Annotated in this window: 50 protein-coding genes and 1 pseudogene (2 of these 51 only partly in view); 23 read left to right on the top strand and 28 right to left on the bottom strand. The window is 70.5% G+C overall.

What is annotated here, in order from left to right; translation table 11 throughout:
- Positions 1-481: the 5' portion of a 1-deoxy-D-xylulose-5-phosphate synthase gene (dxs, locus tag AC1DX8_RS11480; RefSeq protein ID WP_477630055.1), read on the bottom strand. 1,388 nt of this gene lie to the left of the window's left edge; only the first 481 of its 1,869 coding nucleotides appear in the window; it begins with the start codon at positions 479-481; the stop codon falls past the left edge of the window.
- Between the two features lie 65 nt (positions 482-546).
- A complete protein-coding gene (locus AC1DX8_RS11475; RefSeq protein WP_477630054.1) occupies positions 547-2,628 on the bottom strand; it encodes an amylo-alpha-1,6-glucosidase in 2,082 nt (693 codons plus the stop codon).
- Between the two features lie 152 nt (positions 2,629-2,780).
- Here AC1DX8_RS11475 and AC1DX8_RS11470 point away from each other — a divergent pair, with 152 nt between their 5' ends.
- From AC1DX8_RS11470 to AC1DX8_RS11455, 4 genes are all read left to right on the top strand, one after another.
- Entirely contained in the window at positions 2,781-3,818 is a 1,038-nt protein-coding gene (locus AC1DX8_RS11470; protein ID WP_477630053.1) for a LacI family DNA-binding transcriptional regulator, read from the top strand.
- A 62-nt stretch (positions 3,819-3,880) separates the two neighbouring features.
- Positions 3,881-5,125, top strand: a complete 1,245-nt coding sequence (locus AC1DX8_RS11465; RefSeq protein ID WP_477630052.1) for a sugar ABC transporter substrate-binding protein — start codon at positions 3,881-3,883, stop codon at positions 5,123-5,125.
- A gap of 100 nt (positions 5,126-5,225) precedes the next feature.
- Positions 5,226-6,383, top strand: coding sequence for a carbohydrate ABC transporter permease (locus AC1DX8_RS11460; protein WP_477630051.1), 1,158 nt, complete (start codon positions 5,226-5,228; stop codon positions 6,381-6,383).
- Positions 6,380-7,234 (top strand): carbohydrate ABC transporter permease, encoded by an 855-nt coding sequence (locus AC1DX8_RS11455; RefSeq protein ID WP_477630050.1) that lies wholly within the window; start codon positions 6,380-6,382, stop codon positions 7,232-7,234. The genes AC1DX8_RS11460 and AC1DX8_RS11455 overlap by 4 nt, the downstream gene beginning before the upstream one ends.
- Positions 7,235-7,301: 67 nt before the next feature.
- On the opposite strand, the gene AC1DX8_RS11450 is transcribed toward AC1DX8_RS11455, so the two are convergent.
- The 3 genes from AC1DX8_RS11450 to AC1DX8_RS11440 form a co-directional block, all read right to left on the bottom strand.
- The gene (locus AC1DX8_RS11450) at positions 7,302-7,706 is read right to left on the bottom strand and encodes a hypothetical protein (RefSeq protein WP_477630049.1); all 405 of its coding nucleotides are present in this window, start codon (positions 7,704-7,706) and stop codon (positions 7,302-7,304) included.
- 231 nt (positions 7,707-7,937) lie between these two features.
- Positions 7,938-8,945 (bottom strand): hypothetical protein, encoded by a 1,008-nt coding sequence (locus AC1DX8_RS11445; protein ID WP_477630048.1) that lies wholly within the window; start codon positions 8,943-8,945, stop codon positions 7,938-7,940.
- An 81-nt stretch (positions 8,946-9,026) separates the two neighbouring features.
- Complete coding sequence (locus tag AC1DX8_RS11440) at positions 9,027-9,686, bottom strand: hypothetical protein (RefSeq protein WP_477630047.1); 660 nt, start codon at positions 9,684-9,686, stop codon at positions 9,027-9,029.
- A 613-nt stretch (positions 9,687-10,299) separates the two neighbouring features.
- Here AC1DX8_RS11440 and AC1DX8_RS11435 point away from each other — a divergent pair.
- From AC1DX8_RS11435 to AC1DX8_RS11415, 5 genes are all read left to right on the top strand, one after another.
- Positions 10,300-10,869 carry a DinB family protein gene (locus AC1DX8_RS11435; protein ID WP_477630046.1) on the top strand — a complete coding sequence of 190 codons (570 nt, stop codon included), beginning with the start codon at positions 10,300-10,302 and terminating at the stop codon, positions 10,867-10,869.
- 76 nt (positions 10,870-10,945) lie between these two features.
- A complete protein-coding gene (locus AC1DX8_RS11430; RefSeq protein ID WP_477630045.1) occupies positions 10,946-12,355 on the top strand; it encodes a magnesium chelatase ATPase subunit I in 1,410 nt (469 codons plus the stop codon).
- Positions 12,352-14,373 carry a vWA domain-containing protein gene (locus tag AC1DX8_RS11425; protein ID WP_477630044.1) on the top strand — a complete coding sequence of 674 codons (2,022 nt, stop codon included), beginning with the start codon at positions 12,352-12,354 and terminating at the stop codon, positions 14,371-14,373. Before AC1DX8_RS11430 ends, AC1DX8_RS11425 begins: the two co-directional genes overlap by 4 nt.
- Positions 14,374-14,567: 194 nt before the next feature.
- On the top strand, positions 14,568-16,055 hold the full coding sequence (locus AC1DX8_RS11420) for an HNH endonuclease signature motif containing protein (protein WP_477630043.1): 1,488 nt from the start codon (positions 14,568-14,570) through the stop codon (positions 16,053-16,055).
- A 361-nt stretch (positions 16,056-16,416) separates the two neighbouring features.
- Positions 16,417-16,827, top strand: coding sequence for a VOC family protein (locus AC1DX8_RS11415; RefSeq protein ID WP_477630042.1), 411 nt, complete (start codon positions 16,417-16,419; stop codon positions 16,825-16,827).
- Positions 16,828-16,940: 113 nt separating this feature from the next.
- Here AC1DX8_RS11415 and acnA read toward each other — a convergent pair whose 3' ends face one another.
- From acnA to AC1DX8_RS11400, 3 genes are all read right to left on the bottom strand, one after another.
- Positions 16,941-19,733 (bottom strand): aconitate hydratase AcnA, encoded by a 2,793-nt coding sequence (gene acnA, locus AC1DX8_RS11410; RefSeq protein WP_477630041.1) that lies wholly within the window; start codon positions 19,731-19,733, stop codon positions 16,941-16,943.
- A gap of 194 nt (positions 19,734-19,927) precedes the next feature.
- On the bottom strand, positions 19,928-21,226 hold the full coding sequence (locus AC1DX8_RS11405) for a class I SAM-dependent RNA methyltransferase (RefSeq protein ID WP_477630040.1): 1,299 nt from the start codon (positions 21,224-21,226) through the stop codon (positions 19,928-19,930).
- The gene (locus AC1DX8_RS11400) at positions 21,223-23,181 is read right to left on the bottom strand and encodes an APC family permease (protein WP_477630073.1); all 1,959 of its coding nucleotides are present in this window, start codon (positions 23,179-23,181) and stop codon (positions 21,223-21,225) included. Before AC1DX8_RS11400 ends, AC1DX8_RS11405 begins: the two co-directional genes overlap by 4 nt.
- A 127-nt stretch (positions 23,182-23,308) precedes the next feature.
- Here AC1DX8_RS11400 and AC1DX8_RS11395 point away from each other — a divergent pair, with 127 nt between their 5' ends.
- Positions 23,309-23,977: a potassium channel family protein gene (locus AC1DX8_RS11395; RefSeq protein WP_477630039.1), complete on the top strand. Its 669-nt coding sequence runs from the start codon at positions 23,309-23,311 to the stop codon at positions 23,975-23,977.
- A 17-nt stretch (positions 23,978-23,994) separates the two neighbouring features.
- Positions 23,995-24,678, top strand: coding sequence for a potassium channel family protein (locus AC1DX8_RS11390; protein WP_477630038.1), 684 nt, complete (start codon positions 23,995-23,997; stop codon positions 24,676-24,678).
- A gap of 22 nt (positions 24,679-24,700) precedes the next feature.
- Here AC1DX8_RS11390 and AC1DX8_RS11385 read toward each other — a convergent pair whose 3' ends face one another.
- The 5 genes from AC1DX8_RS11385 to AC1DX8_RS11365 all read right to left on the bottom strand — a co-directional run bounded on the left by AC1DX8_RS11385 (position 24,701) and on the right by AC1DX8_RS11365 (position 27,705).
- Complete coding sequence (locus AC1DX8_RS11385) at positions 24,701-25,408, bottom strand: DUF3159 domain-containing protein (RefSeq protein ID WP_477630037.1); 708 nt, start codon at positions 25,406-25,408, stop codon at positions 24,701-24,703.
- Complete coding sequence (locus AC1DX8_RS11380; RefSeq protein ID WP_477630036.1) at positions 25,398-25,817, bottom strand: OB-fold nucleic acid binding domain-containing protein; 420 nt, start codon at positions 25,815-25,817, stop codon at positions 25,398-25,400. The genes AC1DX8_RS11385 and AC1DX8_RS11380 overlap by 11 nt, the downstream gene beginning before the upstream one ends.
- A 9-nt stretch (positions 25,818-25,826) precedes the next feature.
- Positions 25,827-26,714, bottom strand: coding sequence for a DUF3710 domain-containing protein (locus AC1DX8_RS11375; protein WP_477630035.1), 888 nt, complete (start codon positions 26,712-26,714; stop codon positions 25,827-25,829).
- A gap of 7 nt (positions 26,715-26,721) precedes the next feature.
- Entirely contained in the window at positions 26,722-27,207 is a 486-nt protein-coding gene (gene dut, locus AC1DX8_RS11370) for a dUTP diphosphatase (protein WP_477630072.1), read from the bottom strand.
- A gap of 198 nt (positions 27,208-27,405) precedes the next feature.
- A complete protein-coding gene (locus AC1DX8_RS11365; protein ID WP_056920802.1) occupies positions 27,406-27,705 on the bottom strand; it encodes a DUF4193 domain-containing protein in 300 nt (99 codons plus the stop codon).
- Positions 27,706-28,164: 459 nt separating this feature from the next.
- Here AC1DX8_RS11365 and AC1DX8_RS11360 point away from each other — a divergent pair, with 459 nt between their 5' ends.
- Positions 28,165-28,350, top strand: coding sequence for a hypothetical protein (locus AC1DX8_RS11360; RefSeq protein WP_477630034.1), 186 nt, complete (start codon positions 28,165-28,167; stop codon positions 28,348-28,350).
- Between the two features lie 30 nt (positions 28,351-28,380).
- Here AC1DX8_RS11360 and AC1DX8_RS11355 read toward each other — a convergent pair whose 3' ends face one another.
- From AC1DX8_RS11355 to AC1DX8_RS11345, 3 genes are read right to left on the bottom strand one after another with little or no spacing between them, the layout of a single operon-like run.
- On the bottom strand, positions 28,381-29,262 hold the full coding sequence (locus AC1DX8_RS11355; RefSeq protein WP_477630033.1) for an inositol monophosphatase family protein: 882 nt from the start codon (positions 29,260-29,262) through the stop codon (positions 28,381-28,383).
- Between the two features lie 2 nt (positions 29,263-29,264).
- On the bottom strand, positions 29,265-30,383 hold the full coding sequence (locus tag AC1DX8_RS11350; RefSeq protein WP_477630032.1) for a ferrochelatase: 1,119 nt from the start codon (positions 30,381-30,383) through the stop codon (positions 29,265-29,267).
- 13 nt (positions 30,384-30,396) lie between these two features.
- Positions 30,397-31,032, bottom strand: coding sequence for a trimeric intracellular cation channel family protein (locus AC1DX8_RS11345; protein ID WP_477630031.1), 636 nt, complete (start codon positions 31,030-31,032; stop codon positions 30,397-30,399).
- 126 nt (positions 31,033-31,158) lie between these two features.
- On the opposite strand from AC1DX8_RS11345, the gene sepH reads away from it, so the two are divergent.
- On the top strand, positions 31,159-32,364 hold the full coding sequence (gene sepH, locus AC1DX8_RS11340) for a septation protein SepH (protein ID WP_477630030.1): 1,206 nt from the start codon (positions 31,159-31,161) through the stop codon (positions 32,362-32,364).
- Here the strand turns inward: sepH and AC1DX8_RS11335 are convergent.
- The 6 genes from AC1DX8_RS11335 to AC1DX8_RS11310 form a co-directional block, all read right to left on the bottom strand.
- Complete coding sequence (locus AC1DX8_RS11335; RefSeq protein WP_477630029.1) at positions 32,361-33,035, bottom strand: thymidine kinase; 675 nt, start codon at positions 33,033-33,035, stop codon at positions 32,361-32,363. The genes sepH and AC1DX8_RS11335 overlap by 4 nt on opposite strands.
- An 11-nt stretch (positions 33,036-33,046) precedes the next feature.
- Complete coding sequence (locus AC1DX8_RS11330) at positions 33,047-34,195, bottom strand: alkaline phosphatase family protein (protein WP_477630028.1); 1,149 nt, start codon at positions 34,193-34,195, stop codon at positions 33,047-33,049.
- 85 nt (positions 34,196-34,280) lie between these two features.
- Positions 34,281-34,901, bottom strand: a complete 621-nt coding sequence (locus tag AC1DX8_RS11325; protein WP_477630027.1) for a DUF5998 family protein — start codon at positions 34,899-34,901, stop codon at positions 34,281-34,283.
- A 70-nt stretch (positions 34,902-34,971) separates the two neighbouring features.
- Positions 34,972-37,638, bottom strand: a complete 2,667-nt coding sequence (locus AC1DX8_RS11320; RefSeq protein ID WP_477630026.1) for a bifunctional acetate--CoA ligase family protein/GNAT family N-acetyltransferase — start codon at positions 37,636-37,638, stop codon at positions 34,972-34,974.
- Positions 37,639-37,702: 64 nt separating this feature from the next.
- Positions 37,703-39,163: a sialidase family protein gene (locus AC1DX8_RS11315; protein WP_477630025.1), complete on the bottom strand. Its 1,461-nt coding sequence runs from the start codon at positions 39,161-39,163 to the stop codon at positions 37,703-37,705.
- Complete coding sequence (locus tag AC1DX8_RS11310; RefSeq protein WP_477630024.1) at positions 39,160-39,681, bottom strand: RNA polymerase sigma factor; 522 nt, start codon at positions 39,679-39,681, stop codon at positions 39,160-39,162. Before AC1DX8_RS11310 ends, AC1DX8_RS11315 begins: the two co-directional genes overlap by 4 nt.
- Positions 39,682-39,824: 143 nt before the next feature.
- Here AC1DX8_RS11310 and AC1DX8_RS11305 point away from each other — a divergent pair, with 143 nt between their 5' ends.
- The 8 genes from AC1DX8_RS11305 to AC1DX8_RS11270 all read left to right on the top strand — a co-directional run bounded on the left by AC1DX8_RS11305 (position 39,825) and on the right by AC1DX8_RS11270 (position 48,881).
- Positions 39,825-40,505, top strand: coding sequence for a nitroreductase family protein (locus tag AC1DX8_RS11305; protein WP_477630023.1), 681 nt, complete (start codon positions 39,825-39,827; stop codon positions 40,503-40,505).
- A gap of 66 nt (positions 40,506-40,571) precedes the next feature.
- The gene (locus AC1DX8_RS11300) at positions 40,572-43,019 is read left to right on the top strand and encodes a DNA gyrase/topoisomerase IV subunit A (RefSeq protein ID WP_477630022.1); all 2,448 of its coding nucleotides are present in this window, start codon (positions 40,572-40,574) and stop codon (positions 43,017-43,019) included.
- The gene (locus AC1DX8_RS11295) at positions 43,016-43,978 is read left to right on the top strand and encodes a sucrase ferredoxin (RefSeq protein ID WP_477630021.1); all 963 of its coding nucleotides are present in this window, start codon (positions 43,016-43,018) and stop codon (positions 43,976-43,978) included. Before AC1DX8_RS11300 ends, AC1DX8_RS11295 begins: the two co-directional genes overlap by 4 nt.
- A gap of 190 nt (positions 43,979-44,168) precedes the next feature.
- Positions 44,169-45,437: an ABC transporter substrate-binding protein gene (locus tag AC1DX8_RS11290; protein ID WP_477630071.1), complete on the top strand. Its 1,269-nt coding sequence runs from the start codon at positions 44,169-44,171 to the stop codon at positions 45,435-45,437.
- Positions 45,438-45,592: 155 nt separating this feature from the next.
- Positions 45,593-46,648 carry a carbohydrate ABC transporter permease gene (locus AC1DX8_RS11285; RefSeq protein WP_477630020.1) on the top strand — a complete coding sequence of 352 codons (1,056 nt, stop codon included), beginning with the start codon at positions 45,593-45,595 and terminating at the stop codon, positions 46,646-46,648.
- 1 nt (position 46,649) lies between these two features.
- Positions 46,650-47,555 carry a carbohydrate ABC transporter permease gene (locus AC1DX8_RS11280; RefSeq protein WP_477630019.1) on the top strand — a complete coding sequence of 302 codons (906 nt, stop codon included), beginning with the start codon at positions 46,650-46,652 and terminating at the stop codon, positions 47,553-47,555.
- Positions 47,556-47,643: 88 nt separating this feature from the next.
- A complete protein-coding gene (locus AC1DX8_RS11275; RefSeq protein WP_477630018.1) occupies positions 47,644-47,805 on the top strand; it encodes a hypothetical protein in 162 nt (53 codons plus the stop codon).
- Positions 47,806-47,825: 20 nt separating this feature from the next.
- Complete coding sequence (locus AC1DX8_RS11270; protein ID WP_477630017.1) at positions 47,826-48,881, top strand: LacI family DNA-binding transcriptional regulator; 1,056 nt, start codon at positions 47,826-47,828, stop codon at positions 48,879-48,881.
- Between the two features lie 79 nt (positions 48,882-48,960).
- Here AC1DX8_RS11270 and AC1DX8_RS11265 read toward each other — a convergent pair.
- Both AC1DX8_RS11265 and AC1DX8_RS11260 read right to left on the bottom strand, forming a co-directional pair.
- Positions 48,961-50,402: pseudogene (locus AC1DX8_RS11265) on the bottom strand (APC family permease).
- Positions 50,403-50,591: 189 nt separating this feature from the next.
- Positions 50,592-52,739, bottom strand: coding sequence for a DNA gyrase/topoisomerase IV subunit B (locus AC1DX8_RS11260; protein WP_477630016.1), 2,148 nt, complete (start codon positions 52,737-52,739; stop codon positions 50,592-50,594).
- 357 nt (positions 52,740-53,096) lie between these two features.
- Here AC1DX8_RS11260 and AC1DX8_RS11255 point away from each other — a divergent pair, with 357 nt between their 5' ends.
- Together AC1DX8_RS11255 and AC1DX8_RS11250 are read left to right on the top strand one after the other, a co-directional pair.
- On the top strand, positions 53,097-53,318 hold the full coding sequence (locus AC1DX8_RS11255; RefSeq protein WP_477630015.1) for a DUF7455 domain-containing protein: 222 nt from the start codon (positions 53,097-53,099) through the stop codon (positions 53,316-53,318).
- Between the two features lie 24 nt (positions 53,319-53,342).
- On the top strand, positions 53,343-53,828 hold the full coding sequence (locus AC1DX8_RS11250) for a DUF456 domain-containing protein (protein WP_477630014.1): 486 nt from the start codon (positions 53,343-53,345) through the stop codon (positions 53,826-53,828).
- Positions 53,829-53,865: 37 nt separating this feature from the next.
- Here AC1DX8_RS11250 and AC1DX8_RS11245 read toward each other — a convergent pair whose 3' ends face one another.
- The 4 genes from AC1DX8_RS11245 to AC1DX8_RS11230 form a co-directional block, all read right to left on the bottom strand.
- Positions 53,866-54,279, bottom strand: coding sequence for a DUF3040 domain-containing protein (locus tag AC1DX8_RS11245; RefSeq protein WP_477630013.1), 414 nt, complete (start codon positions 54,277-54,279; stop codon positions 53,866-53,868).
- A gap of 135 nt (positions 54,280-54,414) precedes the next feature.
- Positions 54,415-55,698: a DNA polymerase IV gene (gene dinB / locus AC1DX8_RS11240; protein WP_477630012.1), complete on the bottom strand. Its 1,284-nt coding sequence runs from the start codon at positions 55,696-55,698 to the stop codon at positions 54,415-54,417.
- 33 nt (positions 55,699-55,731) lie between these two features.
- Positions 55,732-56,505, bottom strand: a complete 774-nt coding sequence (locus AC1DX8_RS11235; RefSeq protein ID WP_477630010.1) for a methyltransferase domain-containing protein — start codon at positions 56,503-56,505, stop codon at positions 55,732-55,734.
- A gap of 43 nt (positions 56,506-56,548) precedes the next feature.
- Positions 56,549-57,671, bottom strand: the final stretch of a protein-coding gene (locus tag AC1DX8_RS11230; RefSeq protein ID WP_477630009.1) for a DNA polymerase III subunit alpha. Its footprint extends 2,813 nt past the window's final position; the window shows 1,123 of its 3,936 coding nt (coding positions 2,814-3,936); its start codon lies beyond the right edge, outside the window — the gene reads right to left on this strand; it ends in the stop codon at positions 56,549-56,551.

Here is a 57,671-nt window from a genome sequence, read left to right as displayed (position 1 = left end):
CGATGTTGTTGATCGCCTCCCACGCCATGCCACCGGTGAGGGCGCCGTCACCGATGACGGCCACGGTGTGCCGGCCTTTCTCGCCACGCAGCCGACGGGCCTTGGCGATGCCGTCGGCCCAGGACAGGGCGGTGGACGCGTGCGAGTTCTCGACCACGTCGTGCTCCGACTCGGCACGGCTCGGGTAGCCCGACAGGCCGCCCTGCTTCTTCAGCTTGCTGAAGTCGTGGCGACCGGTGAGGAGCTTGTGCACGTAGGACTGATGACCGGTGTCGAAGACGATCGTGTCCCGAGGGCTGTCGAAGACCCGGTGCAGGGCGATCGTCAGCTCGACGACCCCGAGGTTCGGACCGAGGTGCCCACCGGTCTTGGAGACGGACTCGACCAGGAAGTCCCTGATCTCCTGGGCCAGCCCGGGCAGCTGGGCAGGCGTCAGCGCCTTGAGGTCGGCCGGGCCGGTGATGGTCTCGAGCACTCCCACGCACGCCGTCCTTTCCGGGTGTCATCAACACGGGGGTCACATCTCCGCAGGGGAACCGCCCGAGTCTATGCGCCCCGGCTGAGCCGGACCTCCTCCGGCACCCCGCTGACCTCGACCTCACCGTCGCGGTCGACCGAGACGGAGAAGGGCACGCCCGCCAGCCTGAGCCCCTCGACGCGCAGCGCCCCGAACGGCGCGGGCACGACCGGGTCGACGTGGAGCACCCCGGCAGGGACGTCGGCACGCAGCCCGAGCGCGACGGTCAGGAGGGCCCCGGCCGACGCTGCGGACCACGCCTGGGGCCGGCACGAGGCCGGGTAGGGCGAGGGTCGACCGAGCATCGGCAGACCGGAGTAGAGCTCGGGCCAGCGGTAGTCGAACGCCTCACCCGAGGCGACGAGGCTCTTCGCCACGAAGGCGGCCGGTCCGGTCAGGCCCTCGCGGGCGAGCCCGAGCGCCACGATGGCCGTGTCGTGGGTCCACACCGAACCCGTGTGGTAGCCGATGGGGTTGAAGCCACCGTTGCCGGTGCCGAGGGTCCGGACGCCGAAGGTGTCGAGGAGCTCGGGGCCGGTGACCGTGGCACCGACGGTGGCGGCCTCCGTGGCGTCGAGCGTGCCCGTGCCGAGGGCGTGGCCCATGTTGGAGCCCAGCCCGTCGACCGGTCTGCCCGACCCGTCCAGCGCCATGGCGAGGTAGGGGCCGTCGCCACCCTCGACCCAGAACGCCTGACGTACGCGTTCGCGCAGGGCACTCGCCTCGGCGCGGGCTTCGCCGGCTCCGGGCTCACCCAACGCGTCGAGGAGGTCAGCCGCCCCGAGGAGCGCCTCCACGGCATACGCCTGCGCCTCGATCAGGGCGATGGGCGCTGGGGCGACGCTGCCGTCGCGCATGCGCATCGAGTCCCCGGAGTCCTTCCACCCCTGGTTGGCCAGGCCGTGCCCCGTGGTGTCGAGGTACTTGAGGAAGCCGTCGTCGTCGGGCTGGCCGTCGCCGGTCAACCACGCCAGTGCGGCACGCAGGTTGGGCAACAGCGCCCGCACCTCGGCCTCGGGCAGCCCCCAGCGCCACGTCTCGACGAGCAGCGTCACCCACAGTGCGGTGGCGTCGACCGTGCCGAAGTAGAGCGGCGGGAGGGCCAGGTCTCCCTTCCGCGGCGAGCCCTTGTATGCCGTGCGACGCACTTCGTGGGCGATCTTCCCGGGCTGCTCGGCCGAGTCTGCGTCGTAGCGCGTCCCCTGTCGTCGGGCGAGGGCACGCAGGGTGCCGGCGGCGAGCTCGGTGCCGAACGGCAGCATCATGCGGGCTGTCCAGATCGAGTCGCGTCCGAAAAGGGTGAGGTACCAAGGAGATCCAGCCGCGGCGAAGACGTCCGTCGGTGCGAGCGGGTCGCGCAGCAGGAGATGTCGGAGGTCGTCGAAGGACCGGGAGACGAGGGGCGCGAGACGGGGCTCGTCGGCGGTGACTCGGATGTCGGCCCAGGTGACGGCATCGCCGCCAGGGTCGGCGTCGAACTCCGAAGGGGCCGTGCGTTCGGCGCTGACCGTGACCCGGACGGTCTGGCTCTCGCCGGGCGCGACGACCACGTCGTGGCAGAGGATGGCACGGTCCGGAGCGACCTCGAGGCTGGCCGGCACAGGGTCGACGGCGACGCGCGTGCAGTGCCGCGCCGTGGTGAACGTCAGGACCCCGTCGGAGAGCTCGGGCCGCACCGGAGGCGCGTCGAAGGCGCCGTACTTGACCCGGGCGATCGCCAGTCCGTCGCAGCCGAGCTCGAGACGCAACGCGGCGTGCACGGTGCGTGCCGCTCTCGAGGTCACCGTGACGTCCTCGTGGAGGGTGCCGCCCTGGAGGGTGCGCACCCGGCGGACCTCGACGGTCGGGTCCGGGCCTTCGTCGCCCAAACCCCGCGCCGCACCGAAGAACTCCGCCGTGGCGCCACCGGCCTCGGAGGCGACCGCGCTCGGGGCCTCGCCGCCGACCGTCAGCTCGAGGCGCGACAGGAGCCGCACGTCGTCGACGAAGAACCCGTGACCGGCACCTGGGCTCACGTCACCGGTGGCTGCGGACAGGGCCGTCGCGTTGCCGTCGACGATGATCCGCAGGTCGTGGAGCCACGGCTGGCGCGGACTCTGCTCGGGCGTCACACGGGCCTCTCTTTCGGATGGGGGCAGTGGGTGCGATGACCATGATCTCTTGACGGCCGGGCCGTCGTGGTCCATATTCAGCCTAGTTGGATCGTTCAAATTGGGCATCTCCACCATGGCCCGTCGGTTGATCACAGCGCAAGGGAGCGGTTGTGGCAAATGGACTCGAGCAGTCCCGCGGACGAGCGACGATCGTCGACGTCGCCACCGCGGCCGGGGTCTCCCGCCAGACCGTGAGCAACGCCCTCAACAACCCCGAGCGGGTCGCCCCCGGCACCCTCCTGCGGGTCCACCGTGAGATCGAGCGCCTCGGGTTCACGCCCAACGCTGCGGCCCAGCAGCTCCGTCGACGCAAGGCCTCGGCCTACGGGTTCGAGGTCAACCCCTCCGGTGCCGGCAAGATGGGCCACATCCTCGACGGCTTCCTGGTCGAGCTGACCGTGGCGGCCCCCGACCACAGCTGCCACCTGGTCACCTTCGCCCCCGACCTGTCGAGCCTGCTCGACGGGTACGACCGGATCCTCGCCACCGGTCTCGTCGACGGGTTCGTGCTGGGTGACACCAGGCACGACGACCCCCGGCCCGCCTGGCTGCTCCAGAACGACGTTCCCTTCGTGACCTTCGGCCGGATCTGGGACGAGCCCCAGATGGGCCGGTGGGTCGACGTCGACGGGCGCGCGGGCATGCAGCTCGCGGTCGAGCACCTGCTCGGCCAGGGCTACACGTCGATCGCCTACCTCGGCTGGCCCGACGGTTCGCCGGTCGGCGACGACCGGCGCCGAGGCTGGCTCGCCGGGCTCGCCGAGGCTGGTCTCGCCGATGACCCCGTCGCCGAGGAGACGGTCCAGGAGCTGGCGGCCGCGACGGCGGCCGCCGACCGACTCCTGCGACGCCTCGGACCCGACGGCGCGATCCTGTGCGCCTCGGACGTGCTGGCCCTCGGCGCCCTGCGAGCGGTCCGCAACCGCGGCCTCGAGCCGGGCCTGGACATCGGTGTCGTCGGCTTCGACGACAGCGACGTCGCCGAGGCCCTCCAGATCACCAGCCTGCGCCAGCCGCTGCGCGAGGCCGCGGCGCAGGCGTGGCGCATCGTCCACGAAAAGGGCACCGACCTGACCCTCACGGCGCTGCTCGCCCCCACGCTCACCGTCCGCGAGAGCACCTCCCGCACCGGCCCTGCGAACACCTGACCCCGACCCAACCAGTTCGTCCGACACCCGGCGGACGGCACCACCACCCGAGGAGCACATCCATGAGGCGCATCCCAACCCTTGCCGTTGCCGTGACGGCCACCACCATGCTGGCGCTGACCGCCTGCGGCGGAGGTGGCGGCTTCGGTAGCAGCTCGGCCACCCAGAACACCAAGAAGGGTCCGGTGAAGCTGACCGTGATGATCGGCAGCTCCGGTGCACCCGAGACCGCCGCGGTCAAGGAGGCGGCGGCGGCCTGGGCATCCAAGTCCGGCAACACCGTCGAGGTCATTGCCGCCTCAGACCTCGGCCAGCAGCTCGGCCAGGCCTTTGCCAGCTCCAGCCCCCCCGACGTCTTCTACACCGATGCCTCCAAGATCGGCACCTACGCCAAGGCCGGAAACCTCTTCCCGTACGGCGACCAGGTCAAGGACGCGGGCTTCGTCGACTCCCTGGTCCAGGCCTTCACGTACGACGGCAAGTTCTACTGCGCTCCCAAGGACTCCTCGACCCTGGCACTGGAGATCAACACCGACATGTGGAAGGCCGCCGGACTCACGGAGGCCGACTACCCGAAGGACTGGGCGGGTCTGGAGGCGGTGGCCACGAAGCTCACCAAGGGCAACGTCACCGGGCTGGTCATCGGCAACGACATCAACCGGTCCGGTGCCTTCATGAAGCAGGCCGGGGGCTGGGTCGTGACCGACGGCAAGATGAGCGCCGACGCTCCCGGCAACCTCCAGGGCCTCCAGGAGGTCCAGAAGCTGATGAAGGCGGGCGTCCTCAAGTTCAACACGCAGACCAAGCCCTCCTCCGGCTGGGGCGGTGAGGCCTTCGGCAAGGGGCTGGCCGCCATGACGATGGAGGGCAACTGGATCGCTGGTGGCATGAAGGACTTCCCGAACATCAAGTACACGACCGTCGAACTGCCGGCCGGCCCGGCCGGCAAGGGGACCCTGATGTTCACCAACTGCTGGGGCATCGCTGCCAAGTCCCCCAACCAGACCGCCGCGGTCGACCTGGTCAAGAGCCTGATCACGCCCGAGCAGCAGATGAAGTTCGCGGACGCGTTCGGTGTCATGCCCTCGACGACGCAGGGTCTGCAGCAGTTCGGCGAGAAGTACCCGGACAGCAAGGCGTTCGTGGCAGGCGCGGCCTACGGCCAGGGTCCGGTCAACCTGGCAGGTCTCGACGACGTGGTCTCGAAGTTCAACAGCCAGCTGGGGACCATGACCGGCACTTCCGGTGACCCGAAGGCCTGGCTGAGCGACCTCCAGAAGAACGGCAACGCAGCGCTCGGAGGCTGAGCCACCACGGCCAGGGGGTGGCGTGCGACCCGTTCGGCGCACGCCACCCCACTGTCCGCCCCTTCCCCGCACCTCCATGCACCACGGACAAGGAGGACCCATGTCCCCGATCGTCGAACCCAGCCCGGTGGCCAGCGAACAGGGCCTCCTCGTCCCTGAGGCGGCGGCGGCCACGGCGAAGCGGCCCCGCCGTGGTGGCGGTGGCGGCGGTGGCCTCCGCGGGCGGGAGGGAGTCGCGGGTTGGTTGTTCGTCAGCCCGATGATCGTCATCCTCGGGCTGTTCCTCGTGATCCCCATCGTCATGGCGCTGTGGGTCAGCCTGACCAACTGGAACGGGTCGGTGGACCCGTTCCACCCAGGCCCCGGAGCCGAGTTCGTCGGCTCCAAGAACTACACGGACCTGTTCGCCAAGGACGGCCTCACCCGGTCCAACTTCATGCAGTCGATCGGCAACACCTTCTGGTACGTCCTGTTCGTGGTTCCGCTGCAGACGGTGCTGGCCCTGGGCCTGGCCCTGCTCGTGAACAACCGGTTGCTCAAGGCGAAGAGCTTCTTCCGCACTGCGTTCTACTTCCCCTCGGTCACGAGCTCGATCGCGATCTCCACGGTCTTCCTCTTCCTCTTCTCGAGCACGGGGGCGGTCAACGCGCTGCTCAAGGCACTCGGGCTGGGGCAGCCGAACTGGTTCATCGACGATCGAGGCCTGGTCCGCCTGCTCTTCAACGCGGTCGGGGTGGACAACCCCGGTTGGGGGCAGCACCAAGTCCTCGGCCGGTCGCTGTGGGACTGGATGGCCGGGCCGTCGGTCGCCATGACGGTGATCATCATCCTGGTCGTGTGGACAACATCCGGGACGTTCATGCTGATGTTCATCGCCGCGCTGCAGGACCTGCCCGTCGAGGTCGACGAGGCAGCGGCGCTCGACGGCGCCACCGGCTGGAAGAAGCTGAGGAACGTCACCATCCCCATGATCAGGCCGGCACTGTTCCTGGTGCTCACCCTGGGTCTGATCGGCACCTGGCAGGTGTTCGACCAGATCTACGTCATGGGCGCGGGCGCACCCAACGGCACCACCCTGACCCCGGCCTTCCTCAGCTACCAGCAGAGCTTCAAGAACTTCAGGTACGGCTCGGGGGCCGCGATGGCGTTCGTGGTCTTCGTGATCATCGTCGTCCTGACCCGAGCCCAGCGCTGGGCGCTGACCGACAAGGATGAACGCCGACCACTGTTCGGTCGTCGGAAGCAGGTCGGACGATGAACAGCCGCACCAGCCCCGCCAGGCAGGCGATCCTGTATACCGCCCTCGTGCTGTTCGCGGTGTTCTTCATCTACCCCTTCTTCATCCAGATCGCGACCTCGTTCAAGACCGACCCCGACGCCGCTGCCCACCCCCTGTCGCTCATTCCCAACCCGTTCGACCTGCACGCCTGGAAGGACATCTTCGGCCAGGGCGCGGCCCACGTCCCCGCGCCCACCTGGATCAAGAACTCGGTCCTCATCGCCGTCGTGGTGACAGGTGCGCGGGTCTTCCTCGACAGCCTGGCCGGCTATGCGCTGTCGCGGCTGCAGTTCCGCGGTCGCGGCTTCGTCTTCGCCGCTTTGCTGGCCGTGATGGCGGTGCCCGGTGTGGCCCTGCTCATCCCCAAGTTCCTGATGGTGAACTACCTGGGCATCTACGACACCTACACGGCCATGATCCTGCCCCTCATCGTGGATGCCGCCGGCGTCTTCATCATGAAGCAGTTCTTCGACTCGGTGCCCCTCTCGATCGAGGAAGCCGCGCGGATGGATGGTGCGAGCATCTTCCGGACGTTCTGGTCGGTGGTACTCCCGATGGCGCGACCCGCGCTGCTCACACTGACCATCCTGTCCTTCCAGGGGTCGTGGAACGAGTTCTCGCACTTCCTCGTGGTGACCAAGGGAACCCCCGACCACATGACCCTGGTCACCGGCCTGGCCAGCCTCACGAGCGGCCAGCTCGGAGCCGGAACGCAGTACCCGCTGAAACTGGCAGCCGCCCTCCTCACCACCATCCCGGTGGCCATTCTGTTCTTCTCCCTGCAGCGCTATTTCGTGCGAGGTGCCAACGAGGGTGCCGAGAAGGGCTGACGCCATCGGTATGCCGCCGTGCCCCGGTCGGGCACGGCGGCATACCTCTGCCCGGCCACCGGACGCCTCAGAGCCGCGGCACGTAGCGCTTGCCCTGCAGCGCCTCGTAGACCAGCCCTGCGCTGCGTCGCGCGGCCAGCAACCGCACCCCCTCGGTCTCGAGGTCGGCCAGGACCTGGGCCAGTCCCTCGCTGGTGAGGTGGTCGCCGAGCTCGACACGCACCTCGCGGTAGGCCTGCCGCATCGCGACCAGCTGCGCGTCGATGTGGCGGGTCGTCATCCAGGCGAGCGCGACCGGCTGCCGTCGCCACCCGGCATACAGGCGGTACTCGGACGGGCAGAAGTCGAGGAGCCACGAGACGGCGGGCACCTGCCAGCCGGGCGACTCCGGAGGCGGCACGAGCGGGGGCCAGCCCGGTGGCACCGCGGGGCTGGCGGGTCGCGTCGGCGACCGACCTGTGGGGGCGCCCACACCCTCACCGGGTCGGCGAGCCGAGGCGGACATCGACGGCCGTGCTGGAGGACCGGTGCGGGCGCTCCAACAATTCGAACATGTGTTCGATCATAGGGCATCAGCGCGTCCCGCCGCAGCGGGTCGGAGAGCTGAGCGACCTCGCCCGCGCCAAGCTGCCCGTTCCCGGGCGCTGGAGAAGATCGGACGACGGGCTGCTCGCCGTCCGCCCTTCCCCCGCGCGGGCTCACCTCAGGGGGTGGCGAACCCGTCCGCGGCGTACCGGGTCCCCGCTCCCGTGAGGAGCAGCAGCCCGGCGAGCAGCAGGAGCTGCCACGGCGAACCCCCCGTCATGGCCAACGCGGCGGCACTGGCCGTGCCCAGGGCCGGCAGAGCCGAGGCGGCCGGGTCGGCCACCCCCGACCCGGTGGTTGCGTCCGCCGCCGGCTCGCTCCCAGCACCGCCGCTGCCGCCGCCGGGTGTGGGGGCGCTCGGATCCGTGGGGTCGATCGGGTCGCCGGGTGGCGTCGCCGGCTCGGACCCGGTGGTGGTGGTGGTGGAGTCGCCGACGACCGAGAGGGCGTTGCCCCTGACCGTGACCGGCGCAGCCAGCGGGGCGGTGACCTGGTTGCCACCGCCCGTCGAGTCCGCGCCCGATGTCGAGTCACCCACTGCGCCACCAGAACCGGTCGCGCCACCCGTGGGTGCCGTCGCGGTCGAGCCCGAGGACGAGGAGTCCCCGAGCACCGACACCGCGATGCCACCGGCCGTGACCGGCGCAGCCAGCGGGGCGGTGACCTGGTTGCCACCGCCCGTCGAGTCCGCACCCGATGTCGAGTCACCCACTGCGCCACCAGAACCGGCCGCGCCACCCGTGGGTGCCGTCGCGGTCGAGCCCGAGGACGAGGACTCCCCGAGCACCGACACCGCGTTGCCACTGACCGTGACCGGGGCAGCCAGCGGAGCGGCGACCTGGTTTCCCCCACCGGTGGAGTCCTGGCCCGACGTGGTGCCCGCGTCGGCAGCCGGTGCCGTGGGTGTCGCGGCTGGGGAACCGGAGGAGCTCGAGTCCCCGACCACGGAGATCGAACTGCCCGTCACGGTGACGGGTGCGACGACAGAGACTGCCGCCTGGTTGCCACCGAGGGCGCTGTCCGCGCCCGTGGTGCCTTCGTCGGCTGACGCTTGTCCTGCGAAGAACAGGATGCCGCCCCCGACCACGAGGGCCACTTCGAGCCCTCTGCGCACATATGCATGCATGGTCTTTCCTTCCTGGTCGTGCTGTGTCGCCCGTGTCCGGGCATGGCTCATCTGCGCCGAGACGACGGCGCGGGAGCGGCACTAGTCAGGTCGGGTACCAGGGTGTGCGGGGAGGCCGCGCGGGACGCGCCAGTCTGCGCTGCTGCGGCCGAAGGTGCTGGGGTGAGGGAGGACCACGCTCGCGGTCGTGGTCGCCGGGTCGCCGGCACCCTGTGCCGTGCCACCGGTGGGTGCGGGCTGGGTGGGCACGACGGGGGTGGAGTCGACAGGGGCCCACGGACCGCGGGGACCGCCCTGGTTCCGAACGGGCGCCACGGCGACCTCGTCCGACGACCTCAGCTCGCTGCCGGAGGAACCTGTGAAGGCACGGCCACCCGGCCACCCGGGACGATCACTGGAGGCCGCGGTCGAGCCGGCGCCCCCGGTCCGCGGGATCCCTCCGTCCACACCCAAGGCACCCGTGATGGCGGTCAGCGGCACCACGTCTGTGGGCGTCCCACCCCCGATCGGCAGGGGCACGATCGAAGACAGGCCGCCCACCACGGGCAGTTCTTCAGCCAGAGACACCACGGACCCAACGACCGTCACGACATGCTGCCCGACCAGGGGCACGCCGCCGGCGACCTGGCTCACGTCGCTGACGAGCGTGACGCCGGAGTCGACTGTGGTGCGTGTCGCGGTAGCAGCGCCCGCGAGCACCGAGGCACCCCAGGGATCGAGCCCGTCGTCCGACGTGGCCACGATGGCCCGGCCTCCTCCAGACGTTGCAGCTGTGGGCCCACCACCAGTCGGGGTCTGGTCAGTGGAAGTCGTTGCGCCAGAACGCTTCTCCGCAGCGTGCTTGACCTTCGACGCCGTGGCGGGCGACGGCGAAGGCCGGGTCCCCTGGTCGGCGGTTGGCTGGGATGGCACAGCCGGAGCAACCGACTTGCCGAGCACGCCGGTGAGGATCGCCTCGAGGCCTGCAGGGTCGACGATCGGCCGGCCCCGAGGGTGGTCTGGACGCTGCTGTCCGGGAGTGGAGCGTTCGCTCGCTGACGCCTCTCCGGAGGTCAGGACGACCCACGCGAGACACAGCAGGGCAGCGCCGATGAACAGCCGGATGAGGCTGCGCACGTGCCATGTCCCCTGCATGAAAAGTCGACCCCAAGCTCCCCGGCTCTAGGCCTCAACTCAGCTCCAGTGGACCACGGACCACGGGGCACGGCAAGAGATCACTCGAACAACACCGCAGGTCAGGCCGCTTCCGTGCACCCCAGTCACCTCGGTCAGCGGCGAGTGCACGACGGGCAGTCACCGATTCCAACCGTCCATCCGGTCGGGAAGTGACCGCATGGGCTCCTACCGTGGAGTCATGACCACCACGGAGCACGAACCGCCCACCCCACCAGCCTCTCCCGCCGGCGAGCGCGCCGACTTCCTGGAGGCGTTGCGCCGTCATCGTGACTTCTTGCGCTTCACCGTGAAGGACATCGACGACGAGCAGGCGCGCCAACGCACCACCGTCTCCGAGCTCACGCTGGGTGGCCTCGTCAAGCACGTCGCCGCCACGGAGCAGCAGTGGGCCGACTTCATGGTCGACGGACCTGCTCCCGGTCCCGGCATCGACTGGGAGAACGTCGACTGGCAGCACCCGCCCGAGCACGTGAAGGCCTTCATGGACTCGCACCGGATGACCGAGGGCGAGACGCTGGACGGCCTACTGGCACAGTACGATTCGGTGGCGCGGGCCACGGACGCCCTCGTCGAGAGCCTTCCCGACCTGGACGCTGCCCATCCACTGCCGGAGGCGCCGTGGTTCGAGCCCGGCGCGACCTGGTCGGCCCGCCGGACCCTCCTGCACATCCTCGCGGAAACCTCGCAGCACGCCGGTCACGCCGACATCATCCGCGAGTCCCTCGACGGCCAGAAGACGATGGGCTGACCACCCCAGCGGGCCACGAGTCCGAGGGGCGGTCCCCGCCATACGGATTCCACGCGGCCGGGGTTAGCGTGAGGAGGTGACGCACCCCACTGCCGCAACCACTGCCCCACCCCACGCCTCGACCCTCGGCGAGCTGCGCGCCTCCGGTCACGAGCTCCGCACCCTTCGCGAGGAGGTGCGCGGCAACCTCGTCGCCGCCCTCGCCGAGGGGCGCGACCCGTGGCCCGGCCTGCACGGCTTTGCCACGACGGTCATCCCCCAGCTCGAGCGGGCCCTCCTCGCCGGCCACGACATCGTGTTGCTGGGCGAGCGGGGCCAGGGCAAGACCCGGCTGCTCCGCAGCCTGGTCGGGTTGCTCGACGAGTGGACGCCGGTGATCGCTGGGTCCGAGCTGGGCGAGCACCCCTACGAGCCGGTCATCCACGCCTCACGGCGACGGGTGGCCGAGCTCGGCGACGACCTCCCGATCGAGTGGCGCCATCGTGACGAGAGGTATGCCGAGAAGCTCGCCACCCCGGATACGTCCGTCGCCGACCTCATCGGCGATGTCGACCCGATGAAGGTCGCGGAGGGACGCTCCCTCGGCGACCCCGAGACCATCCACTTCGGCCTGATCCCGCGCAGCCACCGGGGCATCGTCGCGATCAACGAGCTGCCCGACCTCGCCGAGCGCATCCAGGTGGCGATGCTCAACGTGATGGAGGAGCGAGACATCCAGATCCGCGGGTACGTCCTCCGGCTCCCCCTGGACGTGCTCGTCGTCGCGAGTGCCAACCCGGAGGACTACACCAACCGCGGTCGCATCATCACTCCCCTGCAGGACCGGTTCGGTGCCGAGATCCGCACCCACTACCCCCGTGAGCTCGAGGACGAGATGGCCGTCATCCGCCAGGAGGCCGAGCTCGTCGCCCAGGTGCCTGACCACCTCGTGGAGGTCCTCGCCCGTTTTACCCGGGCCTTGCGCGAGTCGAGCTCCGTCGACCAGCGCTCGGGGGTGTCGGCGCGCTTCTCGATCGCGGGCGCTGAGACGGTCGCCGCCGCGGCACTGCACCGCGCCACCCGCCAGGGTGAGCCCGAGGCGGTGGCCCGCGTCGTCGATCTCGACAGCGCCGTGGAGGTGCTCGCGGGCAAGATCGAGTTCGAGACCGGCGAGGAAGGGCGTGAGCAGGAGATCCTCACCCACCTGCTGCGCACCTCGATCGCCGACACTGCCCGGCGCCACCTCGCCGGGATCGACCTCGCCCTGCTCGTCTCGGCACTCGAGGGCGGCGCGACGGTCACCACCGGCGAGCAGGTGGCGGCCACGGACGTGCTGGCGGGTCTGCCGGTCCTCGGCGAGTCCGACCTCTACGACGCCGTCGCGGCTCGGCTCGACGCCCACAGCGCCGGAGAGCGGGCCGGGGCGGTCGAGCTGGCCCTCGAGGCCCTCTACCTGGCCCGTCGCGTCGACAAGGACTCGGCGGACGGGGAGACGGTCTACGGATGAGTCCGCACCGGTCGCGGTACGCACGGTACTCGGGTGGGCCCGATCCCCTGGCTCCCCCGGTCGACCTGGCCGATGCGCTCGACGTGATCGGGCAGGACGTGATGGCCGGCTACTCGGCCGACCACGCCCTGCGCGAGTACCTGCGCCGCGGCGGCCGCGACCAGACCGGGCTGGACGAGCTGGCCCGCAGGGTGGCGGAGAAGCGCCAGGAGCTGCTCCAGCGGCACTCCCTCGACGGGACGCTGCGCGAGGTCCGTGAACTGCTCGACCGGGCGGTGCTGGAGGAGCGCAAGCAGCTCGCGCGCGACCTCGACGACGACGCTCGGCTTGCCGAGATGCGGATCGAGAGCCTCCCGCCGTCGACCGCAGGTGCGGTGAGCGAGCTCTCCGACTACCCGTGGCGCAGCCAGTCCGCCCGGGCCGACTACGAGCGCATCAAGGACCTCTTGGGCCGGGAGGCCCTCGACCAGCGGTTCGCGGGGATGAAGCAGGCTCTCGAGAACGCCACTGACGAGGACCGCGAAGAGGTCCGGCAGATGCTCTCCGACCTCAACGACCTCCTCGCGGCCCACGCACGCGGCGAGGACACCACCGAGCAGTTCCGGGAGTTCATGGAGCAGCACGAAGACTTCTTCCCCGAGCACCCGCAGGACGTCGACGAGCTCATCGACAGCCTGGCCCAACGGGCCGCCGCGGCACAGCGGATGATGAACTCGATGACCGCGGAACAGCGGGCCGAGCTGATGCAGCTGTCGGCGCAGGCCTTCGGGTCACCCGCGCTGATGGACCAGCTGAGCCAGCTCGACGCCAACCTGCAGGCCTTGCGTCCCGGGGAGGACTGGGGCGGCTCCGAGCAGTTCGAGGGGTCGCAGGGTCTCGGCCTGGGCGACGGGACCGGCGCCCTGCAGCAGCTTGCGTCGCTCGACGAGCTGGCCGAGCAGCTGTCCCAGTCCTATCCGGGTGCGCGGATGGACGACATCGACATCGATGCGCTCGCGAGGCTGGTCGGCGACGACGCGGCCGTGGACGCCCGGACGTTGAGCGAGCTCGAGCGCGCCCTGCGGGACTCCGGCTACCTCAACCGCACCTCGGACGGGCACCTGCGGTTGTCCCCGAAGGCGATGCGCCAGCTGGGCAAGGCGCTGTTGCGCGACGTCGCGACGCGGCTCTCGGGTCGGCAGGGCCAGCGCGACGTGCGGCACGCGGGGGCAGCCGGCGAAGCGAGCGGGGCCACCCGGGAGTGGCAGTTCGGCGACACCGAGCCCTGGGACGTCACCCGCACGGTCACCAACGCCGTGCTGCGGACAGCCGGCGAGGGCGGCCAGCCCGCACACGGCATACGTCTCGACATCCGTGACGTGGAGGTCACCGAGACGGAGGCTCGCACGCAGGCGTGCGTCGCGCTGCTGGTCGACACGTCCTTCTCGATGGCGATGGACGGGCGGTGGGTGCCGATGAAGCGCACTGCCCTCGCCCTGCACCACCTCATCTCCAGTCGGTTCCGCGGTGACGCCCTCCAGCTCATCGGCTTCGGACGGCACGCGGAGGTGATGGACATCGAGCAGCTCACCGGACTCGATGCCCAGTGGGCCAAGGGCACGAACCTGCACCACGCCCTGCTCCTCGCGGCGCGGCACTTCCGCAAGCACCCCAGCGCCCAACCGGTGCTGCTCGTCGTCACGGACGGCGAGCCCACCGCCCACCTCGAACCCGACGGCGAGGTCTACTTCGACTACCCGCCACACCCCCTCACCGTCGCCTACAGCGTGCGCGAGCTCGACAACGTCGCTCGGCTGGGCGCCCAGGTCACCTTCTTCCGCCTCGGTGAGGACCCCGGGCTCGCGCGGTTCATCGACCAGATGGCCCGCCGCGTCGACGGCCGCGTCGTCGCGCCCGAGCTCGACGACCTGGGCGCGGCGGTCGTCGGCAGCTACCTCGGCTCACGTGGCCCGGGGTCCTACCGGGAGCAGTTCGGCGGCTTCTACGGCGGCGGCCGGGGCTTCTGGGTCGACGACTGACCGTACGCCGCGGGGCCAAGCTGAGGGTTTGCGACACCTTCGCTCTGGCGTGGTGCCGTGGGGGTCGCGTAACGGCGCCGTATCTCGACTGGTTGTCCACAGGTGGTCGTGCCTCACGAAAGCCATTGCGCTGCATGTGGATTCGTGACGCTGGGCGAACAAGGGCTGTCGGTGGTCGGCCCTAGGTTTCACTCATGGCGCTCGCACCGGACCCGACCTGGCAGGACCTGCCCCCTGCCCGGCCGGTCCTCGGTGCGGTCACCACGGCCCTCGAGACACTGTCGGGGTCGACCCCGCAGCGGTTGTGGGCCCTGGGCGACGGTGAGGTCACCGAGGCCTTCACCCTGCTCGGGCAGCTGCGGGCCAGCGTCGACGCCCACCTGGTGGCGGTGCTGGCCGAAGCCAAGGAGCGCGGCCTGGGCACCGGCGACGGGTGGGGACCCGTCGACTGGGCCCGTGCCCTCGCCCCCCACCTGCCGACCCGCACCCTGACCGACCTCGACACCCTCGCCACCGCCGTCGCCGCCACGGCCGCCGGCGACCAGCGCCTGACCGAGGTCCTCGACGCGGTCACCGAAGCAGCCACCGCGGGCGCCCGTCCGAGCGAGGAGGCCGCTGACCCGGACGACACCCAGGACGACACCGAGGACGACACCGAGGACGATGGCGTGGTGACCGACGCGGGGGTGGGGCCCCTGCCGATCGGGAAAGCCGCGCAGATCATCCGGTTCCACCGCTCGGTTCGCGGCCTTGCCGAGGCCGACCACCTCGCGGAGCTCACCACCATCGTCCTGCGCGCCGCCCGCGGGCACCGTGCCCTGTCCGAGAAGGGCCTGGCCACCGCCCTGCGCCACGCCGCCAACGAGCTGCGCCCCGACCGCCTCGTCGAGCACGACGCTGACCTGCGCCGCGCCCACCGCTCCCTCATCAAGGGCCCCGGACCCCTGGGGCTGTCCCGCTACACCCTGCTCCTGGACGACGAAGGCGCCGCCATCCTCGACACCGCAGTCGATGCCCTCGCCAAGCCCGCCAAGGACGCCGAGACCGGCGCCCCCGACCCACGGACGCCCGCCGCCCGTCGCGCCGACGCCCTGCTCGACCTGGTCACCCGCGCGGTCAGTGCCCCCGACGGCACACCCCGACAGGCCAAGACCACCCTCATCGTCACCACCGACCTGGCCACCCTGACCCGCCAGGCCCGCGGCGCCGGCCGGACCCTCGCCGGCGACCTGCTCACCACCGACACGATCCGCCGGCTGGCCTGCGACGCCGACCTCATCCCCATGGTCCTGGGCTCCCCCGGACAAGTCCTCGACCACGGCACCACGGTGCGCCTGTTCACGCCAGCCCAGACCAGGCACCTGTGGCAGCGCGACCAGGGGTGCAGCTTCCCGGGCTGCTCCAAACCACCTTCATGGACCGACGCACACCACCTCATCCACTGGGCTGACGGCGGCCCCACAGACCTCACGAACGCCGCCCTGCTCTGTCGAGCCCACCACACCGTCGTCCACCGCCACCGCTACACCGCAGCTGTCACCCCCGGACCCTCAGGACCCCACGTCCAGTGGGACCTCACCCCCGGCGCCTACGACCACCACCTCGAAGCCCTCAGACAGGCCGGCACCATCCCCCGCTGGCCCCAGCCCGCAGACGACCTTCACGACCCCGACGACCCGTGACGAGCCCTGCGACCCCGACGACGTCGACGACCCTGACGACCCTGACGACCCCTGACGAGCCCTGCGAGAACCTAGGGTGTGCCGCGGGCCAGTCCAGAGGCGACGTCGCAAGCTCGTCCGCGGCGGCTTCAGCGAGCGGCTCTGGCTCGACACCACCACGGCCTGACCACCGCCTGAGCGCGGCCTGAGCGCGGCCGGACCACCGCCTCACCACCGCCTGACCACCGCCTGACCACCGACTGACTGCGGCCCCGGCCCCGGGGCGGAGCACCGAGTGATCAGTCAGGAATCGAGAAGCCCCGCCCCACCCCGCGTTCCTAGCATTGAGGGCAGTCCACACCCCTCACCCGCAGGAGCACCGATGATCACCAGTCTCAACGTGGCCACCATCTACGTCCTCGACAAGGAGGAGGCCCTCGACTTCTATGTCGGCAAGCTCGGTCTCGAGAAGGGCAACGACGTGCGTCAGGGCGACTACCGATGGCTGACCGTCCGCGTCCCCGGCGACCCGTCGACCGAGATCTCACTCGAGCAGCCCGGGGCGCCCCTGCACGACGAGGGGACGGCCCAGCAGCTCCGCGAGCTGGTCACCAAGGGCGCGCTCGGTGGGCTGGTCTTCATCACCGACGACGCCCGCGCGCTCTACGACACCCTGAAGGAGCGCGGGGTCACCGACTTCACCCAGGAGCCGACCGAACACTTCTACGGCACCGACCTGGGCGTGCGTGACCCGTTCGGGAACGCCATCCGGATCCTCCAGCAGGGCACGTAGTCGCACCGGCCCGGACCGAGCCATCCCCGGTTCTTCGCTGCCGAACGACCGAGGGGTATGCCGCGTGGTGACCACGCGGCATACCCCTCAGTGGTTTTGCGGGAGAACGAGACTCAGCTGTTGACGAGCGACCGCAGGACGTACTGCAGGATGCCGCCGTTGCGGTAGTAGTCGGCCTCTCCGGGGGTGTCGATGCGGACGACCGCGTCGAACTCCACCGGCTTGGCGCCGTCACGGACCGCGGACACCTTCACGGTCTTCGGGGTCCGGCCCTCGTTGAGCTCGGTGATGCCCGAGATCGAGATCGTCTCGGTGCCGTCAAGGCCCAGCGACTCGGCCGACTCACCCGCGGGGTACTGCAGCGGGATCACGCCCATGCCGATGAGGTTCGAGCGGTGGATCCGCTCGTAGGACTCGGCGATGACCGCGCGGACACCCAGCAGGCGCGTGCCCTTGGCTGCCCAGTCGCGCGACGAGCCGGAGCCGTACTCCTTGCCCGAGAGGATGACCAGCGGGACACCGGCCTCCTGGTATGCGGCGGAGGCGTCGTAGATGGTCGTCTGCTCACCACCGGACAGGAAGTTCCTCGTGAAGCCCCCCTCGACGCCGTCGAGCAGGAGGTTCTTGAGGCGGATGTTGGCGAACGTGCCGCGGATCATCACCTCGTGGTTGCCACGACGCGAGCCGTAGGAGTTGAAGTCCTTGCGGTCCACCCCGTGCTCGGCGAGGTACTTGCCCGCCGGGCTGTCGGCCTTGATCGAGCCGGCCGGGCTGATGTGGTCGGTGGTGACCGAGTCGCCCAGCTTGGCCAGGACACGGGCGCCGGAGATGTCGGCGACCGGTGTGGTCTCCATCGTCATGCCGTCGAAGTAGGGAGGCTTGCGCACGTAGGTCGAGTCGTCGGCCCAGTCGAACGTCTTGCCCTCGGGCGTCGGGAGCGACCGCCAGCGCTCGTCGCCGGCGAACACGTCGGCGTAGTCGCTGGTGAACATCTCCTTGTTGATGCTCGCGGCGATGGTCCGCTCGACGTCGGCGGGAGCCGGCCACAGGTCCTTGAGAAAGACGTCCTTGCCGTCGGTGTCCTGCCCGAGCGGCTCGGAGTCGAAGTCGAAGTCCATGGTGCCGGCGAGCGCGTAGGCGATGACCAGCGGCGGCGAGGCCAGGTAGTTCATCTTCACGTCGGGGTTGATCCGACCCTCGAAGTTCCGGTTGCCGGACAGCACCGACACGACCGCGAGGTCGTTCTCGTTGATGGCTGCGGAGATCTCGTCGGAGAGCGGACCGGAGTTGCCGATGCACGTGGTGCAGCCGTACCCGACCAGGTGGAACCCGAGCTTCTCGAGGTAGGGCCACATGCCGGCCTTCTCGTAGTAGTCGGACACGACCTTCGACCCCGGCGCCATCGACGTCTTGACCCACGGAGCCACGGTGAGGCCACGGTCGACGGCGTTCTTGGCCAGCATCGCCGCGGCCATCATGACCGACGGGTTCGACGTGTTGGTGCAGCTGGTGATCGAGGCGATCGACACGATGCCGTGGTCGATCTCGAACGACGCCCCCTCGGGAGTCGTGACGGTGACCTTCTTCGACGGACGGCCTGCGCCATCGCCCTCAGAGGCCGGCTTGTCGCCGCCGTTGGTGCCGTCGGTGCTGCCCTGGGGTGAGGGGTCGCTGGCCGGGAACGACGAGGCCGCGCCGGCGTCGCCCTCGTGGTGGGCGACGTAGGTCGGCAGCACCTTGCGGAAGGCGTCCTTGGCATCGGTGAGGGCGATGCGGTCCTGGGGGCGCTTGGGCCCAGCGATCGACGGCACGACGGTGGACAGGTCGAGCTCGAGCCGCTCGGAGTAGCGGGCCTCGGGCTGGTCGGGACCGGCCTGCAACCACATGCCCTGCTCCTTGGCGTACGCCTCGACCAGGGCGACGGACTCGTCGCTGCGGCCGGTGAGGCGCAGGTACTCCAAGGTCACGTCGTCGATCGGGAAGATCGCGCAGGTGGAGCCGAACTCGGGGCTCATGTTGCCGATGGTGGCCCGGTTGGCGAGCGGCACGGCCGAGACACCTTCGCCGTAGAACTCGACGAACTTGCCGACCACGCCATGGGCGCGCAGCTGCTCGGTGATGGTCAGCACCACGTCGGTCGCGGTCGCTCCCGCGGGGATCGAGCCCGACAGCTTGAAGCCGACGACGCGCGGGATGAGCATGGAGACGGGCTGGCCGAGCATGGCCGCCTCCGCCTCGATGCCGCCGACGCCCCAGCCGAGCACGCCGAGGCCGTTGACCATCGTGGTGTGTGAGTCGGTGCCGACACAGGTGTCGGGGTAGGCCACGCCGTCGCGGACCATGACCGTGCGAGCCAGGTGCTCGATGTTGACCTGGTGGACGATGCCGGTGCCGGGCGGGACCACCTTGAAGTCCTCGAACGCGGTCTGGCCCCAGCGCAGGAACTGGTAGCGCTCGCCGTTGCGCTGGTACTCGATCTCGACGTTCTTCTCGAAGGCGTCGGCGCGACCGAACACGTCGATGATGACGGAGTGGTCGATGACCATCTCGGCCGGGCTGAGCGGGTTGATCTTCGCCGCGTCGCCGCCGAGGTCGGCGACGGCCTCGCGCATAGTGGCCAGGTCGACGATGCAGGGCACCCCGGTGAAGTCCTGCATGAGGACGCGGGCCGGCGTGAACTGGATCTCGGTGTCGGGCTCGGCGTTCTCGTCCCAGGCGCCCAGGGCGCGGATGTGGTCGGCGGTGATGTTGGCGCCGTCCTCGGTGCGCAGGAGGTTCTCCAGCAGAACCTTCAGGCTGTACGGGAGGGTCTCGCTGCCCTCGACCGCGTTGAGCCGGTAGACCTCGTAGGAGTTGTCACCGACCTTCAGCTCACCGTGGGCGTTGAAGCTGTTCGTGCTGGCCACTGCCTGCTCCTTCGATGCTCGGAATCGATGCTCTGGGGTGCACCGTGGCGTCACTCGCTGCGGTGCGTGTGCTCGTTCGATTTATCTTGACGTCAAGATATCACGTCGGTCAGGCCTTGTGTCTGATCCTGCTCCAAGGCTGCGCGCCGCGAAAGTGGGGAGTCCCACCCACGGGGCCGAGGCCCCGGCTCCGGTCACGCGGCGGTCCGCGTGAACAGGGCGATGCACTCCACGTGGTGGGTCATCGGGAAGGCGTCGAAGGCCCGCAGCTCCCCCAGCTCGTACCCGGCCGCCGCAAGGAACGCCGAGTCGCGGGCCAGCGCCGAGGGGTCGCACGCGACATAGGCGATCGCCCGGGGGGCCAGGGCCGCGACCTGGGTGGTGACGTCCCGCCCGGCGCCGGTGCGCGGAGGGTCGAGCACCACGAGGTCCGCGCGCAAGGGAAGGAGCGGGTGACGACGCAGCTTGCGCTGCCGTTGCGCCCGGTGACGGGTGGGTCCCGAGCGGCTGGTGCGGGGCACCCCGAATGCGTCGTCGACCCGGGCGCGGACCACCGCCACCGAGGGGTATGCCGCGAGGTTGGCTGCCGCGGACGCGATGGCCTGCGGGTCGGACTCCACCGCGACGACCTTGCCCGACTCCCCCACGTGCTGCGCGAGCGCGGCGGCGAAGAGGCCCACCCCGGCATACAGGTCGAGGGCGGTCTCGCCCGCCCTGGGCCGGAGCATGCCCGTGACGGTGTCGACGAAGGTCGACGCCGCCCCTGGGTGCACCTGCCAGAAGCCCCGCGCGGACACCTCGAAGGTGCCCGAGAAGGTCTGCGCAGCAACGTTTTCCGTGATGACAGGAACGTCCGCGTCGCCACTCGGGACCGCGACCACCACCGCGTCACCCTGGGACGGGGCAACCACGTCGACGGCGGAGTCTCCGGACCAGTCGCGGGAGAGCACCCCGGTGGCGAGGATCCGTGGATCCGCGATGAGGCACGTGTCGACCGGCACGATGTCGTGCGAGCGGCTCCCCCGCAGCCCGGCCCGACCCGAGTCGTCCACCGCGAACTCCACCCGCGTGCGCCACCCCAGCCCGTCCCCGTCACCCGGAAGAGGCTCGACGACGACCTCGACCTCCTGCTTGGCCAGACGCGAGAACTGCTCGCGGACGACGCTCGCCTTGAGCTCTCGCTGGTGTTCGAGCGTGGCGTGCTGGAAGTCGCAACCCCCACACAGGCCCGGCCCGGCATACCGGCACGGCGGGCTGACGCGGTGGGGGCTGGCGTCGAGCACCTCGACGCAGTCGGCCCGGACGAACCGCTGTCCCTCCCGGGCCTCGGTGACCTGGGCGTTGACGCGCTCACCCGGCAACGCGTGACGGACGAAGACGACGCGCCCCTCGTGGCGGGCGACGCAGAACCCGCCGTGGGCCACGGCACCCACGTCGAGGGTCAAGACGTCGCCGACGACGAGCGCTGCTGGAGCGGGCGGACTGGTGGTCACTGCCCGAGGCGGACCGAGCCCGCGGTGGGGCCGTCGAACCGCTCCTCCTGGCCCTCGGACGAGGCGAGCTGCCACGGCACGCTGGCCACCATCACCCCGGGCGTGAAGAGCAGACGGCCCTTGAGCCGCAGGGCGCTCTGGTTGTGCAGGACCTGCTCGTACCACTTGCCCAGCACGTACTCCGGGATGTAGACCACGACGACGTCCCGCGGGTGGCCGGAGCGCAGGGACTTGACGTACTCCACGACGGGGCGGGTGATCTCACGGTACGGCGAGTCGAGTGCCTTGAGGGGCACGGGGATGTCGCGCCGGTCCCACTCCTCCTGCAGCGCCTTGGTCTCGTCGGGCTCGACGTTGACGGTGATCGCCTCGAGCTTCGAGGGACGGGTCGCGCGGGCGTAGGCCAGGGCCCGCAGGGTGGGCTTGTGGATCTTGGACACCAGGACGATCGCGTGGACGCGGCTGGGCAGCATCTGGGCGTCCATGTCGTCCTCACTGATCCGCAGCTCGGCACGGACGCGCTCGTAGTGCCGGTGGATCCGCACCATGACGAAGAAGATCACGATCATCGCCGCGATGGCGTAGCCCGCCCCGAGCAGGAACTTGGTGAGCAGCACCACGATCAGGACGGTGCCCGACATGGTGGCGCCCACCGCGTTGATGACCCGGCTGCGCATCATCCGACGGCGCACGGTCGCGTCACGCTCGAGGCGCAGGTGGCGGTTCCAGTGCCGGATCATGCCGGTCTGGCTCAGCGTGAACGACACGAAGACGCCCACGATGTAGAGCTGGATCAGCTTGGTGACCTCGGCGTTGTAGATCACGATGAGCAGGGCGGCGGCGCCGGCGAGGATGAGGATGCCGTTGGAGAACGCCAGCCGGTCGCCGCGGGTGTGCAGCTGGCGGGGCAGGTAGCCGTCCTTGGCCAGGATCGAGGCCAGTACCGGGAACCCGTTGAAGGCCGTGTTGGCCGCGAGGATGAGGATCAGGCCTGCGACGATCGAGACGAGGATGACTCCCGGGTGGAAGCCGGAGAAGACCGCCTTGGCCACCTGTCCCATGATGGTGTCCTGAACATAGCTGTCCCCCACCGGCTTGCCGTCGCGCAGCAGCTGGGTGGCTGGGTCCTCGGCGAACTTGATGCCGGTCCACTTGGCCAGCGTCAGCATCGACATGAGCATCGTGATCGCGATGACCCCCATGAGGAGCAGGGTGGTCGCGGCGTTGCGGCTCTTGGGCTTCTGGAAGGCGGGGACACCGTTGGAGATCGCCTCGACGCCGGTCAGCGCGGCACACCCTGACGAGAAGGCACGCAGCAGCAGGAACATCATCGCGAAGCTGCCCAGCGACTCGAAGCCCTTCTCCGGTGCCAACGTCAGCCCGGCGCTCTCGGCCTGCGGCAGCGTCCCGGTGACCTCGCGGATCAAGCCGACGATGCCCATCCCGATGACACTGGCCATGAAGAGGTAGACCGGCAGCGCAAACGCCTTGCCGGACTCGCGCACCCCGCGCAGGTTCATCGCGGTGAGCAAGGTCACCAGGCCGACGGCGACGATCACCTCGTGGCCGCGGATGAAGGGCAACGCCGCTGCCGCGTTCTGCACACCCGACGAGATCGACACCGCCACGGTGAGGACGTAGTCGACGAGGAGGGACGCGGCCACGGTGAGCCCGGCCTTCGGCCCGAGGTTGGTGGTCGCCACCTCGTAGTCGCCACCACCTGACGGGTAGGCGTGGACGTTCTGTCGGTAGGACGCGACGACGACGAGCATGACTCCGACGACGCACAGCCCGATCTCCCACGAGTGGGTCAGGGCGAGGAAGCCACCGGCCAGACCGAGGGTCAGGAAGATCTCGTCCGGGGCGTACGCGACCGAGGAAAGCGCGTCACTGGCGAAGATCGGCAACGCGAGCCGCTTCGGCAGGAGGGTGTCGCCCAAGCGGTCACTGCGCATGGCGCGTCCGACGAGCACCCGCTTGACGACACGTGAAGAGTTGGGCACGGCCAACACTCTAGGGCGCGGTATCCACCACTGCGCGGCGCCCTGCGGCGGTGGGACAGCGCGGTGTAGCGTCGGCGACGTGCATTTCGTCATCATGGGCTGCGGCCGGGTGGGTTCCTCCCTCGCGCACAGCCTCGAGAACCAGGGCCACGACGTCGCGATCATCGACCAGGAGGAGTCGGCCTTCCGCCGTCTCGGGTCCTCGTTCGAGGGTCGCCGCGTGACCGGGGTCGGGTTCGACCGCGACACCCTGCACGAGGCCGGCATCGCCGACGCCTACGCCTTCGCGGCAGTCTCCAGTGGTGACAACTCCAACATCCTCGCGGCTCGCGTGGCCCGTGAGACCTTCGGTGTCGAACACGTCGTCGCGCGCATCTACGACCCCGGTCGCGCCGAGGTCTACCAGCGCCTCGGCATCCCCACGGTGGCGACGGTCAAGTGGACGGCCGACCAGATGATGCGGCGCCTGCTCCCCCAGGGACACGTGCCCGAGCTGGTCGACCCCTCGGGCGCCGTCGTCATCGCGGAAGTGACCGTCAACCCTGCGTGGGTCGGGCGGCGCATCACCGAGCTGGAGGAGGCGACCGGCGCCCGCGCGGCATACCTGACCAGGCTCGGTGTGGCCACGCTCCCGGCCGCGGACAGCGTCTTCCAGGAGGGCGACCTGCTCCACCTGGCCGCGCTGGCGGCCGAGCTGCCCTCCGTCGAGCGCACGCTCGACGGACCACCCGCCGTGACCGAACACTGAGCACGAAGGAACCACACATGCGCGTCGTCATCGCCGGTGCAGGCAGCGTGGGCCGCTCGATCGCCCGCGAGCTGCTGCACAACGGGCACCAGGTGCTCCTCATGGACCGCGAGCGCAAGGACGTCCAGGCCAGCAAGATCCCTGACGCGAACTGGCTGCTCGCCGACGCCTGCGAGATCACGGCCCTGCACGAAGCCGGTCTGGCCGAGTGCGACGTGGTCGTCGCCGCGACGGGTGACGACAAGGTCAACCTGGTCGTGTCACTCCTGGCCAAGACCGAGTTCGGGGTGCCCCGCACGGTCGCCCGCGTCAACAACCCCAAGAACGAGTGGATGTTCGACGAGGCCTGGGGCGTCGATGTGGCCGTCTCCACCCCACGCCTCATGACGGCCCTGGTCGAGGAGGCCGTGAGCGTCGGCGACCTCGTGCGGATCTTCCAGTTCCAGCAGGGCAAGGCCACCATGGTCGAGCTGACCCTCCCGCCCGACAGCCCGTATGCCGGCAAGCGGGTCGGCGACGTCGACTTCCCCGGCGAGACCGTGCTGGTCGGGATCATCCGCGAGGACCACCCCATCGCGCCCAGCCGTGACGACTCGCTCGAGCCGCACGACGAGCTGCTCTTCATCTCGACTCCGGAGTTCGAGGACGAGCTCGAGGCGATGCTCAGCCCCGGTCAGAGGGTGCCGCGCGGCGAGGAGTGAACCTCGTCCTCGGGCTCGCCCCTCAGGCTCGCTCGTCCAGCTCGGCGGCGTCCAGTCCGGCGGTGTCCAGCTCGGCGGTGTCCAGCTCGGCCGGGGTGTGTCCCTTGACGAGCAGCAGGCCCATCACGCCGATGCCGGCCAGCCACAGCGGCCACCCCAGCACGACCTTCGCGACCCCGAGCAGTGCCACCTCGCTCGCGAGGTAGAGCGGCACCATCACCACGAGGCGCACGACGAAGAGGGCGACGAGCACCAGGGTGAGCCGCTGGCAGACCCGCACGAGCCCGCGGTCACGGTGCCACCCGACCGGGTCGTCGGCCATCCGCGGGTCACCCGCGCCGACCATGAAGCCCACCAGCGGCCACCGCAGCGCGACGGACACCAAGGCCACCGTGAGCATCACGGCGTTCCAGATGATGCCGGGCAGGAAGGCGTCCTCGGCCTTCCCGGTGCGCAGGGCGAAGAACGCCGCGATGGCCGTCGGGAACACCGCGGACAGCACGTACTGCAGGCTCTGTCGCTGGGCCAGGCGCACGACAGCCAGGACTGCGGTCACCGCGACCGAGGCGACGATGGCCACCACGAGGTCCTTGCGCGACACCCACAGCACGACGAAGGCGATCGTGGGCAGCGCCGTCTCGACCGAGCCACGCCACCCACCCAGGGCGGTCGACAACCGGTGGCGGATCAGCTCCTCGACGGTGGCGCCGGGCCCGGGGTCAGTGGGCACGCAGCGGGACGATCTCGTACGACGGGTTGAAGATCGTCGGCGTGCCACGGGTGTAGGTCACGCGTCCGTGGGCCCGCAGGTAGGTGCCGGGCTCGATCCCGCCGATGGTGCGACGGCCCAGCCACACCAGGTTGATCGTGCGGCTGCCGTCGTAGAGGTCGATGACCAGTGCCGGCACGTTGACGCGGGGGCGCAGGGTCACGGCGCGGACCGTGCCGGAGACGGTCGCCTCCTGACGGTCCTGCAGGTCGCACATGGGCGTACAGCCCATCCGGGCGGAGTCCTCCTGCAGCTCGTCGGCCTCGATCTGGGTGACTGACTTGGTCAGGCGGTCACCCAGGCGGGACAGGGGCGACTTGCGCGTGTGGTCGGCGCGCGGCGCTGCGGTGACGGGTTGCTTGATGGCCATGATGACGTCCTACCTGACCTCGGTGATCTCGGGTCCGCGCTCGAACGGTTTGAGGTCGTCCACGTGAGCCGACGAGCCCGGCTCACCCTCGGAGGTGGCACCGTCGGGAGTGCCCTCGGCACCGGGTGTCTGCACCTCGTCGGGCAGCTTGAGGACCAGCATCTCGCGCGGGGCCATGGCGGCGTCGCCGCGCACGACGACGGTGCTGCGGACGACGTCGAGCAGCGGTTCCGCCGCAGCGTCCTCGATGGCGGCGCGGCCAGAGAACACCGCGCGCAGGAACCAGCGCGGACCGTCGACACCAGCGAAACGGGCCGGGGCGAAGACGGTCCGTCCGTCCGGACCTGCCGAGGGCATCCTGGTGCGCAGCTCGGGGCCCAACGGCCCGTGCGCCTCGTCGGCCGTGCCACCCTGCGCGAGGATCGACTCGGCGATCTCGGACCGGATGTCGTCCCAGATGCCCATCGTCTTCGGGGCTGCGAAGGCCTGGATCTGCACGGCGGAGTCGCCGATGACGGCGGTGGCCCCGACGACCTGGTTGGCGGTCTCGTCGATCTCCAGCCGCAGCTCCATGCCGGGCACACCCATGATGCGCAACGCGCCGAGGTCGAGCCGACCGTCGTCGTCCGGCACCTCTGCGGCGTCGAACGGACCAGCGACGGTGGCCCCGTCCGCCGAGCGGACCGCACCGGATCCGGATGCCTCGGAGGCCTCAAGGGTGTCGGTGCCGTCCCCCGCCCGGTCGCCGCCCGCGAGCTGGCCCGGGCTGTCGCCGGGGTCGTCGCTGGTCGGGTCGCCGGAGTCAGCGCCGCCGGCCGGTTCGACTCCGTCGACCGCCCCGACGGTGTCTGCGGTGTCGACCGCGTCGGAGTTCTTGCCGCGTCGGAAAATGCCCACTGGTGAGTCAGTCCTTCGTTGTCGGGGTGTGGTCGCCGAAGCCACCACTGGCACCGTGTCCAGTGTCACCCCGCGGGGTGTCTTGGAGCGAATCAACCTCGTGGAACTGCACGCGCGCGACCTGCTGGACCAGCAGCTGCGCGATGCGGTCGCCACGACGCACGGTGAAGGCGTCACGAGGGTCGAGGTTGACCAGGTTGACCAGGATCTCGCCGCGGTAGCCCGAGTCCACGGTGCCCGGAGCGTTGACGATGCTGATGCCGTGCCTGGCGGCGAGGCCGGAGCGAGGGTGCACCAACCCGACCCAGCCGTCCGGGATCGCGAGCGCCACCCCGGTCGGCACCAGCACCCGCTCGCCCGGTTCGAGCCTGACCTCGGTCGCCGCGCAGAGGTCCGCTCCGGCGTCGCCGGGGTGGGCGTAGGACGGGAGGGGAAGCTCGGGGTCGAGCCGCCGCACAGCGACGGGCAACGCGAGGGGCGCTCCCTCGGCCACTGCGCCGGGCGTCCCCACAGGCACCGGAGCCTCCAGGGCGTCACGGGACTCACGGGCCTCCGAGGCCTCACGGGCCTCCGGGACCTCCACGGCCGTCGAGGGCGGAACGAGGGAAGGGCCAGTCACGTGGACTGACCCTATCCCTGAGTCGGACGGTGGCGCGTCACGCACCGACCCGTCCACCGTGTGATTGCTCACCTACGCGGCGCACTCCCGGCACACCATCTGGCCGCCGGACTCGGAAGCCAGCTGGCTGCGGTGGTGCACGAGGAAGCACCGTGAGCAGGTGAACTCGTCGTACTGGCGCGGGATGACCCGCACCGAGAGCTCTTCTCCGGACAGGTCCGCACCGGGCAGCTCGAAGCCTTCGGCCTGTTCCGTCTCGTCGACGTCGACGCTCGAGGCGCTCTTGTCGACGCGGCGGGACTTCAACTCCTCGATCGAGTCCTCGGACAGCTCGTCATCGGTCTTGCGCGGCGCGTCGTAGTCAGTCGCCATGGTCGCTGTCGCTCTCCCTGTTCTGTCGTCGTTCTGGGTCTTCCCGAAGCTCGGGAAAAACGATCGGCCGGTGTCCCGGCAATACGATTCGCCCGTGTAACGCTGGTGCCCACGGTTTTGTGCCCGCTGCAGGGCGGGATTGTGCCCTATCCGCGGCGCCGCGTCACCATCGCGTCCAGATCCAGCCAGGCCGCGCCGCCGCAGCACCTCCGGCCAGTCCACCCAACCGTCCCCGAACCGTCCCAGAACCACCCCAGAAACACCCCATAACCACCTCGAAGGCACCCGGTGGCCCCACCCGCGCCACCCCCAAGCGCTGGTCTGGGTTCACCCAAGATTCACCCACGAGGGGCAACCCCGACTCCCCCTCCCGGCGTCTGAACCCGTAGAGTCCTCACCTCCGGCCCGGCCGACCCGACTCGTGAACCACGATCTGACACACGAAGAGAGGGGTGCACCATGACCGAGTTCCACACCGAGATCACCCAGCGCGCAGCCCGCGCCGTCCAGTCCCTGCGCAACGCCCAGGAGTCCGGCGACGACTACCTCGCCACCGTCCGTGAGGCAGAGCTCGAGAACCTGGCTCGACTCGCCTCCGAGCACGGTCTGCGCATCCCCGAGCTCAGCAACTACCACGCCGCCTGACCACCCGGCGCCCCGCTACGGGAAGGTCCCTCAGAGGGTCGCGTCGACCCCGGCCCGACCCGCCGCGCGCCGCACCACGTCGTGCAGGGCGGTATGCAGCGTGGGCGCCGCGGCGACCACCATCCGGTCGGTGGGGGGCTCGCCGTCCAGACCAGTGAACACCCCGCCGGCCTCGACGAGCACGAGCCAGGCCGCGGCCATGTCCCACGGGTTGAGGCCACGCTCGTAGTAGGCGTCGAGGCTTCCCGCCGCGACCGAGCAGATGTCGAGGGCAGCGCTGCCGAGTCGGCGGATGTCCCGCACCTCGGGCAGCACGTCGAGCAGGACGGTGGCCTGCCAGCGGCGCCGCACCGTGTCGTAGCCGAAGCCGGTGCCCACCAGGGCATGGCCCAGCGGCGGCGGGTCGGCCAGCTCGAGACGGCGTGGCCCCGACCGTCCCGCCCGCAGCCAGGAGCCGCCCCCGGCCCGGGCCCCGAAGACCTCGCCGGTCACCGGGTTGACCACTGCCCCCGCCACGGGGCGCCAGGCTCCGCCGGTGGTGGGGTCGCCGACGACGGCGGCGACGGACACCGCATACGAGGGAATGCCGTACAGGTAGTTGACGGTGCCGTCGATGGGGTCGACGACCCAGGTGATCTCGGACCGTCCGTCCGTGCCACCCTCCTCCTCACCGAGGAAGCCGTCCTGGGGACGGGCCTCGTGCAGCCGCCTGCGCAGGAGGTCCTGCGCGCGCTGGTCCATCACCGTGACGACGTCGGTCGCGGTGCTCTTGGTCTTCGAGACGCCCAGGTTCGCCGGCCGCTCGTCGACGATGAGCCGGCCGGCCTCCACCGCCACCTCGACCGCGATGGACTCGAGCGCCTCGAGGGTGACGTCGTCGGGGGTGGCGTCGTCGGGGGTGGCGAGGTCCACGGTCAGTCCCGTCCGCACAGGGCCGGCTTGGCCGCACGCAGGTTGGGGCAGCAGCCGGGAGCGCAGACCGAGGGCATGGGTGCCCGGCCCGGCCACGCCGGCGTCGGGGGCTCCTCACCGCGAGCCTGGGCGGCGCGTTCCTCCACGAGGTCGACGAGGCCCGACACGAACTCGGGGTCGATCCCGACGGTGGGCACCCGCACCAGACGGAGCCCGAGCCGCTCGGCCGTCGCCGCCGCCTCGGTGTCGAGGTCGTACACGACCTCCATGTGGTCGGAGACGAAGCCGATCGGCGCCACCACCACGACCTGGGCGCCCTCCTCGGCCAGCTCCTCCAGGCGGTCGTTCACGTCAGGCTCGAGCCACGGCTGGGACGGCGGGCCCGACCGCGAGCAGAACACCAGCTCGCCCGAGAGCTCGGTGTCGAGCGTCGCGTTGACCTCGTCGGTGATCGCCGCCCCGAGGGCGAGGTGCTGGTGGCTGTAGGCGTTGCCCTCCCCGTCGCCGGGCCCGGAGGTGTCGTCCATCGCGGTGGGGATGGAGTGGGTGACGAAGAGGAGGCGGACAGCCGTCGCCTCCACGCCGTCGCGCATCACCCCGCGCACCGCCTCGGTCACCAGCCTGGTGTTGGCGCGCGCGAATCCGGGGTGGTTGGCGTACGGGCGGACCTTGTCGAGCTCGATCACCGTGCCGGACTCCGCCACCGACTCCTGGGCCGCGGCCAGGTCCTCGCGGTACTGCCTGCAGGAGGAGTAGGAGGAGTAGGCACTCGTGACCACGGTGACCAGGCGCTGCATGCCGAGGGAGCCGGCCTCGGCGAGGGCCTCGGCCGTGAACGGCGTGAAGTTGCGGTTGCCCCAGATCACGGGCGTCGAGATGTCGCGCCGGTCCAGCTCGGCGCGCAGGGCCGCCAGCAGGGCGCGGTTCTGGTCGTTGATCGGGCTGCGCCCGCCGAAACCGTAGTAGTGCTCGCCCACCTCCTCGAGACGCTCGTCCGGGATGTTCTTGCCCGCGGTGACCGTACGCAGGAAGGGCAGCACGTCCTCCGGCTTCTCCGGCCCCCCGAACGACAACAACAGGATCCCGTCGTAGGGCTCGAGGGGGCGCGGGTCGGCGGTCATGGCGTGGGTCCGTTCATGTGAGGTCTCCAGTGCGCAGGGGTTTGGGTGCGTGGACGTCGAGGACGACCGCCACCATCCGCATGGCGAAGACGATGGCGACACACCCCCAGATGGTGAAGGAGTTGACCACGTCGTAGTGGTGGGCGGTGACGATCAGGATCGAGCCGAGCAGCGCCGGGAGGGCGTACATCTCGCGCCGCAGGACCTCGGGCACCTGCCCGGCCAGGACGTCGCGGATGATGCCGCCACCGACCGCCGTGATGCCGCCGACGATGACGGACGTGAGCGGGTCCATGCCGGCCCCGAGGGCCTTGAGCGAGCCGCCGATCGCGAACACCGCCAGGCCCGCGGCGTCCAGGACGCGCACGAAGCGGGAGATGCGCTCGACGCCGGGGTGGTAGAGGAAGGTGACCAGACCTGCGACGAGGGCGCAGGTCAGCAGCCGCCAGTCGGAGATGCCCACGGGCGGCAGCGCGCCGATGAGCACGTCGCGGATCACCCCACCACCCAGGGCGGCCGCCCCGGACAGGACCAGCACCCCGAACAGGTCGAGCCGCTTCTTCACGGCCACCAGTCCACCGGACAGCGCGAAGGCGAACACCCCGACGAGGTCGAGGGCCAGTTGGAGGTGTGCGTCGAAGGTGAGCATCGCAGGTCAAAACTACCGTTGCGGCGTGGGCGCTTTCGCCTCGCCCTCGGGGATGGCAGAGTCAGCGGGACGGTGCCCGATCCACGAACGAGGGCCATACGGGAGACCATGCCGATACTGGAGACGATGGCAATGCGGGATTTGCGCCTGATCGGGGTCCATGAGGACGGCCAGCACCTGCTGCTGTCCGACGCCGAGGGAACACGCTTTCGCGTGCAGCTCGACGAACCCCTGCGCGCGGCCGCCCGCCGTGACCGGCCCCGGCTGGGCCAGCTCCAGATCGAGATCGACGGTGGCATGCGCCCCCGCGAGGTGCAGGCCCTGATCCGTGGCGGGCTCTCGGCCGACGAGGTCGCCCAGCGGTCCGGGTGGCCGGTGGAGAAGGTCCGTCGCTACGAGGGTCCCATCCTCGCCGAGCGCGAGTATGTCGCGGGGCTGGCCCGCGCCGTCAGGCTGCGGGGCCGCTCGGCAGCCGGCGCCAGCGCTCCCACCCTGTCCGCCCGCGTGAGCCAGCGACTCTCCGGGCGTGGCGTCGACCCTGACTCAGCCGACTGGGACTCCGCACGCGGCACCGAGGGCGACTGGACCATCATCCTCACCTTCCCGGCCGGCGGTCGCGAGCGGCAGGCTCGCTGGGCGTTCGACGTGCAGGCTCGCACCGTGGCCGCGGCCGACGACGAGGCCCGCTGGCTCAGTGAGGACGACGTCGCCGGCTCGAGCTCGCCCCTCCCGGCACCCCACCTCGTCTCCGCCCCCGTCCGGGCGACCACCGTCTACGACGTCGAGGCCGAGGGCGGCGTCGGGTCGGCACGCCGGGCGGCGGCACGCTCGACGTCCCCCTCGAGCGCATCCGGTGACGAGCCGCTCGACCTGATGTCGGCCATGCGCGAGCGCGCATCGCACCGGGGCCGGCCGCGCCGACGCAAGAGCGCGGCCACCCAGACCCCCGGCGACGACGCCCCCCGCGCCGACGCGTTGCCGCTCGAGGACCTGGCCTACGACCCCGAGTCGATGCCGCCTCCGCCGGCAGCGCGGGGTCCGCACCCTCTCGACGAGTCTCTCGAGGACAGCTCCGTCGGCCACGACGTCCTCCCCGCTGCGCCTGCGCCGTCCGCACCTGAGGGAGCCACCGAGGACAGCGCTCCGGACGACCAAGCCGACCATGACGACCATGACGACTCGGACACCGGTGCGGACGCCGAGGACGCTCCTGGGCCGCAGGCAGGTGACCCGGCCCCCCACCGACCCGCCGCGGGCTCGGGCAAGAAGTCAGCCCGACGCAGCGTGCCCAGCTGGGATGACGTCATGTTCGGGGCCAAGCCGCGGGACTAGCCCTGGGGCACCGGGCAGACGTCGAGGTCGAACGGCAAGGTGTCGGGTGACGTGGCGGCGGCCCGCGCGGCCGCCGAGTTCATCCGTCGCATGAAGTGTCGGCGGCACAGCACCTCGTACTCCACGAGGGTCTCGGTGCCGGGCTTGGTGTCGCCCACCACGACCTGCTCGCCCTCCACCACCATCACGCCGTCCACCACGCGGGCGTTGTGCGTGGCGCGACGACCACACCAGCACAGCGCCTCGACCTGGAGCACCTGCACCCGGTCGGCGAGCTCGATCATCCGTCGCGAGCCGGGGAACAGCTGGGTCCGGAAGTCGGCGGTGATGCCGAACGCGAAGACGTCGATACCCATCTCGTCGACCAGCTTGGCCAGCTGTTCCACCTGGACCGGCGTGTAGAACTGCACCTCGTCGCAGATGAGGTAGTCGACGCGCAGCCCACTGGTCGCGTGCTCGACGACGGCGTCCCAGAAGTCGAGGTCGTCACTCACCTCGTGGGCCGCGGTCGACAGCCCGAGCCGGGACGACAGCACGTCGCTCCCGGCGCGGTCGAGCTTGGTGTAGATCAGGCCGGACCGCCCCCGTGCCTGGTGGTTGTGGTCCATCTGCAGGGCAAGGGTCGACTTGCCGCAGTCCATGGTCCCGGAGAAGAAGACGAGCTCAGCCACGAGAGGACACCCTAGGCGTTGTCCCGCGCCGGGACGTGGAACCACGGCACGGCGGACTCCTCGGGGGTCAGGGAGCCGTGCAGACCCAGCAGCGCGAGCAGCTGTGGACGGGCCCTGCGGGAGTCGACGATGGCGAAGTTGTCGCGCATCGCCACGACGAGGTCGCCGATGCGCGGCCGGTTGACGTCGCTCACCGGGCCGAACCAGCCTTGGCGGGTGGCCTCCTCCCGGGTCCGGATCCACGCCCGCTCCCCCACACGGTCGGCCCAGGTCGCCGCGACGTCGGCAGCGGCCCCCTCCTCGCAGTACAGCTGCAGGGCACGGGGTTCCCCACCGACGTGGCGGATGCCGGCGGCGAGCTCGGCGTCGTGCGCGAGGTCGATCCGCAGGGCGTGTGGCGCGTCGACCATGCCGTGGTCGGCGGTGATGTGCACGGCCGTGTCACCAGGGACCGACCGCACCAGGCGGGCGAGCTCTGAGTCGATCGCCTCGAGCTCGTCACCCCACTCCCACGACTGACAGCCGTGGACGTGCCCCACCTTGTCGAGGTCGCCCCAGTACAGGTAGACCAGCGACCGGGCGCTGGCACGGACCGCCGCCAGGGTCGCGTCCACCCGGTCGGAGAGGCTGTCAGCCGCTCGGAACCGCCCACCCCGCACCGCGGCCATCGTCAGGCCCGACCCGTCGAAGAACCCCGGGCCGACGCGGGTCACGGAGACCCCGGCCGCCTCGGCGACCTCGAAGACCGTCTCCTGGGGCTGCCACGCGAGTGGGTCCGGCCCGTCCTCCCACGAGAGCTCGTTGACCAGGCGGTCCTCGCCCGGCACCAGCACCTCGTAGCCCAGCAGCCCGTGCGACCCGGGAGGCAGGCCGGTGCCGAAGGTGCCCATCGACGTGGCGGTGGTGGCCGGGAACCCGGCCGTGATCCGGCGCGCGGCGGGGAGGAGCGAGCGCAGGAAGGGCGCATGCCCTCCCCTGCGTCGGATGAGCTCGTAGCCGAGACCGTCCACGAGGACCACGACTGCGCGCAGGGCGTCCGGCAACGGCAGGTGACCGGCCGCGGCATACTGCGGCACGCCGAGGCTGGCGGCGGTGGCCGGCAGCACCCCGGCGAGTCCGGACTCGTCGTAGCGGGGCGGGAGCAGGCCCTGGTGCGGCATCGGCTAGAGGGTCGCCCGGGTCAGGACGACCGTGCCGGTGAGGCCGGTCGGGTCGGGGAAGGTCTGACCGCTCAGGCGACGCACCTCAGCTGCCGATGCTCGCCGAGAGCTCCCGCGCGAACCCGAGGGCGTGCTGCAGCGCCGCGTCGCCCTCGGCGTCGGCGCTGATGCGCAACGAGATGTCGTCGGACGCCACGCTGCCTTCGTAGCCGTGGTCGGCATCGCAGTCGGGGTCGGCGCAGGTCGCGGGCATCAGGTCGATCCGGCTGACCGCCCCCCAGCCCAGGGTCAGCGTGATCTCCCGGCCGAGCGAGCCCGGCTGGTACTCCTGCGGGCGCGCGACGACGTGGGTGATCATGACGCCACGCACCGCCGACAGGGGCACGCTCTCGGTCGTCGCGGTCGCGACGTCCTCGTGGCCGGGTCGTTCGTCGGTGTGGTCATCGGTGTGGGCGATCACCAGCCGGGTGGCGGTCAGGGCCAGCACGGTGATGTGCCGACGGACGACGTCGTGGTCGAACGTGGTCTCCTGGTGCACCAGGTGCGAGACGACCTCCTCGGCGCCGAGCGCGGCCTGCACGACGTCGGCCACGAGGGCCGGGTAGTAGCCCGCCCGCTCGATGGCCCGCGTCAGGTCGACCGGGAGCGGGATGAGTGGTGCAGCAGCACTCTGTGAGGAGGCACTGTGCGACGAGGTGGAGCCCATGCGCCCCATCTTGCCCTAGGGCGGCAGGGCGCGCTCCGGCTAGGTCCGCAGGGCCGCCGGTCGGGGCCGACTACGTGAGCGTGCGGCGAGCCTGGTCCTTGCGTCGCGGCGTGGGGGCCACGGTGACCTCGGCGCCGAGCACGTCGACTCCCCCGACGTGGGCGTTGACGGGGTTGAGCACGAGGCTGGCCACCTCGGGCAGGTTGTCGGCCAGCACCGAGACGCGGGCGATCAGGTCGGCGAGAGCAGCCCGGTGGACCGGCGCCGCACCACGGTGCCCGTGCAGCATCGGTGAGGCCTTCACCGAGGAGATGAGGTCGGACACGTCCACGTCGGTCAGCGGGGGGATCCGGTGTCCGATGTCGCCCAGCAGCTCGGTCGGGGGTCCGGCGATGCTGAACGACACGACCGGGCCGAAGAGCGGGTCCTCCTCGGAACGGACCACGCACGACACCCCTGGCGTGGCCATCCGCTGGATGACGAAGGTGTTGGCCGACATCGGCGCCAGTCGCTCGTTGAGCCCCTCGAACGCCTCCCGCAGCTGGGCCTCCGAGCGCAGGTCGACGCGGATCCCGCTCAGACCCGGCGAGTGCCGCATGAGCGGGGCCACCGACTTGATCACGACCGGGTATCCGATCGCCCCGGCCGCGCTCACCGCCTCCTCGACGGTGCGGGCCGGCAGGCTGCCCCACACCTCGATGCCGTACGCGGACAGCAGCTCGGTGACCTCCTGCAGGGTGAGCCGCCGCCCTTCGGGCGACTCCTCGAGCACCCTCTCGACCAACGTCTCGGCCGCCTCGCGGTCGATCCCGACCGGAAGCACCGGTATGCCGCGGTCGCGCGACCGCCACTCGGCATACCTCGTCGCAGCGGCCAGCGCACGGACGGCATCCTCCGGCATGGCATAGGCGGGGACGACGGTGGTGCGCCCATCCGTGCCGGTGCCGGACAGCCTCTCGAGGACTCCGCGCATACCGAGGAATGTTGCAAGGCAAGGCTTTTCGTGCTTCATCGCGGCATCTCGCACCGCGGTGGCGACGTCCTCGTCGAGGGTGACCAGGGGTGGAATGAAGCAGGTGAGCACGCTGTCGACCTCGGGGTCTGCGAAGGCGTCGGCGAGGGCTTCGGCGAAACGCTCGCCCCGGGCATCGCTCGGGAGGGAGACCGGCCCGTGGGCCACCTCGAGCCCCCAGCTGACGCAGGCCTCGGCACTCAGCGCCCCCAGCGCGTCGGAGTTGCCGACGATCGCCACCCGGTTGCCCTGGGGCAGCGGTTGGTGCGCGACGAGCTGGGCCACGTCGAACATCTGGTGGACGTTCTCCACGCGGATCACCCCGGCCTGGCGCAGCATCGCGTCGAAGGCCTCGGGACGTACGCGGGTGTGTCGTGCGCGGTGGCCGGGAGGGACGCCGTAGGACGACACCCCCGACTTGACGACGATGACGGGTTTCGTCGACGCCAGCCGCCTGGCGATGCGCGAGAACTTGCGCGGGTTGCCCATCGACTCGAGGTAGAGCCCGACCACATCGGTGCTGTCGTCGTCGATCCAGTACTGCATGAAGTCGTTGCCCGACACGTCGACGCGGTTGCCGGCCGAGGCGAAGACGGAGATGCCCAGTCCGCGCCGAGCAGCCGAGGCGAGGACGGCGATTCCGAGGGCCCCGCTCTGGGCGAAGAGGCCGAGTCGCCCCGGTGGTGGCAGCTCCGGGGCGAGCGAGGCGTTCAACCGCACCGCGGGGTCGTTGTTGATGACCCCGAACGAGTTGGGGCCGAGGACCCGCATCCCGGCCTCCCGCGCAGCGGCGAGCAACCGTGACTGGAGCTGCTCGCCGTCCGGTCCGGACTCCGCGAAGCCGGCGCTGACGACCAGCAAGGTCTTGACCCCCGCCTCGGCGCAGTCGGCCACGACGTCGAGAACCTCGTCGGCCGGGACCGCCACGACGGCGAGGTCGACGTCGTCGGGGATCTCGGAGACCCGCGCGTGGGCCGGCAGGCCGAGCACCTCCATCGCCTCGCGGTTCACGGCGTGGACGGCGCCGTTGAAGTCGGCGGCGATGATGTTGGAGAGGATGTGGTGACCGATCGAGTCGGCGCGACGGCTCGCCCCGACGACGGCGATCGAGTCGGGGTAGAGCACCGAGTGCATGCTGACCGACTCGGCCCGGTGCTCGCGGGAGAGTCGGACGGCCTCCGACCGCTCGGTCGGCTGGATCTGGAAGGTGAGCGAGACGACACCGTCCTCGAACCGGCGGCTCACCTCGTAGCCGGCGTCCGAGAACACCGAGATCATCTTGCGGTTCTGCGGCAGCACCTCGGCGGTGAACTCCTCGACCCCGGACTCCCAGGCGATCACGGCCAGGTGCTCGAGCAGGACCGACCCGATCCCCCGTCCCTGGTAGCTGTCGGAGATGTTGAAGGCCACCTCCGCGCTCGTCGGCGTGATCCGGTCGTACCTCCCGATGCCGATGATGTCGCCGCGCACGGTCGCCACCAGCGCGACGCGGTCGTGGTAGTCGACGTTGGTGAACCGGGCGACGTCGCGGTCGCTCAGCTGGCGCAGGGGCGCGAAGAACCGCATGTAGATCGACTCGGCGGACTGTCCCGCGTGGAACCGGTGGACCGCGTCGACGTCACCCGGGGTGATGGGGCGCAGGTGGGCCACCGACCCGTCTCGCAGGACGACGTCGGCCTCCCACAGGACCGGGTAGCCGGTCGGGAGCGCCGAGGCCTCACTCATGGCCGAAAGCATGTCACGTCCAACGGCCCGCGAACCGGTGGACCCACCTTCCGGACCGGCCCGACTACCTGCGGAGCGGGACCTGCTCGAACGTCGCCCCGGAGTCGTGGCTCACCCAGTAGGAGCGGCCACCCGTCACGGCGTAGACGAGGGTTCCTCCCGCCGCGCCCACCCAGTCGGTCGCCCCGCCCGGCGTGAGCTCGGCGGGCTGCCAGGACGCCCCACCGTCGGCACTGGTGAGCAGGGCCGTCGGCAGGTCCGTGCCCCCGGTGCTGGACGCCAGCCCCTGCCTCACGGCGACGAGGTGCTTGGCGTCGGTCGCCGTGATCCAGACCCCGGTGGCCGTCGGCGTGCCCAGTCCCCGAGCCGGATGGGTTGCCCAGGTGGCGCCACGGTCCGTGGAGGTGGCCAGGACGTAGCTGACGGCGGGCTCGTTCGCGGACGGACAGACGGCGAGGAGCGTCCCCCGCGCGTTGGCCGTGCCGGACAGCCACATGCCGCTGTTGCCGGCACAGCCCATCGGTGCCGGCAGGACGGCCGGCTTGCCGCTCAGTCGCATCGCAGCCCACGGGCCCGCGGGGCTCGTGGATGACACGTTGTAGTAGGCGTCGGACCCGTCCATGGCGATCCACGCGTTCTCACCGACCGCGGGCATCCCCTGCACCTGCACCGGCTGGGTCGTCGCAGCGCTGACCGCGCCGGTGCGCGGCTGGAGGTCCTCGCATCCGCGGACCGTCCCCACCACGTTGTGCTGGCACGAGCGTGCGGTGGCCATCCAGACCTGCTTCCCGTCGGTCTCCAGCGAGAGCACCACCCGACGGTCGACATCGACCTCGTCCCAGGTGCGGCCACCGTCGACCGTGCGCATGGTCGTGCTGCCGTAGACGTAGCCGACCCGCTCGTTGGCGAAGCGGATGCCGACCACCTGGTGCGCGCGGTCGGGCGTGCTGCGCGCGCCGGGGCTGGTGAGCGTCGTGAACGACGCCCGGGTGGTCCAGGTGTTCCCGTCGTCGTCGGACCCGATGACCGCGGTGCACTCCCCCGTGGGGCAGGTGGCCCTCCCGAGGGCGAAGAGGTGCTTCCCTCCGGCATTGGTCATCGAGACGAGGTCGAAGCTGGTCGGGACCGGCAGCGGGGCGGTCGTGGTCGAGGAGGCGCCGACCGGGCTCGAGGGCGAGCTGCTCGCCGACGGCGAGACCGCCGTCGAGGTGCCGGTGGACGTCGCCTTGTCCGTCGAGACCGACGCGGTGGAGCTCGCTGCGTCGGCGGCCCGGTCGGTGTTCGGTCCTCGGCCGTTACCCCACACCACCCCTCCCGCCACGACGACGGCCGCGACGGCCGCGGCAGCCGCGAGGTAGGGCAGCCAGCTGCGACGCGCCGGACGGCGCGCCTCGACCAGCAACGAGTCCCAGTGGTCGGCACCGGGCGGCAGCTCGTGGATGTCGGCGCGCTCCCTGGCGAAGAAGTCGGCGACCGGGTCGCGCTGCTCCCCCTCGCCGGGCAGGTCTGACAGGTGGCGGTTCATCGGATCTCTCCCAGCATCGTCGCCATCCGCTGGCGAGCGTCGAACAGGTCCCGCTTGATCGTTCCCTCGGACTTCTCGAGCTGCCGGGCCACGGTGGCCACCGGCAGGTCGGCGAAGTAGTGCAGCAGCACCACGACCCGGAGCCGGTCGGGCAGGGCCTCGACGGCGTCCCGCACGGTGAGCGTGGTGGCGTGGTCGGCGTCGGGCGTGACGTCGTCGCGGCCGGCCTCGTGGCGCCGGTAGGCCGCTGCCTCGCGGCCCCGCTTGCGCCAGTGGTCGCGGACCAGGTTGGCCGTGACGGTGTAGAGCCATGGCCTCGGGTCGTCGACCCGGCCGAACTCCCGGAACAGCTTGAGGAAGGCCTCGGTCGCGAGGTCGTGCGCGAGGTCGCGGTCGCCCACGAGCTTGGCGGTCCACCCGGCGAGGCGGGCGTAGTGCACGTCGTAGAGCTCACGGACGGACGTCTCCACGTCCACGCGGTCTCGCGCCGGCACTGCCACCCCTCTCGAGATAGCCACCGCGGCCAAGGTCGTCATGCCTCGTGGACGCCGCAGGGTGGCGCTGGGTTGGCAGGGCTGGGCGGTGGGTCGTCGGCCAGTCTCGCAGGCAGCCCCGCGGGTCTCGCGACCGCCACGACGGGCCGCCACGACAGGATGGCCCCATGGAGTTCGCAGACGTGGTGAGGCGCCGCCGCATGGTGCGCCGCTTCGACCCCGACCGCCCGGTCCCAGCCATCGCCCTGGAGCAGGTCCTGTATGCCGCCCAGCGGGCTCCCAGCGCCGGCTTCAGCCAGGGCTGGGACTTCCTCGTGCTCGTCGACCCCGACGACCGGGGCCGGTTCTGGGATGCCACCCGCGACCCGGCGCTGCCTTCCGGCGCCGCGCCGGACGGCTGGTTGGCCGGCGTCTCGGCCGCCCCGGTGCTGGTGCTGTGCCTCTCCGACCCCGACACCTACCTCGACCGCTACGCCGAGCCCGACAAGGGCTGGGCCGACCGCGACCCCGCGCGCTGGCCGGTCCCCTACTGGGACGTCGACACCGGGATGGCCGCACTGCTGATGCTCCTGGCCGCCGTCGACCAAGGACTGGGGGCGTTGTTCTTCGGTGTGCCGCCGGCTCGACACGCGTCCGTGCGGCACGCCCACGGCATACCCGGCAACCGACGCATCGTGGGGGTCGTGGCCCTGGGCCACGAGCTCAGGCGGACGGAGGGCTCAAGCCGCACCCGCCCGCGCCGGACGGCGACCGAAGTCGTGCACTGGGGTCACTTCGGGGACCAGCACGGGCTGACGGGCGGAGCCGAACGCGGGCTCAGCGGCGCGTCGGGGACGGGCACCGTCTAGCAGTGAGACAAGATTGGGGGGATCCCCGCGCCGTGCGGGGACGACCGCGAGGAGTTGCACGCACGCATGGCCCGCAAGACCCCACCAGCACCGGCCGACGAGAGCTACGTCGAGCGGATCGTCGACATCGACGTCGAGGAGGAGATGCAGGGGGCGTTCCTCGAGTACGCCTACTCGGTCATCTACTCGCGCGCCCTGCCTGACGCACGTGACGGTCTCAAGCCGGTGCAGCGCCGCATCCTGTTCTCGATGTCCGAGATGGGGCTGCGCCCTGACCGGGGTCACGTGAAGTCGTCCCGCGTCGTCGGTGACGTGATGGGCAAGTACCACCCGCACGGTGACACCGCGATCTACGACGCCCTGGTCCGGATGGCCCAGCCCTTCACGATGCGCCTGCCCCTCGTCGACGGCCACGGCAACTTCGGCTCGCTCGACGACGGCCCGGCCGCCTCCCGCTACACCGAGGCGCGGCTGGCTCCCGCCGCGATGCTGATGGTCACCGGCCTCGACGAGGAGACCGTCGACTTCATCCCCAACTACGACGACCAGCTGCTCCAGCCCGCAGTGCTCCCGGCCGCGTTCCCGAACCTGTTGGTCAACGGTGCCAGCGGGATCGCGGTCGGCATGGCCACCAACATGGCCCCGCACAACCTCGTCGAGGTGATCGGCGCCGCGCGCCACCTGATCGCCAACCCCACCTGCTCCCTCGACGACCTGATGCGATTCGTGCCCGGTCCCGACCTTCCCCAGGGCGGACGCATCATCGGGCTCGACGGGATCCGGGACGCCTACCTGGGCGGGCGCGGGAGCTTCCGCACGCGGGCCACCACCCGCATCGAGAAGACCTCCCCCCGCCGCATGGGCATCGTCGTCACCGAGCTCCCCTACCTCGTCGGCCCCGAGAAGGTCATCGAGAAGATCAAGGACGCGGTCCAGTCGAAGAAGCTCCAGGGCATCTCCGACGTCAAGGACCTCACCGACCGCAAGCACGGGCTCCGCCTCGTCATCGAGGTCAAGAACGGGTTCAACCCCGACGCCGTCCTCGAGCAGCTCTACAAGCTGACGCCCATGGAGGACTCCTTCTCCATCAACAACGTCGCGCTGGTCGACGGGCAGCCGAAGACGTTGGGGCTCAAGGACCTCCTGCGGGTCTACGTCGACTTCCGCACCGACGTGGTGCGTCGTCGCACGGAGTACCGGCTGGGCAAGTACCAGGACCGGCTGCACCTGGTCGAGGGGCTGCTCATCGCGATCCTCGACATCGACGAGGTGATCCAGGTCATCCGCACCTCGGACGACGCCGCGGCCGCGCGGAGCCGGCTGATGGACGTCTTCGACCTCTCGGAGGCCCAGGCCAACTACATCCTCGAGCTCCAGCTGCGCCGCCTGACCAAGTTCAGCCGGCTCGAGCTCGACAAGGAGAAGACGGAGCTCGAGCGCCTCATCGAGGAGCTGGAAGCCATCCTCGGTGACGAGAAGCTCCTGATGAAGACGGTCTCCACCGAGCTCGCCGACGTCGCGAAGGCCCACGGCACCCCCCGGCGGACGGTCCTGCTGGAGTCGGCCGGCGCCCCGGCGGCGACCACGACACCGCTCGAGGTCGCCGACGACCCGTGCTGGGTGCTGCTCTCCTCGACCGGGCTGATGGCCCGTACCGGTTCCGCCGACCCCCTCCCGTTGGACTCGGCCCGCAGCAAGCACGACGCCCTCGTGGGCGCGGTCCGCACGACAGCGCGTGGTGAGGTCGGGCTGGTGACGTCGCGTGGACGGTTGGTGCGGCTCTCCGCCCTGGAGCTGCCGACGCTACCCCCGACCAACGGCGCCCCCAGCCTGTCCGGTGGCGCTCCGCTGGCGGCCTACGTGGACCTGCCCGCCGGCGAGGAGCCGCTCACCCTCGTGTCCGTCTCCCCGGAGTCGGCCGGGATCGCGCTCGGCACCGCCCAGGGCGTGGTCAAGCGGGTGACGACGGACTACCCCGCCCGCCCCGACTTCGAGATCGTGTCGCTCAAGGACGGCGACGAGGTCGTCGGAGCCGTCGAGCTGGCCTCCGGCACCGAGGACCTCGTCTTCATCACGTCGGACGCGCAGCTGCTGCGGTTCGGGGCGGGGGCCGTGCGACCCCAGGGGCGGGCGGCCGGCGGGATGGCCGGCATCAAGCTCGGGTCGGGCCAGCGGGTCGTCTTCTTCGGTGCGGTGCCCCCGGGAGCTGACGGGATCGTGGTCACGTCCTCCGGCTCCTCGGGCGCGCTCCCGGGCACCGAGCCCGGCTCCCTCAAGGTCACCCCCTACTCGGAGTACCCACCCAAGGGTCGGGCCACGGGCGGCGTCCGCTGCCACCGCTTCCTCAAGGGCGAGGACACCCTGGTGCTGGCCTGGGCCGGCGCCCTCCCGGCCCGTGCCGCGGCCGCCAACGGGGTGGCCCTCGAGCTCCCCGAGGCCACCGGCCGCCGCGACGGCTCGGGTGTCGCCGCCTCGACCGCCATCGCCCGCATCGCCGGTCCACCGCTCTCGTGACGGCGACCGGCGCAGTCCCTGCCAGCCACGCGACCCCTGCCCCGGATGCGTGCTCCGTCGGCTTCGACCGCGCCGAGGTCAGCGCCTACGGCACAGCCGCCCGAGCCAGCTTCTTCGTCGCGCTCGAGCAGTCGGGCCCGTGGGGACGCGACGCGGCCACCGAGTCGCATCTACCTGCGGGAGTAGGCCGTTCGCTGTCCCAGGCGTGCTCGGAGCGGGGCGGCAGGCTCTCGTTGATCCGCCGTCCCGGACGACACGCCGACGACCCACACCACCCTGCACACACGGCATACCTCGCCTGGGCGGGTGACCCGCCCTGGCTGCTGGGGCTGTCCGTGACCGACCCGGCCACCCTCCTCGACGTCGACCTCGACGCGCTGGCCCGGGGGGACCGCGACGGCGTCCTCTCCACCGCCCCGGGCGCGGTGGCGGCCGAGCCGATCCTGCTGCTCTGCACGAACGGACGCCGCGACGTGTGCTGCGCCGTCCGGGGGCGGCCGGTGGCGCTCGAGGTCGCGGCGACACACCCGGGACGGGTGTGGGAGGCCTCGCACACCGGGGGCCACCGGTTCGCCCCGACCGGGGTGCTGCTGCCGCACGGCGCCACCCTGGCGAGGCTCGATGCCACGACGAGCGCCGCCGTCCTCACCGAGGCGGCCAGGGGTCACCTGCCGACGTCGGTCCTCGGCCCCCGACACGACCGCGGCCGCAGTCCGCTCTCCGGGCCCCACCAGGCCGCGGAGTCGTTCGTCCGTCAGCTCGCCGGGGTGACGGACCTCACCGCGCTCAGCGTCACCGACGCGCCCGCCACCACCGAGGAGGGCCCGTATGCCGTGCGGCACCGCGACGGGCGGGTGTGGCACGTCGGCCTCGAGCGCGTGGCCCACGACGACCTGCGCGAGTCGTGCGGCAAGGTCCCCGTGCGGGTCGCGGACTGGGTCGGGAGCCTCGTCGGCTGACGGATCGGGACAAACTCCGACTCGTCACGCGTGGATCACCCTCCAGTTACGCAATCGTTACCGGAACCACGGCGACTTCGGATTGCGGCGACGGAGCGTAAACGTTTACATGAACTCGGTTCACCTCAGCGCTGAGGCAGTCCGCCCCAGCGCTACGCGAGAAGATGGAGGCGGGCGTATGGCCCTTCGAATGCACAAGCGGCGCACCCTCACGGTGATGACCGGAGCTGTGGCCGTGGCGCTCGTTGCCGCGGCCTGTGGCGGCGATAACGGCGGCACGGGCAGCACGGCTGGCGCCGGCGCTGCGACCCGAGGCCCGATCACCTACGTCCAGGGCAAGGACAACAGCAACCTGTTGGCCCCCCAGGCCGAGCGGTGGAACGCTGCCCACCCGACCGAGAAGGTGACGGTCAAGGAGCAGTCCGACCAGGCCGACCAGCAGCACGACGACCTGGTGCAGCACTTCCAGGCCAAGGACCCGAGCTACGACGTGGTCTCCGTCGACGTCGTCTGGACCGCTGAGTTCGCCGCCAAGGGCTGGCTGACGCCGCTCAAGGACAAGATGGCGCTGCCGACCACCGGGTTCCTCGAGCCGACGATCAAGGCCGCGACCTACAACAAGACTCTCTTCGCTGCACCGACGTCCTCCGACGGCGCCATGCTCTACTACCGCACCGACCTGGTGAAGACCCCGCCGAAGACCATCGACGAGATGTGGGGCATGTGCTCCATCGCCAAGAAGAACGGCATGGACTGCTTCGCCGGACAGTTCGCCAAGTACGAGGGTGGCACCTGTAACGCCACCGAGTGGATGAACGCCTACGGCGCCAAGGTCGTCGACGACGCGGGCAAGCCCACCGTCGACTCCCCCGAGGCCGCCAAGGGCCTGAAGGAGCTCGCCGACCACTACAAGAACGGCGACATCCCGAAGCAGGCCATCACCTACCAGGAGGAGCAGAGCCGTGCGGCCTTCCAGGACGGCAAGCTGCTGTTCCTGCGCAACTGGCCCTACGTGTACAACCTGGCCAGCACGGACGCGTCCTCGAAGGTCAAGGGCAAGTTCGCGGTCGCCCCGCTCCCCGGCCTGAACGGCCCCGGAACGTCGACGCTGGGTGGTCACATGGCGGCCATCAGCGCCTACTCGAAGAACAAGGCAACCGCCCTGGACTTCCTGAAGTTCCTCACGAGCCCCGAGGAGCAGAAGACCAACATGGAGAAGGGTTCGCTGGCCCCGGTCATCGAGTCCATCTACACCGACGAGGCACTGGTCAAGAAGTACCCGTACCTCCCGGTGCTCAAGGAGTCCATCGCCAACGCGGTCTCCCGTCCCGTCACCCCGTTCTACCCGCAGGTGACCCAGGCCATCCAGGACAACTTCTACGCCGCGATCCAGGGCCAGAAGACACCTGAGGCGGCCGTGAAGGACATGCAGTCCGCCATGGCTGCAGCCGGCGGCTGACCGGTCTGACGCAACATCCCAAGGTGTGGGGGTGGCCCCACTGGGGCCACCCCCACACCTGCAGGACCCCTGCCTTTCGCACTCTCGGTCGACGCAGGACTCTCGACCACCATCTCGACCCACCCTGAGACGCACCTCCCGGGCTAGGAGCAGGCATGAGCGCAGCCACATCAACAGCACCTCGATCGACTGGCACGAAGCCGAAGAAGTCGAAAGGGCTGAACGCAGGACAGGGACGCTTGGGGCTGATGCTCGTGGCGCCGACCTTGCTGTTCCTGGCCATCATCATCATCTATCCACTGCTCCGGGCGATCCAGCTGTCCTTCCAGAAGGACGCTGGTCTCGATCCCGCCACCGGGCTGTTCGTCGAGGGCGGCAGCGCAGGGATCTCCAACTACACGCACTGGCTGCTGCAGAAGTGCGGTGAGGTGGACTGCCCGCCCGGCACGCTCGGCGCCCAGTTCTACAGCGCCCTCTGGGTGACGCTGTTCTTCACCGTCGTCAGCGTCTTCTTCGAGGTCATCCTCGGCATGTGGTTCGCGATGATCATGAACCGCGACTTCAAGGGCCGCGGCCTGGTCCGCGCCGCGATCCTCGTCCCGTGGGCCATCCCCACTGCGGTGACAGCCAAGCTCTGGTTCTTCATCTTCGCCTATGACGGGATCGCCAACCGGCTGTTGGGCGTCGTGGGCGTCAACCCCCAGCTGTGGACCAGCGACCCGTGGGCCGCCAAGTTCGCGATCATCATCGCCGACGTGTGGAAGACCACCCCGTTCATGGCCCTGCTGATCCTGGCGGGCCTCCAGCTCGTCCCCGGTGACGTCTACGAGGCCGCCCAGATCGACGGCGCCACCAAGTGGCAGACCTTCACCAAGATCACCCTCCCCCTGGTCAAGGTGCCGCTCATGGTCGCCGTGCTGTTCCGCACGCTCGACGTCCTGCGCATCTACGACCTGCCGGCGATCCTCACCGGCGGTGGTGGAGGCACGACCTCGCTGTCGATGCTCGTGATCAAACAGATCCGCGGTGGCTTCCACAGCGCCTCTGCCCTCTCGACGATCGTCTTCCTGCTGATCGCCTTCACGGCGTGGCTGTTCATCCAGTTCGGCGGCGCCGACGTGGTGCAACGGCCACCCAAGAGCAAGAAGAAGGAACCCGATGCCGCGACCGGCAACCCGGTCGCCGCCAACGCCACCTCGACGGGAGCCTGAGATGTCCACCGCCACCACCACCGCACCTCCCACCAGTGGCCGCACCGAGGCCCAGGAGATCCACTTCAGGAGCGAGCGCGGCGCCAAGATCCGCATGTACTTCGGCCTCGCGGCCCTGGTCATCTGGGGACTCGCCCCGTTCTACTGGATGGTCGTCACCGCGTTCCGCGACGTCGGGTACACCTTCGACACGTCGCCGTGGCCCACCCACGTGACGCTCGACAACTTCAAGACGGCGTTCTCGACCGACCGCGGCAACCACTTCGGTGCCGCCCTCGGGCACTCGATCATCATCGGCATCGTCACCACAGCGGTGGCCCTGCTGGTGGGCGTCTTCGCCTCGTACGCCCTGGCCCGCCTGAACTTCCCGGGCAAGTACGCCGTCCTCGGGGTCATCCTCGGAGCGTCGATGTTCCCGGGCGTGGCCCTGGTCTCACCGCTGTTCCAGATGTTCTCCAACTTCGGCTGGCTGACCGGTGCCAACTACCAGGCGCTGATCATCCCCAACATCTCGTTCGCCCTGCCGCTGACGATCTACACGTTGACGGCGTTCCTGTCCGAGATGCCGTGGGAGCTCGAGGAGTCCGCGAGGATCGACGGCTGCACCCCCGGCCAGGCGTTCCGCAAGATCATGCTTCCGCTTGCGGCGCCGGGTCTGTTCACCACGGCCATCCTCGCGTTCATCGCCAGCTGGAACGAGTACCTCCTGGCCGCGCAGTTCTCCACTCCCAAGACCCAGACGGTCACGGTGGCCATCGCGCAGTTCACCGGCGCCCAGCCCCACCAGGAGCCGTACACCGCGGTCATGGCGGCGGGAACCATCGTCACCGTGCCGCTCATCATCATGGTTCTCATCTTCCAGCGGGCCATCGTCTCCGGCCTCACGGCAGGAGGGGTGAAGGGCTAGGCGACAGCCGACACCCCCAGCACCCATGGGAATCTTCAACCCAGGGGGCGGCACGGGCGGCCAACGGGCACGGGCCCAACGGCTGGACATGCTGCTCGGAATCATCGGGTTCTTCGCGTTCATGGCCGTGGTCCAGACGGTTGTGCTGGAGGTCCGCGGGGAGTCGGCGGCAGGGTCCGCCGTCCTCCTCGCGGTCCTCCTGGCAGCGCTCTGGTTCGTCTGGCGGCTGCGACGCAACACCGGCGTCTAGACCTCGAGCGGAGGTGGGAGATGACCACTATCGGCGACGTGGCCAAGGCTGCGGGCGTGTCCGTGGCCACCGTGTCCCGAGCCCTGCGCGGCGTGGACAGGGTCAGCCCACGGACCCGTGACCGGGTCCTGGCCGCAGCCACCGAGCTGCACTACGTCGCCTCCCCCGCCGCGACCAGCCTGGTCTCGGGTCGCACTCGTGGGGTGGGCGTCATCACCCCGTACTTCAACCGGTGGTTCTTCGCCACTGTCGTCAGCGGCATCGAGAAGGTGCTGCGCGACGAGGGCTTCCACGTCCTGCTCTGCGACCTCGAGGGCCACACCTTCGACACCCGCCTCCCCATCACCCAGACCATGCTCTGGAAGCGCGCCGACGGCGCGATCATCCTCAACGTGCCGCCCGTGCCGGCCGAGCGTTCCGTCCTCGACCGCCTCGGTCTGCCGGTGGTGACCGTGGGCAACCGTCAGCCCGGCTGGCCGTCGGTGCGGATCGACGACCGCGCTGCCATGGCCCTGGCCACGCGTTACGCGATCGAACTGGGTCACCGCGACATCGGTTATGCCGGCACGGTGCCTGCGTCGATCACCCACCTCCAGACACCGTTCGACCGCCGTGACGCCTTCGCCAAGGTGATGTCCGACCACGGCCTCGTGTGCCCGCCCGAGTGGACCCTCGAGTGTGACTGGACCGCAGCCGGCGCGGCCGAGCACGCCGACCGCCTGTTCGCGCTCCCCCACATCCCGACCTGTGTGGTCGCGGCGTCCGACGAGATGGCCTTCGGCGTCCTGAGTGCCGCACGACGTCACGGTCTGCGCGTGCCCGAGGACCTCTCGGTGATCGGCATCGACGACCACGTGCACGCGGAGATCTTCGACCTGACGACGGTGCGCCAGGACGTTGAGGCGCAGGGCCGACGGGCAGGCCAGATGATGCTCGACGCCCTGCGCGGACGCAGCGATGACACCGTCGTGGACGACGTCCTCGACGTCGAGCTCATCGTGCGGGGCTCGACCGGTCCCCCGCCGGCACAGCCCGCCGGCCAGCGCCACCCCCGCGAGTCAGCCGCCGTCGTCTGAGTCCGCCACGACGTCCTGAGCCCGTCGTCACGACGTCCTCCACGACGTCCTCCACGAGGTGGCCGAGCCGCGCCGGGAGCTAGTTGACGCCTCCCTCACGCTCGGCCAGCTCCTCCGGGTCACGCAGGTAGGTCTTCTTGCCCCGCAGGGCGCGGTTCGGTTGGCGAACCACGTGATGGCCCACAGCACGACCCCCACCACGAGCAGCCACCCGGCCACCACGTACTGCTCCGTGTCGCGCCCCGTCAGCGGCGTGACGAGGAACGCGCAGCAGATACCGGCGACGATGGGGATCACGGCGGGTGTCACGAAGTGGTCGCTGTCGACGGAGTCCTTGCGGAGCACGAGCACACAGATGTTCACGACCGTGAAGACCCCCAGCAGCAACAGCGCAGTGGTACCGCCCAGGACCGCGGTCGCATCGGCGCTCGCCTTGGAGACGAAGTAGATGAGGCCGAAGGACAGTGCGGTCGTGAACAGGATCGCGACCCACGGCGTCCGGCGCTTCGGGTGCACCTTGCCGAGGAAGGGCGGCAGCACCTCCTGCTTCGCCATGCCGTAGAGCAGACGACTGGCCATCAGCATGTTGATGAGCGCGGAGTTGGCGACCGCGAACATGGAGATGAACGGCAGCAGCTTCTCGATCGGGATGCCGGGCGCCGCCGTCTCGACGACCTTGACCAACGGGGTCTCGCTCTCGCCGAGGAGCCCGACGGGGACGATGGCGACGGCGAACAACGAGACCAGGATGTAGATGACGCCGGTGATGCCGAGCCCGGTCAGCATCATCCTCGGGAAGATCCGGACCGGGTCCTTGGTCTCCTCGGCCATGTTGACCGAGTCCTCGAAGCCCACCATCGCGAAGAACGCGAGTGAGGTCGCCGCCGTCACGGCAAAGAAGGCGCTCTTGTCGCTGGGGCTGTCGAACACCATGGTGCGGCTGAAGTCCGTCTTGCCGGCGAAGAGCGCGTAGAAGCCGACCATGATCACGAGCAACAAGCCGGAGAGCTCGACCAGGGTGAGCACGACGTTCGCCTTGACGCTCTCCCCGACCCCACGCAGGTTGACCAGCGCCACGAGGGTCATGAAGGCGAGGGCGCCGATGAGGATGAGAGTGGTGTCCTTGCTGTCGCCACCGAAGCCTTTCAGCAGGTTGGACGCGAAGGCCCGAGACGCCGTGGACGCCGACGTGATGCCGGAGCACATGACCGTGAAGCAGACGATGAACGTGACGAAGTGGATGCCGAACGCCTTGTGCGTGTAGAGCGCCGCTCCGGCTGCCTGCGGGTACTTCGTCACCAGCTCCAGGTAGGAGAAGGCCGTCATGATGGCCACGATGAAGGCGACCACGAACGGCGCCCACGCAGCTCCCCCGACCTCCTTCGCCACGGTGCCGGTCAGGGCGTAGACGCCCGTCCCGAGGATGTCACCGACGATGAAGAGCAACAGGAGCTTGGTGCCCATCACCCGCTTGAGCTCGGTCTGGTCTTCCGCCCGTTCGACTTCTGCCGTCGCAGACATGGGGTACCCACTCTCGGTCGCGGGGACCGCCCTTCACGGCCCCTGCCGACCCTTACAGTGGCGCAGAACCCGCGGCGGAGCAACGACAAACCACGCGTATGCCGCGTGCCGGACCGGCCCGCGGAGAGCGCCGCAGAGGCGCCCAGGGCACGCCGGAGGGGCGCGAACGCCAGACCCGACGGGGCTCCGTCAGGCGTCGATCCGCTCGCGGTCCAGGCCGGCTGCGGAGTCGACGATGAAGTCCTTGCGAGGGGCCACGTCGTTGCCCATGAGCAGCTCGAACACCCGCTCGGCGGCCTCGGCGTCACGGAGCGTCACCTTGCGCAGCGTGCGGTGCCGCGGGTCCATCGTGGTCTCGGCCAGCTGGTCGGCATCCATCTCGCCCAGGCCCTTGTAGCGCTGCAGCGGCTGCTTGATGTTCTTGCCGCGCTTGCCGAGCGAGGCGACCGTCGTGCGCATCTCCTTCTCGGAGTAGGTGTAGATGAGCTCGTTCTTCTTCGAGCCCGCGTTGACGACCTCGATGCGGTGCAACGGGGGCACGGCGGCATACACCCGCCCGGCCTCGACGAGGGGACGCATGTAGCGGAAGAAGAGCGTGAGCAGCAGCGTGCGGATGTGGGCGCCGTCGACATCGGCGTCGGTCATGATGATGACCTTGCCGTACCGGGCCACGTCGAGGTCGAACGACCGACCCGAGCCTGCCCCGATGACCTGGATGATGGCGGCACACTCGGCGTTCTTGAGCATGTCGGAGACGGAGGCCTTCTGGACGTTGAGGATCTTGCCGCGGATCGGCAGCAGGGCCTGGTAGTCGCTCGAGCGCGCCAGCTTGGCCGTGCCGAGGGCGCTGTCGCCCTCGACGATGAACAGCTCTGACTTCTCGACGTCGGTGGAGCGGCAGTCGGCGAGCTTGGCGGGCAGGCTGCTGGTCTCGAGCGCGTTCTTGCGACGCTGGGTCTCCTTGTGCAGCCGCGCGCTGATCCGCGACTTCATCTCGGAGACGACCTTCTCCAGCAGCAGTGCGGCCTGGGCCTTCTCGCCGCGCTTGGTGGAGGTGATCCTCGCCGTGAGCTCCTGCTCCACGACCTTGGCCACGATCGCCCGCACCGCGTTGGTGCCGAGGACCTCCTTGGTCTGGCCCTCGAACTGCGGCTCGGCCAAGCGCACCGTCACCACCGCGGTCAGACCGGCGAGGACGTCGTCCTTCTCGGGCTTGTCGCTGCCGACCTTGAGCCGGCGGCTGTTGACCTCGAGCTGCTTGCGGAACACCTTGAGGAGCGCCTGCTCGAACCCGGCGAGGTGGGTGCCGCCCTTCGGGGTCGAGATGATGTTGACGAACGAGCTGACCTTGGCGTCGTAGCCGGTGCCCCACCGGACGGCCACGTCGACGGCGCACTCGCGCTCGACGGCGGTAGGCGACATGTGCCCGTTGGCGTCGAGCACCGGGACCGTCTCGGTGAAGGTGCCGGTGCCCTGGAGGCGCCAGACGTCGGTGACGGCCGCGTCCGGCGCCAGGTACTCGGCGAACTCGGAGATGCCGCCGTCGTGGACCAGGGTCTCGATGTGGGTGCCCGACTCCCCCGCCGTGCCCGGCTTGCGTCGCTCGTCGCGGATGACGAGGGTCAGGCCGGGGATGAGGAACGAGGTCTGGCGGGCCCGCGCGACCAGTCCGTCGTAGTCGAACTCGGCGTCCTTGAGGAAGATCTGCTCGTCGGCCCAGTAGCGGATCCGGCTGCCGGTCACGCCCCGCTTGGCCTTGCCCACGACGGCCAGCTCGCTGGAGCGCTCGTAGGGGGTGAACTCGTGGTCAGGCGCCTTGTCGTCGGTGGCGACGTCGGGGAAGTACCCCGGCTCACCCCGGCGGAAGCTCATCGCGTACGTCTTGCCCCCGCGGTCGACCTCGACGTCGAGCCGGGCCGAGACCGCGTTGACCACCGAGGCGCCGACACCGTGCAGACCACCGGACGCCGTGTACGACCCACCGCCGAACTTGCCCCCCGCGTGCAGCTTGGTGAAGACCACCTCGACGCCGGTCAGACCGGTCCGCGGCTCGATGTCGACCGGGATGCCGCGACCGTTGTCACGCACCTCGACCGACCCGTCGCGGTAGAGCACCACCTCGATGTGGTCGCACACGCCGGCGAGCGCCTCGTCGACCGCGTTGTCGATGATCTCCCAGAGGCAGTGCATCAGCCCGCGACCGTCGGTGGACCCGATGTACATGCCGGGGCGCTTGCGCACCGCTTCGAGGCCCTCCAGGACCTGCAGGTGGTGGGCGCTGTAGTCGGAGGTCGACTTGGTAGTCGCGGCCTTCTTGGCGGTGGTGGCGGTGGCCAACGGTGCTGTGCTCCTGTGGTGGGTTCTGGCGTCCCTGCGTGCTCACACAGGGGTGAGCCCCACGCTATCCCGACCAGTCACGGTCACCGCGCAGGCACGCGGCACACCTGTGGCACCCACTCGCACGACTGATTTCCCATCCACCGGACGCCCGACCTACGAATCACCCAATGCGACATGAGATGACCCACATGACGACCCAATACACCCCGGGAAGAACGCGGCGTGCTTGACTGTTGACCACGGCACCGGACGGGCCACTCGGGAAAGTATTTCCCGGATGGATCAACCGAAGTCCGGGGTAGGACGTCTCATCAGAGACAACGCGCCTCCGGGCGCAACGAAAGGAAGGCTGACGTGACCACTGCACTGGCACCCTCTATGACCGCGGCCGACCGCTGCGACCGCTGCGGCGCCCAGGCCTACGTGCGCGCTCGCCTTCACGCTGGGGGCGAGCTGCTGTTCTGCGCCCACCACGGACGCGAGCACCTGCCGAAGCTGCGCGAGCACGCCGACATCGTCGATGAGACCGAGCGCCTCCACGAGACTCCTGCGGCGGCTCCGCTCGAGGAGCGGTAAGAAGTCGTCGCCGGACCTCCCCCGATGGAGGCCACACTCTGGGTCCCCGCCGTCCTGATCGTGATCGGGATGGTGGGGATCGTCATTCCCGTCATCCCGGGCCTGCTGCTGTGCCTCGCCGGGGTGGCCCTGTGGTCGTTCGATACCGGGACCACGACCGGCTGGGTGGTGTTCGGCGTGTGCGCCGCGATCTACCTCGCCGGGGTGGCGCTGCAGTATGCCGTCCCGGGGCGCCGCCTGCGCGAGGCCGGCGTGCGGCGCTCGACGTTGGTGCTCGCGGTGCTGCTGGCCGTCGTGGGGTTCTTCGTCATCCCGGTCCTGGGGGCGGCGGTCGGCTTCGTGGGGGGGATCTTCCTCGTGGAGCTCGGTCACTCGAAGGACCGCGGTGCCGCCTGGGCGTCCACCAGAGCCGCCCTCAAGGCGGTCTTCCTGTCGATCGGGATCGAGCTGCTCGCTGCGCTGGCCATCGCCGTGACGTGGGTCATCGGCGTGTTGGTCAGCCGCGCCTGACGACGCGTCGTGCTGGGGGTGTCGTGCTCGGGGTGACTCAGTAGCCGTCGTCGCGGCGCTTGTCCCAGCGCTCCTCGATGCGGTGCATGAAGGACCCGCCGGACTTGGCTGACTTGGACTTGCCCGGGGCCTTGCCGGGGGTGGCGCGGCGCACGGTGCCGTCAGGCTGGACCGTACCGAGAGCCGTCTTGCGACGCGGGGGCGTGAGAGCGAACGCGACTGCACCGACCATCACGGCGAACCCGATCGCACCGATCCACATGGTCGTGTTCACCCCGACCAGCACGAGGGCGAGGCCGAGCACCACTCCCACCACACCGACGGCCATCCGCCGTCGGGCCGAGGCGCGCGCACCCGCGCCCTGCATCTGCGAGGCGAACTTGGGGTCCTCGGCATACAGCGCCTGCTCCATCTGCTCAAGCAGCTGCTGTTCGTGCTCGGAGAGCGGCACGGTGACCTCCTGGACGTTCGGCGTGCACCCAACTAACGCGTCAGGCCACGGAATCGTTGCCTCGATCGAGTGCATCGTTGCCGGTCAGTGGCCTTCCGCTGACTTCTTCAGGATATGTCGCCGGGCGGTCTTGCACTACCCGTTCGCCGGGCGAGGTCCGGCCGATCCGGATTCCCCTCTGCGCCTGCGCTCCCGTTCACGGTCGCTGATCAGGCTGGCGGGGCGGACGCTGCCCGCCCCGAAGCGGGCACTGGCCCGGTCGACGGCGCGGTCGGCCTCACGCCACCCGTGGTCGGGCTCGTCAAGGGTGCCCTGGATGGGTGCACCCTGGCTCTCGACGAGGCCTTCCATCCGCACCCCCACCAGACGGATCCTGGCGCGCTGGAGCCCCAGGGCGTCGTAGAGGCCCTTGGCCGTGTCGAAGATCTCACGACTGACATCGGTGGGGTCGCGCAGCGTGCGGCTGCGGGTGATGGTCGTGAAGTCGGAGAACCGCACGCGGATCGTGACGGTTCGCCCCAGCATCCCGGCCGAACGCACCCGGGCCGCGGTCCGGTCGCTGAGCTTGAGCAGCTGCCGGTGGATGTAGGCCGGGTCGTCGACGTCGAACTCGAAGGTCTCGTCGGAGCCGATGCTGCGTTCGCGACGCTGCACCTCGACGTGACGGGGGTCACGGCCCCACGACAGGTCGTGCAGGTGCGGTCCGGCGCTCTCGCCCAGCGCTCGGCGCAGCGTGTCGACAGGCGTGTGCGCGATGTCGGCCACGGTGTGCAGACCGAGCCGCAGGAGCGCCTCCTCGGTCTTGTCGCCCACCCCCCACAGCGCTCCCACGGGCAGCTGCTGGACGAAGGTCACCACCTCGTCACGGGGTACGACGACCATCCCATCGGGCTTGGCCAGCCCGGACGCCAGCTTGGCCACGAACTTCGTGGGGGCGACCCCGACCGAGCAGGTGATGCCCTGCTCGTCGTGGATGGTGTCGCGGATCAGCTGGCCGATCCTGGCCGGGTTGCCGAGCCGCCGGACCGCCCCCGACACGTCGAGGAAGGCTTCGTCGAGCGACAGGGGCTCGACGACCGGGGTGATGGTCTCGAAGGTCGCCATCACGCCGGCGGAGATCGCGCTGTAGAGGGCGTGGTCGGGCGCGATGACGGTGGCGGTGGGGCACAAGCGGCGGGCACGCGCCATCGGCATGGCGGAGGCGACGCCGTACTTGCGCGCCTCGTAGGTCGCGGACAGGACCACCCCGCGGTTGCCGCCCCCGCCGATGATGACGGGGGTGCCGACCAGCTCCGGACGGCTGAGCAGGGAGGCCGAGGCGTAGAAGGCGTCCATGTCGACGTGCAGCACCGTGCACCCGGTGTCGTCCGGGGGGTGCTCGTCGCCGCGCTGGGGAAGCGCGTACTGGCGCCGGCTCATCTCGGTGGCACGGTGATCTGGACCTTGCCGCCGTCAGCGTCGGGCGAGGACGTGCACGGCGGCGCCGAGCTGTCCGAGAAAGGCGAAGTCGGGGTGGTCGGTGGCGGCCTGCTCGAGCTCGAGCAGGGCGATGCGGTCGGCATCGGAGTCGATCAGCGCCGACGGCACGAGGTCGCTGAACACGCGCACGCCGTGCACGTCCTCCACGACCAGCCCGGTCTGCTCGACCAGGGCGCGCAGGGCAGCGGCGTCGAACCGGCGCGGCAACGGATCGGCCCCTCCCCACCGGCCGTCCGCCGAGGTGAGCGCGGTGTGGGCCTGGGCGAACTGGCCGGCCAGCGCCCGGGCGAGGACGGCCGCGAGCCGCCCGGCGGCGACCAGGCTGAGGTAGCCACCCGGCGCGAGCACGCCGGCCAGCGCCGCGAGGGTGGCCTCGGGGTCGTCGACGACCTCGAGCGTGCCGTGGCAGCAGACGAGGTCGACCTGCTGCTCGCCCACGAAGCCGGCGAGCGAGTCGGCGTCGCCCTGCAGGGCGGTGACGCGGTCGGCGACGCCGCGCTCGGCGCTGCGCCGCGACAGCGAGGCCAGGGCGTCGGGGCTGGGGTCGACCACGGTCACCTGGTGCCCCAGCTCGGCGAGCGGGACCGCGAGGCCTCCCGTGCCGCCACCGAGGTCCAGGACCCGCAGCGGCCGGCCCAGCTCGCGCTGGCGGCGCTCGATGAGGCTGCGCACCGAGGTCCACACCGCCGAGGTCCGCAGGGCTGTCTCGACGCCGCCGCGCCGGTGCCGCCACTGCTCTTCGGCCACGACGGCCACCTCCTGTGCTGGGTCTGTGGGTGCTCCTGCCAGCCTAATGGCCAGAGCTGCCAGGGCTTGAGTGCCAGAGCTTGCGGGGCGGGCTGAACTGCTCCGCCTCCCTGCCGTCGGGCACCACCACCCCCTGCCCGAGCCGGTGCGAACCCCGCACGTCCTCCCCGGGAGGGCGGGTGTCGGCGTAGGGAGACTGGCGGAACCCCGAGGCGTGGACGAGCACCCTGCGCCCCGCACCCACCTGTTCCTGGTGGGCAGCCTCCAACGCCTCGGCCTGCTCGGTGGCCGCTCGCTCGGTCGCCTCCATCGCGGCATACACCTCCTCGAGGCCGCCCCTCTGCCATGCCTCCCACAACGGGGTGAGCTCCCACGCCCCCGTCGCCCGCAGCGAGATGCCCCGGGGGCCGGTGCGGCGCACCACGCCGCGCACGAGCAGCATCCACGAGTGGAACACCGTCGCGGCGTAGGGGCCCTGGACGTCCTCGAAGAACGTCGCGTCGACCGGGCCCGTGGAGTCGTCGAGGGTCAGGAAGACCACCCTGCGGCCGGATCGGATGGGCGGGGTCTGGGTGGCCACCTTGACCCCGCACGCCCACACGGTCGACCGGCTGCGCGCCCGCAACAGGTCACGGCTGCGGGTCACGCCGAGGGCGTCGAGCATCGGCGCGTAGAAGGCGACGACGTGCGCGCTGGCGTCGAGACCGAGGATGTCGAGCTCGGCGCGGATGCGTTCGGGACCGGACAGCTCGGGCAGGCCGGTGCCGCTGGTGAGCTCGGGTCGGTCACCGAGGTCGAGCGCGAGCTGGGTCGGTTGCTGGTCGGCCGCACGGACCGGTAGGGCACCCTGCGACTGCGCCGCCGCCCTGGCCCGCACCTGGCCGGTCTCGAGCACCTGGTCGGAGGGCGGAGTGCTGGCCCCCCGCCCTCGTCGTGGTGACGCCCGCTTGGCGGAGCGGTCCAGCGCCCGCCCATAGCGGTCGAGCTCGGCGACGTGGAGCAGCAGGTCGCGACGGGTGGTGCGTCCTCGCCGTCCGAGTCCCCCGGCACCGATCCCGGCGGACTCGACCCGCATGCCGTAGAGGCTGTCGAAGCCGCCGGCGAGGACGAGGCGCTCGGCGACCGGACGCGAGACGTGGGCGCGGTGCCAGAAGTCGGCCAGCCCG

It is taken from the genome of Pedococcus sp. P2_A3 (assembly GCF_056405035.1).
Note: the sequence above shows the minus strand (reverse complement) of the source record. Positions and strands in the feature narration are given on the sequence as shown.

Coding starts and splice junctions, on each gene's coding strand:
- AC1DX8_RS11465 (WP_477630052.1), top strand. CDS start 3,881: ATGAGGCGCATCCCAACCCTTGCCGTTGCCGTGACGGCCACCACCATG.
- AC1DX8_RS11460 (WP_477630051.1), top strand. CDS start 5,226: ATGTCCCCGATCGTCGAACCCAGCCCGGTGGCCAGCGAACAGGGCCTC.
- AC1DX8_RS11455 (WP_477630050.1), top strand. CDS start 6,380: ATGAACAGCCGCACCAGCCCCGCCAGGCAGGCGATCCTGTATACCGCC.
- AC1DX8_RS11445 (WP_477630048.1), bottom strand. CDS start 8,945: ATGCATGCATATGTGCGCAGAGGGCTCGAAGTGGCCCTCGTGGTCGGG.
- AC1DX8_RS11435 (WP_477630046.1), top strand. CDS start 10,300: ATGACCACCACGGAGCACGAACCGCCCACCCCACCAGCCTCTCCCGCC.
- AC1DX8_RS11425 (WP_477630044.1), top strand. CDS start 12,352: ATGAGTCCGCACCGGTCGCGGTACGCACGGTACTCGGGTGGGCCCGAT.
- AC1DX8_RS11420 (WP_477630043.1), top strand. CDS start 14,568: ATGGCGCTCGCACCGGACCCGACCTGGCAGGACCTGCCCCCTGCCCGG.
- AC1DX8_RS11415 (WP_477630042.1), top strand. CDS start 16,417: ATGATCACCAGTCTCAACGTGGCCACCATCTACGTCCTCGACAAGGAG.
- AC1DX8_RS11400 (WP_477630073.1), bottom strand. CDS start 23,181: ATGCGCAGTGACCGCTTGGGCGACACCCTCCTGCCGAAGCGGCTCGCG.
- AC1DX8_RS11390 (WP_477630038.1), top strand. CDS start 23,995: ATGCGCGTCGTCATCGCCGGTGCAGGCAGCGTGGGCCGCTCGATCGCC.
- AC1DX8_RS11380 (WP_477630036.1), bottom strand. CDS start 25,817: ATGGCCATCAAGCAACCCGTCACCGCAGCGCCGCGCGCCGACCACACG.
- AC1DX8_RS11365 (WP_056920802.1), bottom strand. CDS start 27,705: ATGGCGACTGACTACGACGCGCCGCGCAAGACCGATGACGAGCTGTCC.
- AC1DX8_RS11360 (WP_477630034.1), top strand. CDS start 28,165: ATGACCGAGTTCCACACCGAGATCACCCAGCGCGCAGCCCGCGCCGTC.
- AC1DX8_RS11350 (WP_477630032.1), bottom strand. CDS start 30,383: ATGACCGCCGACCCGCGCCCCCTCGAGCCCTACGACGGGATCCTGTTG.
- AC1DX8_RS11345 (WP_477630031.1), bottom strand. CDS start 31,032: ATGCTCACCTTCGACGCACACCTCCAACTGGCCCTCGACCTCGTCGGG.
- sepH (WP_477630030.1), top strand. CDS start 31,159: ATGGCAATGCGGGATTTGCGCCTGATCGGGGTCCATGAGGACGGCCAG.
- AC1DX8_RS11330 (WP_477630028.1), bottom strand. CDS start 34,195: ATGCCGCACCAGGGCCTGCTCCCGCCCCGCTACGACGAGTCCGGACTC.
- AC1DX8_RS11325 (WP_477630027.1), bottom strand. CDS start 34,901: ATGGGCTCCACCTCGTCGCACAGTGCCTCCTCACAGAGTGCTGCTGCA.
- AC1DX8_RS11320 (WP_477630026.1), bottom strand. CDS start 37,638: ATGAGTGAGGCCTCGGCGCTCCCGACCGGCTACCCGGTCCTGTGGGAG.
- AC1DX8_RS11315 (WP_477630025.1), bottom strand. CDS start 39,163: ATGAACCGCCACCTGTCAGACCTGCCCGGCGAGGGGGAGCAGCGCGAC.
- AC1DX8_RS11305 (WP_477630023.1), top strand. CDS start 39,825: ATGGAGTTCGCAGACGTGGTGAGGCGCCGCCGCATGGTGCGCCGCTTC.
- AC1DX8_RS11300 (WP_477630022.1), top strand. CDS start 40,572: ATGGCCCGCAAGACCCCACCAGCACCGGCCGACGAGAGCTACGTCGAG.
- AC1DX8_RS11290 (WP_477630071.1), top strand. CDS start 44,169: ATGCACAAGCGGCGCACCCTCACGGTGATGACCGGAGCTGTGGCCGTG.
- AC1DX8_RS11285 (WP_477630020.1), top strand. CDS start 45,593: ATGAGCGCAGCCACATCAACAGCACCTCGATCGACTGGCACGAAGCCG.
- AC1DX8_RS11280 (WP_477630019.1), top strand. CDS start 46,650: ATGTCCACCGCCACCACCACCGCACCTCCCACCAGTGGCCGCACCGAG.
- AC1DX8_RS11275 (WP_477630018.1), top strand. CDS start 47,644: ATGCTGCTCGGAATCATCGGGTTCTTCGCGTTCATGGCCGTGGTCCAG.
- AC1DX8_RS11270 (WP_477630017.1), top strand. CDS start 47,826: ATGACCACTATCGGCGACGTGGCCAAGGCTGCGGGCGTGTCCGTGGCC.
- AC1DX8_RS11250 (WP_477630014.1), top strand. CDS start 53,343: ATGGAGGCCACACTCTGGGTCCCCGCCGTCCTGATCGTGATCGGGATG.
- dinB (WP_477630012.1), bottom strand. CDS start 55,698: ATGAGCCGGCGCCAGTACGCGCTTCCCCAGCGCGGCGACGAGCACCCC.